The organism is Pallidibacillus pasinlerensis (assembly GCF_009996845.1).
Classification (GTDB): Bacteria; Bacillota; Bacilli; order Bacillales; family Caldibacillaceae; genus Pallidibacillus; species Pallidibacillus pasinlerensis.
The window spans coordinates 1-57,671 of the sequence record NZ_JAACYS010000010.1 but is presented as its reverse complement, the minus strand read 5'-3'; the positions used below and the strand labels follow the sequence as shown (position 1 = coordinate 57,671).

Sequence of the window (57,671 nt, the reverse complement as noted above, 5' to 3'; positions counted from 1 at the left end):
TCATCTCTAGAGTGTGACCACTTTTTTAAAGATATATTTAAAATATATCTTTTAACAAAAAGGTTAGTATATGATAAAAATCTGATCCCATTTGTGAAAAAAACAAAACTTTCTCCAGTACCGCCATATATTTATGATACACCACCAATTGTTATCAAAGATGGAGCTGATACTATTCCTCCTATGATAGGTTAATAAAACTTTTTAAGAGCCAACGTTATTTTGGTCAGTCAGCTTATATAAGTCTGAAAAATGACTTGCTGTCGCTGGTGAATTTCCTATTCCTATGGAACAAACCCTTTATGAAAAATTAGGCGGAGAAGAAGCCATTGCAAAAGTTGTGGATTATTTTTATCATGGACTGGTTCTAAAAGATGAAACGGTTAATCCCTTTTTTGAACATACAGATATGAAAAAACAAATTGGCCATCAAACAAAATTTATCAGCTTTGCGTTAGGTGGTCCCAACCAGTATTCAGGAAAATCTATGGCAAAAGCACATGAAGGAATGAATATACAGCCAGCCCATTTTGATGCTATTGTAAAACATCTTCACGATTCTCTTGCCCATTTTGGAGTAGATGAAGCAGATATAGATACGGCTCTAAGCAAAGTTGCTTCACTAAGAGATGATATAATGTATAAATAGAGGAAAAATACAGAATAGTTTTTGTCATATTAGACCCAAACTGATAATTATTTATAAAAAGTTGTCAAACACAACATAGATAAAAATTTGTGGACGATCAATTGAAAAGGATCTATGTATGAATTTCTGTATGCAGGAATCCCCCATACTCAACGAACATAGTGAGGATGGGGGATTAGTTGAGCTCATTTCAAAATAGGAACGATAATAGGAACGTCCAGATACAGACAAAGATTAACAAGCTTATGCTGTATTTTAAGGTCATTTTTGTTAAAGCGGCTTCGTTTCCCGTCTCTCCCACAGCTGCTGTTGCAATCGCGATAGACTGGGGAGAAATGAGTTTCGCCATGACTCCCCCTGCAGTGTTAGCAGAAACCAATAAAGACGAATTCGTCCCTATGATATTCGCCGCCGTAGCCTGGATGGGAGCAAACAACGTGTTGTTGTTTACGACTGACCCGGTCATAAATACGCCAATCCATCCTAATATTGGTGATAATAGCGGGAAGACATCTCCCGTCGTTGCCACTGCTTCACCCAATGCGTTAGTTAATCCTGCATAGGTCATTAATTTAGCAATTCCGAGAATGGCACATATCATCAAAATAGGGATCCAAAATTCGGAAACCGTTCTTTTAAAGAGCATGAACCCTTTTGAAAAACTTATAGATTTTGTCGTCAGAATGGTTATTAATCCTGCCAATAATATCGCTGTGCCTGTGGCGCTGATTAAATCGATGCTTGAACTCAGCGTGGAGCCGGGTATCCCGAATGTCAATTTAGTGAAATCCAGGGCTCCGCCCTCCATGAATAAACTTTTGAACGCCGGCAGGCTCCAAAGCAGGACGAAAATACTTAATAGGTAAAAAGGGGACCAGGCCTTGATGATCTCTCCAACTGGATGTTTTTTAACCTTAACTTCTTCATTGTTTAATAAGAAGATATGCTTTGGCTTCCATTTCCTTAAGAATAAAGCCAAGACTCCCATAGTCAATAAAGAAGGAATGATATTAGCCAATTCCGGGCCTAAAAATAAGGTAATGAGAGCCTGGGTGGCTGTATATGTACCTGATACGACCAATATGGCTGGCAATATTTCTTTAACCCCTTTAAATCCGTCAACTAACCAGATAAGTAGAAATGGAATGGTAAAATTAATAATAGGTAGGGTAAGAGTTGTCATCATGGACACATCCATGGAAGTCACGTTGCCTTCCAAATTTAACGTTCCTGTAATGGCAACCGGAATTCCAATGGCTCCAAACGCTCCTGAAGCAGCATTTGCAACCAGACAAAGCATGGCTGCTTGCAACGCATTGAACCCCAAAGAGACTAATAGAACGGCACAAATTGCGATAGGGACCCCGAAACCTGCAGCCCCTTCAAGAAATGCATTAAAACAGAAACCAATCAATAAAAGCTGCAGACGCTGGTCCTGTGAAATGCCGGCAATGCTTTCGCGCAATACATCAAATTTTCCTGATTCAACAGCAATTTTATATAGCCAAACCGCCATGACAATAATATACCCGATCGGCCATATTCCTTGAATGACTCCTTGTATGACACCTCCAATGGATTCACCAAAAGGCAAATCAAATATGACCAGTGAAATCAAAAAAGTAACACATAAATTCAATAGGGCGGCATTGATACCTTTCATCTTAAAGATTGTCAAACATAAAAGAAACAGAATGATCGGAATCGCCGCGACCAGAGATGAGATCAGCAGATTATCAAACGGATTGAACGTTTTCACCAACATGGCATATTACTCCTTTATAACCGATTTCCTTCTTTTACATGGAACTATTCCCAAAATGGCGTTTGAATCTCTTTCAATGTCTTGACGGAAAGGGCGAGCTTTTCTTTCTCAATGTCATTTAATGAAAGCTGGACGATGCTTTTTCTGCCTGTGCGGTTGATGATGGTAGGGACCCCGACATACACATTATGATGGCCGTATTCTCCTTCCAACAGGGATCCCACTGGCAATACAACTTCTTCATTTTGGAGGATTGCCTTTGTAATCCTGGCCAGTCCCATAGCGATTCCATAATAGGTAGCCCCTTTTAATTCAATAATTTTATAAGCTGCATCTCGTACCTGCACAAATATCTCTTCTTTTCTATCTTCTGACAAATCGGGTGCGATAGGATTCCCTGAGATATTGGCTGTGCTCCATACCGGGAGTGCGGAATCACCATGTTCTCCGATGATATAAGCATGGACGCTTGTCGGCGCTACACCGAATTCTTGACTCAATAAATAACGGAATCTCGCAGAATCTAAGATTGTGCCTGAACCAATCACCCTTTCCTTAGGTAAACCAGAAAATCTCCAGGTTGCATAAGCCAGGATGTCTACGGGGTTGGTGGCTATCAAGAAAATCCCGTTAAACCCAGCATCCATCACGTTTTTCACAATCGACTCAAATATCTTAAGGTTTTTGCTTACCAGGTCAAGTCGCGTTTCGCCTGGTTTCTGTGCAGCCCCCGCACAAATCACCACAATAGCAGCATCCTTACAATCCTCATAGGTGCCGAATCTGATTTTCATGGTGGAAGGGGCATAAACGATCCCATGGTTCAGGTCCATTACATCGCCTTTCGCTTTGGCTTCATTCATATCTACCATTACTAATTCGTCACATATCCCTTGGTTCATGATCGTATAGGCATAGCTTGATCCCACTGCACCTGTCCCAACTAGGACCACTTTATTTCCCAATGTAATATTCATCGTCATTACCTCCAGTTATCATTATGATTTAATATTCAGCATTTCCTGTTTGGTATTTATTATTTCCATCTTCTTAGCTACTAAACATATCCAGTTCTCAATTTGAATCAGGTGATATCTAAAACAGCATCGTTAGCAGTCTAGCTACCAGCAGCTTATTTGGTTCATTTCCTAGCGATTCATCGTACTTCCTTTCCTTATAAACTCGAAAATCTAAGTAAAATACTAACCAAGCACCCTGTTTGTGAAAAAAATCACAAATAGGGATAAAATAATATAGTGTTAGAGGATTAGCAGAAATTCTTTCTCATAAAAACTTAGTGAAACGTTTCACATAATGTATTTTACTACATTGTATAATATATGCAACAAGAAATTTAAAGATTTTTAGGTAGATTGGATTGGAACAGAAAATGACGTGTCAAGGAGTACCAGGATGGAAAAAAGAGCTATTATGGACGCACACGGTTTTAGTTACTAGTCTTGACAATGGTTTAATAATTCCTGTACCCTGATTAAATGTTCTTCAATGCCAGGGTCTCGAATCTCACAGGAAATGGCAAGAACTTTCAGCAATTCCCTTTGCGTTTCCACTTTTTATCCTCAGAAATGTATATACCTTGTTGTAATTGTTCCAATTCGCGGAAGACCCCAATATAATAGGTGCATCCCTCAATAACCACAGGGGTTATAGTGATGGAGGAATGCCATAATTCTCCCGACTTCTTTCGGTTTATCAACACCCCTGACCACGGCTTGTTTTGTTGCAATTCATACTTTAATGACTTATGTGTAGACTTGGGAGTGAGCTTTGATTTTAGGAAGCCGGCTTTTAATCCCACAATTCTATTTCTCGAATACCCTGTGATATTTTCATATTGTTCGTTAATATCTACAATGATGTGATTCTTGTCAGTAATAACAACAGCATCAGCTAACGCTAAATAGCTTGATAGTTGTATCGGTATTTTCTGCATAAGTTTCATTTATTAGATCGCTCCTATTAATCTAACTGTTGTGTAAGCATGGTTAAACTGTCTGCGGAAAGAGCGACCTCCTCAAAGGCCTTTCCTAATTCATTTATCACATTAGTGAGGGAGAGAAGTTCAGCTGCTATATTATCATTATGAATTTTCGTTTCTCTCATGGTTGAAAGGATCTGTTCAAAATGATCTTCTGTTTCCTTCATATAACTATTGCCGTCTGTTACGGCCTTTCTTATTTTCTCAAGAGAGTCCGTCAATTTTTGCACTTGAGAACTTGTGTCTGAAATCAAAGTGGATACGTTCGTTACGGATTTTTTCGTTTCCTCAGATAATTTCCTCACTTCTCCTGCTACCACCGCAAATCCTTTCCCATATTCACCAGCCCTGGCTGCTTCAATCGCCGCATTTAAGGATAAAAGGTTGGTTTGGTCTGCAATCCCAGTGACAATATTTATGATTTCTTGCATGCGTTTGGATATATCTAATAATACGTTCACATCATTTGAAATATCGTTGATGGCATCATTTATATTAAACATGTTGGAACTCTGTGTAGAAAGTTGTTCTTTTCCTTTATGGGCACATTCTTCTGCCAGAGTTGACAACGCTGTTCCCGAACTCGCGAGTGACATAATCTTATCGGATTGGGCATTCAACTCGTGAAATGAGGCATTCGTTTCTTCGGAAATGGCCGCAAGATTTTGTGAGGCACTTGCGACATTTTCTCTCATTAATAACTTTTGTTCTTCGACTTGCCTTCGTAAGCGATCGGTTTCAGCGTCGTATGCTTCAAGCATACCAGTTTACAAAGCATTAAAAGAGTTGTCTGGCTTTTAAAAAAGGCAAAATTCTTACCAAGAGAGTATCCTAAGAGTTTGAATCCGCTTTCAAATTTAAGGTGTGAAAAAAACTGCCTATAAATACTTGACTCAAACAAGTCAGTCCTTTCACTTCCCTTTTTAGCATATTTTTGGTTTAATTAGAATAAATTGAATCTAAAAGTTCTTTACTAAAAGAATAATATTGGATTAATATAGATTTTTTATAAAGGATGATGATATTGGATAACTTTTTAATGAATAGTTTTCCGGAAAATATAAAAAAGGAAATCGAACAAATTCAAAAGTTAATTTTACCCCTTGCTAAGAAAACCTCGAAATATATGTTCTGGACATTTCCACTCATAGGAATAGCTGTATTAAATTTAATTATGCTGCTATTTTTTACACCTAAAGATACAGATATATATATTATGTTGTTTATTTTTGCGATTGTAGGCGCCTTTGGCTTTGCTTTATTAAAAGAGGCAAAAATTAATCGTAAAGAAATTCAAAATATAGGTCTCCGCTACATTAAAGATAGAATTAATAAAAGTACAATTATGACTGAGGAGCGGAAAAAACATTATCTGCGCATTGTTAGCGACAAACCCGTTGCAGCGATGGAAAATTTTGTAAAGTTTCTACAAGAAGAAGATCGAATTAAACGGATGCGATACTTTAATGATTTTCGTTCAGATTCAGATGAAGAATAAATTTTAGGATGTCTAAAGGTCACTCCACATAATTGTAAAAAAATGTAGATGGAATGGCTTTTTGACATCCTTTCTTGTTACGAGATTTTTTCCCGAATAAGATTTATTAGTTCGTTCGGTTCATTGGCCTGTACATATTTTTTATTTAATATCGCATGGGGCTGACATGTACACTCATCACAGTAATCTAAACAATCCATTTCCTTTGCTTTTATCCCCTTTTCATCGATCAAGTCCTCTAATTTTTCTATCATTTCATCATCAAAAAACAAATCAAGATTATTTGTACAAACTTCCAATCTTGGTGTTTTTTTCCTAAAAGAAAATAATTTCATAGGCAATCACCGACCTTTTTAATGGTAGGGAATCCAATTTCTCGCAACCCTAGAATTAATTATGTTTTATTTTATTATACTATTTTTGTAATAGTTTTTATAATTTTATGTTTCTGGATACAGGTTGCGTATTTTATACTAAGTTTAATACATCGATTACAGGGTATTTACATAATTTGTCGAAATTTATCAATAAAAATGATAGATTAATGATAAAATATAAGTATATTAAACTTTAATTTAAAGTTAAAAAGTTACTACTTTTGTACCGATAAAATAAACAGTTTAATAGATTCTCTTTTAAGTATAGTAGGGTGGAGGAATATAAATATGGAAAATAAGGACGGAATTTTGTTACAAAGTGGGACAAATGAATTAGAGATTATTTTGTTTAAAATAGGCAATCAAAAATATGCCATTAACGTCTTAAAGGTTCGAGAAATTATTATGCCAGCACCGATTACAAAAATTCCAAATTCTCATGAAGCTGTGGAAGGGATTATAAACTTACGCGGAGAGATTATTGCTGTCGTTAATTTAGCGCAAGTTATTAATGCACCGTATGAAATTAGTGAAAGTGACCGCTTTATTGTAGCAGAATTGAACCAAACAAAAATTGCTTTCCGTGTTCATGAAATTGATCGAATAAGCCGTATTACTTGGAAACAAATTGAAAAGCCAAATGAATTAACAATTGGCGACCAACCATATGCAACTGGAATTATTAAACTGGATAATGATGAAATGTCTGTGTTATTGGATATTGAAAAAATAGTTGTTGAAATTAATCCAGAATTAGGTGGCAGTGCTGACAGCATTAAAGTACTTGGTCCTCGTGATCGTTCCTCGAAGAAAATTGTTGTTGCTGAAGATTCCGGTGTTTTACGTGCATTATTGAAGGACACATTATTAGAAGCTGGTTATGAAAATGTAACATTTTTCCAAAATGGGCAAGAAGCATGGGACTACTTAGAAAACTATGCTTCAGATGATACAATTAGTCCGACTGATAAAATTCACTTACTAATAACAGATATTGAAATGCCACAAATGGACGGTCACCATTTAACGTTTCGTGTGAAAAATCATTCAAAACTAAAAGATATTCCTGTTATTATTTTCTCATCTTTAATTACTGAGGATTTATATCATAAAGGTGAAGCCGTAGGAGCTAGTGCGCAAATTAGTAAACCAGATTTAGTGAATTTGGTAAAAGAGATCGATACATTTATTTTATAAAAAGAAATTTAATAAAAAGTTATATAAGTGAAAAAGGGTTGTCATGAGAAAGTAGGACAACCCTTTACTGTTTATCATTTATATTTCTTTCGGTGCTTCTGCTTCTAGTTCTTTTTTGTAATTTCGATGAAGTTTAATTAAACGTACAATATTTAACACAATTGTTTTACATACGGCGTACACCGGTACCCCAAGAATCATACCTAGTACCCCAGCGAGATTTCCAGCAACTAATAAAATAATGATGATTGTCGCTGGATGTGTGTCTAAACGCTTTCCAATAACAAGCGGTGAGATAAGATTACTTTCAATTTGTTGTGCAATCACTGCCACAATAATAACAAGCCCAACCATTAATGGTGATTCGAACATTGCAACAATAACAGCTGGTGCAGCCCCTAAAATTGGTCCGAGATATGGAATAATATTAGTTAAGGCAACCGCAATTGCTAAAATTAAAGCATAATCTAAACCAATGATTAAATAACCAATATACGATAATGTACCAACACATAGAGAAACAATCATTTGCCCTTGAATGTATGCAGCTAATGTGTCGGTTGTATCTTTTAATATTAATAAACCTTCTTTACGATAAGAACTCGGAATGAATCGCATAATCGCATTTGGTAGCTTGTGCCCATCTTTAAGTAAAAAGAATAGGAGAAATGGGACAGTTACGACGACGACTGCCATATTTGTTATAACCCCGAAGAGTCCTGAAATACTACCTGTAATTGTCGACGGAATTGCTGTTAAATAGCTGGATAAAGAATTCATAATTTGGTCGATTTCGACATATTGCTGTGTTTGTACCCAATGAAAAGCTTCCGAATGGATAACTTCTTCAATAAATAGTTGAATTTCGTTAATAAAGAATGGAATATCGTTAATTAATTCTTTAATTTGTCGTGTGATTATTGGAACGACAGTAGCAATTAAAAATACAAGTAACCCAATGAATAAAAGGTAGAGTATGATAATGCCTATTGTTCGTGGAACCTTTAACTTATTATGGACTATAGAAACGAGCGGATTAAATAAAAAGTAAAGGAACCCAGCAATTAATAATGGGAAAAATAGGGTGGACATAAAAACAACTACTGGATCAAATAAAAAGGAAATTTTCGTTAGTATGTAGATTATCGCTACTATTAATAAAATTTCTAAAGTCCAAAATTGCAATTTTGACTTGAACAATGCCGTATACTCCTTCCGATTCAATATACATTAATAATAATGAAAAAAGTGGCAGATATCCAATATTTTCTGATTTATTTTGTAAAGTTTTTATAAAGTATGAAAAGAGCTGAGGTTGTAGAGGGAAATTTATTATATGAAGAAAATCTCTATTTTAAAAATAAAGAAGGAGTTGTCCATAAAGTCACTTTTCCGAACACTTTTGATTTAAGACGTCGTTCAGTTGGCGGACGCTTCTGCGGGCGTGGATTGAGCCTCCTCGCCACGCAAGCTCGCCTGCGGGGCTCAAGACTCACGCTTATCCCGCTAGAGTCGCCGCCAATTTTACTTAAAAATGTTGGTATTTTGACTTATTGGACAACCCCTATGTAATTTACTGCAAATGCTGATTATTGTAAGGAAACTGGTTCGTATAGCCTTGGAATTGCTGGTAGGATTGTTGCAGCTTTTGGGTTTCGGCTGCATCAAAGCCATACCACCCTTTTTTAAACATCAATTCAAATAATTCTCGCTGACTATTTTGCGTTTCCGTGAATATGGAAAGGATATCTTGATATAAAGACTGATGACTTGCCTCATTTAAAGCGGTACTATAAGCATCGGTTAAGTACTTTTCCGTTGCCAACATATCATTAGCAAAATCGCGATCGTTCATTTGTGGCGATTTTTCTATTTGTACTGCAGGATTTTGAATTTTATTTGATTGATTTTGTTGATTCATTTTTAACCTCCTTTTTAGTTAGAGACTTATAGAGATATGGGTTTGAAAATATATTTATTGTTGTTTGCCGACCATTGGTGGTGGTTGATTGCTTTGCTTATTTAAATGTTGCAGTATTTTTTGATAATGTTTTTGATGCATCATTCCTACTTTATCTATAGCAGCTTTAATTTCAGGATCTCGGCAATGTTGAGCATAAAAATGAGCCTTTTTCATCGCTAATAAATTCCAAGAAAGCATGTCTGTTAAATATAAAGAATCTTTTACTGTTACAACTTCCGGGGGAGTCATCATCATTGGTTGCCCGCTTTGCTGCATATGTTGTTGATTCATGTTAAACCTCCTTAAACAAATTTTTATCAAATATAGGTTTCCATCTATATCAAAAACTATGTAAAAATTTAAGAAGGTTTTTAAGTTGGGAAAAAGAAAAAATATATTTTAATTCCGAAAACGTTTCCATATACGTTGTTTTTATTCTGTGATAAAATTATATGAGTATAAACTTTTTTAAAATTCAATAATTTTTGTTTTGCAAGGGGGAGATGCAACGTGGAAAACTTGTTACGTAATTTCTTCTTATTTTTATCAAAAAATAACACATTAACTAGGTTGGCTAAAAAATATGGCCTGCGTCTAGGGGCATCCCGATTTGTAGCTGGTGAAACGGTTGACCAGGCTGTTGAAGTGATAAAAGATTTGAATCAAAAAGGTCTAGTCGTCACAGTTGACTACTTAGGTGAATTTGTGAATAGTGAAGCAGAAGCAAATAATATGACAGATCAAACGATAAAAACAATTGAGGCGATAGGTAAGGAAAAACTAAATGCACAAGTTTCCTTAAAATTAACTTCTTTAGGTTTAGATATATCAGAAGAGTTAGTTATGAGTAATTTTAGGCGCATTATTGATAAAGCGAGAGAACATCAAGTGTTTGTTACAATTGATATGGAAGATTATGAGCGTTGTGAAAAGACGTTGCAAATCTATAAAACTTTTAGAAAGGAATATGAACATTTAGGGACGGTTATCCAAGCTTATTTATACAGGGCTGAAGATGATATAAAAGACTTAGATACATATTCTGCAAGTCTGCGCCTCGTAAAAGGAGCTTATAAAGAATCTTCAGAAGTTGCTTTTCCTGAAAAAAAAGATGTAGACGATAATTTTAAAAAAATCATTCGGATTCATATGGAAAATGGAAATTTTACAGCTGTTGCAACCCATGATGATGCGATCATAGAATATACGAAACAGTTAGTAGAGGAATTAGACATTCCAAAAGAAAAATATGAATTTCAAATGTTATATGGTATTCGGACAGATCGGCAAATGGAGCTTAGCGAACAAGGATATCCATTGCGTGTATATGTACCTTATGGGACAGACTGGTATGGTTATTATATGAGAAGACTTGCCGAACGACCGGCGAATGTATGGTTTTTAATTAAAAATTTATTTAAGCGATAAATTATTGATTGATGTAATAGTGTAATTCTTGATTTAGAATACAATATTATAGCCCCAACCGTTTTAAAAGTAGAAACAGTTGGGGCTTAAGTTAATTATTTATTTTTAACTAGTTCTTTTGTTTTAATATCTGGCGTTCCGTATGTGAAGTAAGTATCTGGTAGTGGTGCACCGTAGAAAATAATCGCTCTTTCTAGTTCATTTTCGGTCCAAGTAATCGGTTCCCACTCAGGGTCAAAGATTAAGTATCCTGAATCACCGAATAATTCAACGCGGTTACCACCAGGCTCAAACACATACATACAAAGGGCTTGGGATACCTGTATTTAACGTTTCTAAAGTAGCTAATTCAGCTTTTCGCTCTAAAATCAAATCGCCCACTTTACGTAAAATTTTTGAACGTTCTTGAGTAGTTAGTTTGCTCCACTCACCTTTAAGTGATTTTCGGACAGTTGAGACAGCTTCATCTTCTTTCGAACCTTTAGCGACATAACCGAGTACTTCTTCCGTTGCCGGGTTAATGTTTTCGAATGTTTCTTCATTTTTAAATGGAATATAATTCCCATTAGAAAAATCGTCTTCGAACAAATCTATCAACTCACTTCAGTAAAAAATGCAATGAAAATTTTCAAATGTTGCTCCTTGGCTGAGACGCAACGAGCAGTGAAGAGATTACAGAAGGAACAAGGTCAGTAGCAGCACCAATTCGCGATTGGAAAGGTAAAGTCGTCTCAGCTCTCACAGTAGTTGGTCCAATTCAGCGTATGCAAGATTATAAAATTCCAACAATTATTAGGGTTGTAAAAGAGGCGGCCAAAGAAGCATCAGAAAGATTAGGATATGATGAAAGATTTATCCGAAAAACTATAAATATATAATAATAAAGGAAATAAAATACGAAATAATAACTGTTTTAGGCAATAATTTAATTGATTTTTCATAAAATAAAATAAATATAAACTTTTATGTTGCAATGTTGAAAAAATTCTTATATATTAAATTATGTAGACGAAGTTCTCTTTTTTTAAAATAATAATGAATGAGTGTTCATTCAAGAAAGCAAAGGGGGAAGAAAGTTGGTACAACAGATTAGAAAAGCAGCTGTAATCGGATCGGGGGTTATGGGGTCTGGTATTGCTGCACATTTAGCAAATATCGGAATACCTACATTATTATATGACATTGTCCCTTCTGAACTTACGAAAGACGAAGAAGAAAAAGGATTAACACTTGATAATCGTCAAGTTCGTAATCGAATTGTTGAAACAAATAAACAAAAACTATTAAAGCAAAAACCTGCTCCATTAACTTCTAAAGATAATATTGCTTTAATAGAGTCGGTAAATTTAGAAGATGATTTAGAAAGATTAAAAGAAGTAGATTGGATTATTGAGGTTGTTACTGAAAGACTTGATATAAAGAAATCCGTCTTCGAAAAAATAGATAAGTATCGTAAACCAGGTAGCATTGTAAGTTCAAATACATCCGGTATTTCTGTAAATGCTATGGCTGAAGGTCGTTCTGAAGATTTTAAAAAGCACTTTTTAGGCACTCACTTTTTTAACCCACCACGTTATTTGAAATTATTGGAAGTAATTCCAACGAAGGATACGGCTCCGGAAGTTGTTACATTCATGCAAAAATTTGGAGAAGATGTACTCGGCAAAGGAGTCGTATTAGCAAAGGATACACCGAACTTTATTGCTAACCGAATCGGGACATATGGTTTGTTAATTACATTACGTGAAGTTTTGCAAAACGGCTACTCCATCGGAGAAGTAGATTCTGTTACAGGACCATTAATTGGTCGTCCAAAAAGTGCCACATTCCGTACTTTAGATGTAGTAGGATTAGATACTTTCGTACATGTGGCAAACAACGTTCGTGAACAAGTAGAAGGAGAAGAAAAAGAAGTATTTACAGTTCCTGAACTGCTAGAAAAAATGCTAGAGAAAGGCTGGCTTGGTTCAAAAACAGGTCAAGGCTTTTACTTGAAAAAAGGTAAGGATATTTTAGAGTTAAACCCTAAAACGTTAGAATACGAACCTCGCAAAAAAATGAAAACGCCATCAATCGAACTAGCGAAGCAACAAAAAGGAACGAGCGCAAAATTAAAAACATTAATTTATACCGATGATCGTGCAGGACAACTATTATGGAATGTTTTTGCACCTACATTAATATATAGTGCAGAACTTCTATATGAAATTGCTGATGACATTGTCTCAATTGATAATGCAATGAAATGGGGATTTGGTTGGGAACAAGGACCATTTGAAGCTTGGGATGCAATTGGAGTAGAAAAATCCATTGATCGGATGGAAAAAGAAGGTTTAGCCGTTCCAGGTTGGGTCAAAGAGATGGTTGGAACAGGCTTTACTTCCTTCTATAAAGAAGAGGAAGGTACTGTATATTATTACGATCATGGTGAATATAAACGAGTTCCGCAAAACGAAAAGGAAATTAACTTACGATTGCTGAAAAAGCAAAATCGAGTCATTCAGAAAAACTCAGGTGCAAGCTTAATCGATATAGGCGATGGCGTAGCTTTATTAGAGTTCCATTCACCTAATAATGCAATTGGTTTAGATATTATTCAAATGATTAATAGAGCAATTGATGAAGTTGAGAAGAACTACAAAGGATTAGTTCTTGCAAATCAAGGTAAAAACTTCTGTGTAGGTGCAAACATTGCGCTAATGCTTATGGAAGCTCAAGATGATAACTTTGATGAACTTGATTTCGTTATTCGCCAGTTCCAACAAGCGATGATGAAAATTAAATATAGCGCAAAACCGGTCGTGGCGGCACCACATCAAATGGCTTTAGGTGGTGGAGCAGAAGTTATTTTACCTGCTGCAAGAATTCAAGCTTCTCCAGAAAGTTATATCGGACTTGTTGAAGTTGGCGTTGGTTTAATACCTGGTGGTGGCGGAACTAAAGAATTATACATTAAACATTTAAATAGCCTTCCAAAGGGTGTCAAAGTCGATTTACAAAATGTAGCTAATAAAGTGTTCGAAACAGTTGCGATGGCTAAAGTTTCAACTTCTGCTGAAGAAGCAAGAGAAAACGGCTTCTTGAACAACTTGGACCGTATTAGTAAAAATCCAGATCATCGTATTTACGATGCTAAACAATGGGTTATTGAACTACATGACAATGGCTATGTACCACCAGTTCGAAAGAAAGTTCCAGTCGTTGGTGAAACTGGATATGCAACATTACTATTAGCTGCTCAAGGAATGCATTTATCTGGTTATATATCTGAATATGACCTTCATATTGCTAAAAAATTAGCATATGTGTTAGCTGGTGGAAACTTACCTTATGGTACAAAAGTCGACGAACAATATTTATTAGATTTAGAAAGAGAAGCGTTTATTAGCTTAATTAGTGAAATAAAAACGCAACAAAGAATGCAATACATGCTTATGAAAGGTAAGCCGTTACGTAATTAATTAGGTAAGCATAATCGAAACACGAAATTAATTGCAATCTAGTAACAAAGGGGGAACTAAAATGAGAGAAGCGGTGATCGTCTCCGGTGCACGTACACCTGTCGGACGGGCAAAAAAGGGGACACTTGCCAACGTCCGTCCGGATGATTTAGGTGCTTTAGTAGTGAAAGAAACGTTAAGGCGAGCAGACAATTATGATGGACCAATTGACGACTTAATAATGGGATGTGCTATGCCTGAAGCAGAACAAGGGTTAAATATAGCTAGAAATATAGGCGCATTAGCTGGGGTACCATATACGACACCTGCAATTACAATAAATAGATTTTGTTCATCAGGATTACAATCAATTGCCTACGGTGCTGAGAAAATCATGCTTGGTGGTGCAGAAGCAGTTCTCGCAGGTGGAGTGGAATCCATGAGTATGGTGCCAATGACAGGAAATGTGATTCGCCCAAATGCGAAACTAGCAGAAACAGCACCGGAATACTATATGAGCATGGGACATACAGCGGAACAAGTTGCAAACAAGTATGGCATTACTCGTGAAGAACAAGATGCGTTTGCTGTTCGTAGTCATCAAAGGGCAGCTGAAGCAATTAAGAATGAAAAATTTAAAGAAGAAATTGTCCCAGTTGATGTGACGATTCGGTCTGTAGATGAAAATAATAAATTGGTAGAAAAACAAGTTGTATTTGATACAGATGAAGGAGTTAGACCAAATACAACGATGGAAGTTTTAGCAAACTTAAGGCCTGCTTTTGCTGCTAAGGGTTCGGTAACGGCTGGGAACTCTTCACAAATGAGTGATGGTGCAGCAAGTGTCCTATTAATGGACCGTGAAAAAGCTGAAGCTGAAGGGTTAAAGCCACTAGCAAAATTCCGTTCCTTTGCTGTTGGTGGCGTACCACCAGAAGTAATGGGAATTGGTCCAATTGTAGCGGTACCAAAAGCATTAAAATTAGCTGGTCTGGAACTGTCAGATATTGGACTATTCGAATTAAATGAAGCTTTTGCTTCCCAGTCCATTCAAGTTATTCGTGAGTTAGGTTTAGATGAAGATATTGTCAATGTGAACGGTGGTGCGATTGCTCTCGGTCACCCACTCGGATGTACAGGTGCAAAATTAACATTATCACTTATTCATGAAATGAGAAGAAGGGACGTCCAGTTTGGTGTTGTGACAATGTGTATCGGTGGTGGAATGGGAGCCGCCGGAGTCTTTGAATTATTATAGGAATTATAGTTTCTAAGATTTAAATAGATTACCTTTATCTTCAATACACTCAAACACTCAATCTGACAAACGCGACCTTAAAAAAGAATAAAAATGTTGGGCTTCTCGTATATAAAATACGTGAAGCCCAACAAAACCAATAGACAATTGATTACGAACAAAGAAATTTTTATAAGGGGGAAGTTTAATATGTCAAAATCTGTAGAACAAGTAGTGAAAGGCGGAAGCTTTCTAATTGATGAAATTCGTCCAGAACAAGTGTATACACCCGAAGATTTCACTGAAGAACATGAAATGATCGCAAAGACAACAGAGGAATACGTTGAAAATGAAGTTTTACCAGTTATTGAAAAGTTGGAAAATCACGAATTTGACCATTCAGTACGATTACTAAAAAAAGCTGGTGAACTCGGATTACTTGGTACAGATGTACCTGAAGAGTATGGTGGGTTTGGACTAGATAAAATAACGTCTGCATTAATTGCAGAAAAAATGGCCCGTGCTGGTGGGTTTTCAATTTCCCATGGTGCCCATGTAGGGATTGGTTCCTTACCGATCGTATTGTTTGGAAATGAAGAACAAAAGAAAAAATATTTACCAAAATTAGCCACAGGTGAATTGTTAGCAGCTTATGCATTAACGGAACCTGGTTCAGGATCTGATGCACTTGGAGCGAAAACAACTGCAAAATTAAATGCAGATGGTACACATTATATTTTAAACGGGGAAAAACAATGGATTACGAACGCTGGTTTTGCTGATGTGTTTGTCGTATATGCGAAAATTGATGGTGAGAAATTCACAGCTTTCATTGTAGAACGTGAATACCCTGGTGTATCAGTCGGTGCAGAAGAAAAGAAAATGGGGATTAAGAGCTCATCAACTCGTACATTAATTTTAGAAGATGCACAAGTACCGGTTGAAAATGTTCTTGGTGAAATTGGTAAAGGTCACAAAATTGCATTTAACATTTTAAATATTGGACGTTATAAACTTGGTGTTGGCGCAGTCGGCGGTGCGAAAAGTGCCTTTGAAATTACCGTTAAATATGCAAATGAACGCAAACAATTTCATACTCCAATTTCTAGCTTCAATTTAACAAAAGAAAAATTAGCAACTTTAGCTTCAGAAATTTATGCTGCAGAAAGTGCTGTATATCGCACAGTAGGTCTTTTTGAAGAAAAAATGAAGCAACTAACGGAAGAAGAACAAAAAGACGGTAAAGAAATTGCTGCAGCAATTGCGGAATATGCAATTGAGTGCTCACTAAACAAGTTCTTTAATACAGAAGTGTTAGATCACGTAGTTGATGAAGGTGTTCAAATACATGGTGGATACGGTTTTATGGAAGAGTATGAAATTGAGCGTGCATATCGTGACTCTCGTATTAACCGTATTTTTGAAGGAACAAACGAGATTAACCGTCTACTAGTACCAGGAACTTTTGTAAGAAAAGCCTTTAAAGGTGAGTTACCATTACTAGAAAAAGCACAAAGCCTTCAAGAAGAAATTATGATGTTAATGCCTGAAGAGCCAGGTGATGAACCATTAGCACAAGAAAAATATTTAGTGCGCAATGCGAAAAAAGTTGCTTTAATGTCAGCTGGACTTGCATTACAAAAATACGGTCAAGAACTTGATAAAGAACAAGAAATTTTAGTGAATTTTGCTGATATTGTTTCGCACATTTATGCAATGGAATCCGTTGTTTTACGTACTGAAAAAGCAATTGAGCGTGACGGATTAGAAAACAGCAAACAAAAACTACTTTATACTGAGATTTTCTGTCAAGAAGCCTTTAACCGAATTGAAAGTGATGCAAAAGAAACAATTGTTGCAGTTGCAGATGGAGATAATTTACGTATGATGTTATCAGCTTTACGTAAATTAACACGCCACAATCCAATTAATGTAATTGCGAAAAAGCGTGAAGCGGCAGCAACGATAATTGAAAAAGAGAAATATGTTGTTTAATGATCTTCAAATTAATAATAAAATATGTTTTAACTTGAAGGGGCTGGCATAAATGTCAGTCCCTTTAATGAGTTTGAATGATTATTAAATAGTCAGGAACTATATAAATTCGTTAATGTACGCATTCGTGATATAATATCAGTATATATTAATAAATAGTATTATTGGTGGTGTTAAAATGGCATTAACTTTTTACTGGTATCCGAAATGTGGTACATGCCGAAAAGCAAAAAATTGGCTCGATGAACATCAAGTTGAATATGAAGCTATACATATTATTGATAATCCGCCTTCAAAAGAACAGTTAGAAGACTTGTACAAAAAAAGCGGATTAGAATTGAAAAAGTTTTTTAATACAAGTGGTAAAAAATACCGTGAACTTGGATTAAAAGACCGTGTTAAAACATCAAGTGAGGAAGAATTACTTGAATTACTTGCATCCGATGGTTATTTAATTAAACGACCAATTGTAACTGACGGAAATAAGGTAACTGTCGGTTTTAAAGAAGAAGAATTTGCAAAAACTTGGAATTAACTACTTAATATATTTCTATTGCAAGACAAAGATTACTTCTTGTATGATGGGATTAACTACATATTTTAATTGGAGGGATAGTCATGGCTTTACCAAAAGAATTACGTTATTCAGAAGAACATGAATGGGTAAAAGTTGAAGGAAATACTGTTCGCGTCGGTATTACTGACTTTGCTCAATCCGAGCTAGGAGATATTGTTTTCGTTGAATTGCCAGAAGTAGGTACGGAATTAAAAGTGAACGAACCATTTGGCAGTGTTGAGTCTGTTAAAACTGTCTCTGAATTATACGCACCAATAAGTGGTAAAGTTGTTGCGGTTAATGAAGAGTTAAACGATAGCCCAGAATTAGTTAATGAATCTCCATATGAACAAGCATGGATGATTGAACTAGAGGCTACTGACTTAAGCGAAGTGGAAAAGCTTTTAACACCGGAAGAGTATGATAAATTAATCAGTGAATAAAGAGTGAGATATTTTTTGGTTTTAAGTCCATATTGAAACGTCTGAATCAATCAGACGTTTTTGTTTTACCCATATTATAGTGTGAAAGTTTTTTTTGGAATTTCGTTCACTTTTTATTTTTTACACATAATTTATGAGTAAACAAGTTTCTGTTTTTAATTAAAAATAAACAGGTGATCAATATGATTCGATTTGTTGAAAAAGTAATAATCGTGGAAGGTAAAACGGATAAACGAAAGGTCGAAAATGTTGTAAATGAACCGGTGGAAATAATTTGTACGAATGGAACGTTAAGTTTAAGTCGATTAGATGAAATTATTGATTGCTTATACGACAAGGAAGTATTTATACTTGTAGATGCGGATAATTCAGGAGAAAAGTTGCGTAAACAATTTAAGCGGGAGTTTCCTGAGGCAAAGCATTTGTATATTGATCGCACGTATCGCGAGGTAGCAACAGCACCAGATAAGCATATTGCATCCGTTTTACTACAGGCGAACATACATGTTCATACAAAATTTTTAGTAAATAATATAAGATGTTAATGGATATAGAGACTTCAATAAAGGATGAACTTACTTGATGGAACAATGGACAAAGGAATTATTTTTTCAGCATTTAAATAGTGGAAAAAAGGGTGCGTTTTATTTATATACACCGATGTGTGGTACGTGCCAATTAGCAGGAAAAATGTTAGAAATTGTAAATAAAACAATGCCGGATTTCCCCTTAGGAAAAGCAGATTTAAATTATTTACCAGATTTAGCAGAAACCTATCATATAGAAAGTGTACCATGCCTTTTAATTTTTCATGAAGGAGAAATTAAAGAAAAAATATACGCCTTCCATTCGGTTACGTATATATACGAAAAATTAAACGCATAAAAATAATCGAATCAATATTTTTAAAAGGATTTCCTGCCTAAACGAAGAAAAAAGATAAGAAATAGGTTAGGAGGAATCCGATGATTGATACCGATCGACTTAAATATACGTTGGTGAACCATAAATTTCGTGCCCTCTTATTTCCAAAAGAAGTAACATATATAAACTTTAAAACAACGAAACAATCATTTACAATTTTACTATCAAAAGAACGGGTTGAGCATATTGAAGATTGGTCAGGAGAACCTCATGTAGTTATTTCAGGTGACACGGTTGTAATCGAAGAAATATTATTAGGTAAAATTAAATTACTTGACGCTAAAAAATTGTGTTCAATTACGATAGAAGGTAGTTACCGTCATCAACTAATGTTGGAAACAATTCTTTGGTTTAATCAGTCTTTTGTGCTAAAAAAATAGGAAATTAATATTATATTGATAGTTTCGAAATTGTCTAACTTAGAAAAAGAGTATAAAAATATATTGACGTATATTAAAATAGGTGCTACAATCTAAAACATAATTAATAACTGAATAGTAAGTCTTGCTCTTATCCAGAGAGGTGGAGGGATGTGCCCGATGAAACCCGGCAACCGTCAATACATTCGTATTGAAATGGTGCCAATTCACACAAAGCTTGATAAGCTTTGAAAGATGAGAGGAAGGACATTCGATATAAATTTCGGTATGCCTTTCTACTTATCTTAGTAGAAAGGTTTTTTGTTTTATATGATTTATTAAGCTATATTAGAAATAATATAATGAATAAAATCACTTTATCGTGCTTTTGTTTTACAGAAGTAAAGACATCATAGAAGAAAGGGGGAGCAACATTGATCTCCTTAAATAATGTAACGAAACAATTTAAAGCAAAATCTGGAACAATCACTGCAGTTGATAATGTCAGTTTAAATATTAAAGAAGGAGAAATTTTCGGGATTATCGGGTACTCTGGTGCAGGTAAAAGTACACTAGTACGTATGCTCAATGGTTTAGAAAAACCATCACAAGGGTCAGTAACCGTTGCAGGCAAGGAAATTTCTAAAATAAAAGGTTCCAATTTACGTAAAGCGAGACAGGAAATAGGTATGATATTCCAACATTTCAATTTATTATGGTCACGAACTGTTCGTGGTAACATTTCTTTTCCATTAGAAATTGCTGGAGTTCCAAAAGCCCAAAGAAAAAAACGTGTTGATGAACTAATCAAATTAGTAGGACTTGAAGGTAGAGAAGATGCCTATCCATCCCAATTAAGTGGTGGTCAAAAACAAAGAGTTGGGATTGCTCGGGCATTAGCCAATAATCCAAAAGTTCTACTTTGTGATGAAGCCACATCAGCCCTTGATCCAGAAACAACGGATTCTATACTTGATTTACTTTTAGATATTAATAAAAAAATGGGTCTAACAATCATTTTGATTACCCATGAAATGCATGTTATTCGGAAAATAGCCCACCGGGTTGCCGTGATGGAAAATGGAAAAGTTGTTGAGATTGCACCTGTTATGGAAATTTTCAAAAACCCAAAGGCTGATATAACAAAACGCTTTATTCAACAAGTTACTGATGAAGAGGATACGATGGATACTGTACAACATCTCCTAGATAAATATTCGACTGGAAAAGTCGTTAAGTTAACCTTTATTGGTGAGACTGCAGAGCAGCCAATTATCTCAGAACTAATTAAGGAACTTCCGATTACTGTTAATATTCTTCAGGGTAAAATTTCCCAAACACAAACGGGGTCCTATGGAACATTGCTAATCCAGTTAGACGGTGATGAAAAACATATTGAGAAGGCAATTGAACAGCTAGAAACACAACAAGTTGGAGTGGAGGTGATTGGCAATGATTGAAACCTTCTTTCCAAATGTTGAAATGAGTAAGTTTTGGGAAAAGACATATGAAACGGTTTATATGACAGGTATCTCATTAGTTTTTATATTCATTTTTGGAATTTTACTGGGGTTACTATTATTTTTAACTTCAAAGGGTAATATATGGCAAAATCGTGTAATTAATTGGATTATTGCCGCTGTAGTTAATATATTCCGTGCAATTCCTTTCGTAATTCTTATTATTTTACTCATACCATTTACAAGAGGGATTATGGGGACAATGATTGGACCGAATGCCGCATTGCCAGCTTTAATTATCGGTTCTGCACCATTCTATGCACGGATGGTTGAAATTGGACTAAGAGAAGTCAATAAAGGTGTTATTGAAGCAGCACAAGCGATGGGGGCAAGAACTAGTACAATTATATTCAAAGTATTGCTTCCTGAATCGATGCCTGCAATTATTTCAGGATTAACAGTAACTGCAATTGCATTAGTAGGTTATACCGCAATTGCGGGTATCATTGGAGCAGGTGGATTAGGGAACTATGCTCACCAATATGGTTTTGTTCGAGGTAATAATGATGTTACCTTGTTTGGGACAATTGCAATATTAATCATTGTGTTCATCATCCAATTTATTGGAGATTTAATAACAAAAAAAATAGATAAAAGATAAGAGGGGGAACTACAAATGAAAAAGCTTTTAACATTATTATTCACAGCTCTAGTAGCGATTACTTTGGCAGCATGTGGTGGCGGAAATGGAGATGGAGATTCTAGTGGATCTGACGATGGAGACACTAAAAAATTAGTAGTTGGAGCAACAGCAGTTCCGCATGCTGAGATTTTAGAACAAGCTGCACCAATTTTGAAAGAAAAAGGTATTGAATTAGAAATTACAGAGTTTTCAGGTTATGAATTAATTAACCAAGCACTTGTTGAAGGAGATTTAGATGCTAACTTCTTCCAACATATTCCATACTTAGAACTTGAAAAAGAAGAAAAAGGTTACGACATTGTTAACGCTGGTGGAATCCACATCGAACCAATCGGTATTTATTCTAAAAAATATGAAAGCTTAGAAGACGTTGAAGATGGTGCAACAGTATTGATTAGTAGTAATAAACCTGACCATGGTCGTATTTTAGCGTTATTCGAGCAAGAAGGATTAATTACATTAGCTGATGGTGTAGAAAAAGGTTCTGCAACATTAGAAGATATTGTTGAAAATCCGAAAAACTTAGAGTTTGATTTTGAATATGCACCAGAAATCCTTCCACAAGTTTATAACCAAGGTGAAGGCGATCTAGTTGTAATTAACTCAAACTATGCATTAGAATTTGACATTAATCCATTAAATGATAGCCTTGCGATTGAAGAGGGAAGCCAAGATAACCCATATGTAAACGTAATTGCGGTTAATGCTGGCGATGAGAATAAAGAAGAAATTAAAACATTAGTAGAAGTCCTTCAATCAAAAGAAATTCAAGACTTTATCATTGAAACATATGCCGGTGCAGTTGTTCCTGCAAGTGAATAATATTTTTGAAAATATAAGACTATTAATTAACTGTAGATATTTGTAATTGAAAAATAATAAGTGTAAAATGGAAGGGACTAGGGACGTATTTACCTAGTCCCTTCTCAATTCGAGTTAAGGGTCACTTCTTACTATATAATAGTGAATTTTTGTTCAAACTGAACAAACATATTTATTTTTTTAGAAAAGAATGTGTTTTTCCAAATTAAATAGGACTTTTATCATTTAGTTTCCAAATTCTCAATACGGTGATTTTTTGTTCAAGCCTGGATTTTTCACATTCCACTTCAGTTGATTATACTTTTTATTTGTTATAAGATAATAATGATATTAATTTGAGAATGAGTTACATTCATATATAGAAAAAATGGAGGTATACAAAATGGCAGGATCAACTTTAGTTTTAAAAGATCTTCATGTTTCCATTGAAGATAAAGAAATCTTAAAAGGTGTAAATTTAGAAATTAAACCTGGTGAATTCCATGCAATTATGGGTCCAAACGGTGCGGGTAAATCTACTTTAGCATCTGCAATTATGGGACACCCAGCATTTGAAGTAACAGAAGGAAGCGTTACATTAGATGGACAAGATGTACTTGAAATGGAAGTGGACGAAAGAGCACAAGCAGGACTATTTTTAGCAATGCAATATCCAAGTGAAATTCCTGGAGTAACGAACGCAGACTTTATTCGTTCTTCCATTAATGCACAACGTGGAGAAGGAAATGAAATTCCTTTAATGCAATACATTAAAAAATTAGACAAAACGATGGAATACCTTGAGATGGATTTAAATATGGCACAACGCTATGTAAACGAAGGATTCTCTGGCGGTGAGAAAAAGCGTAATGAAATTTTACAATTAATGATGCTTGAGCCATCCATCGCAATTTTAGACGAAATTGACTCAGGTCTAGATATTGATGCGTTGAAAGTTGTAGCAAAAGGTATTAACTCTATGCGTAGCGAAAACTTCTCTTGCTTAATGATTACTCACTATCAACGCTTATTAAACTACATTACTCCTGATTACGTACATGTTATGATGAACGGCCGAATCGTTAAATCTGGTGGACCTGAATTAGCAAAACGTCTTGAAGCAGAAGGTTATGAGTGGATTAAAGAAGAACTCGGCATTAAAGATGAAGCAGAATTAAACGCCTAATACGTAATGTAAGGAGGATAATCATGACTACTGATACACAACATTCATTGGATAAAAGCTACATCGAGTCCTACTCGAAGGCAAACAATGAACCTGAATGGTTTACAAGTTTCCGGTTAGCTGCATTAGAAAAAATGGATACATTAGAGATGCCAAAACCGGATAAGACAAAAATTGATAGATGGAATTTTACTAGTTTTAAACAACATACAGTTGAAAACAAAGCGTATGATTCTATAGATGCATTACCTGAAGAAGTTAAGGCACTTTTAGATCTTGAAGGGGAAGTTAAAAACCTTTATGTTCAACTTAACCAAACTCCAGGTTTATTAACTGTTTCCGAAAAATTAAAAGAACAAGGTGTTATTTTTACTGACATTTTTACAGCAGTAAAAGATCACCCTGAATTAGTGCAAAAATATTTCATGACTGAAGCTGTAAAGGTTGATGAGCATAAATTAGCAGCATTCCATGCAGCTCTTGTAAATGGTGGAGCATTCTTATATGTTCCGAAAAACATACAAGTAGAAGAGCCAATTCAAGCCGTTTTTGTTCATGATAATGCTGATGCACCATTAATCAACCACGTATTAATTGTAGCTGATACAAATAGTTCTGTAACATATGTTGAAAACTATTTATCACTAAATGTGGAAGCAGAAGGTGTTGCAAACATTATTGCAGAAGTAATTGCTAATGATGGCGCAAATGTGAAATTTGGTGCAGTAGATACGTTAGCAAGTGGTATTACAACATACGTTAACAGAAGAGGTTATACAGAAAGAGATGCTCGCTTAGAGTGGTCTTTAGGTTTAATGAATGATGGAGATACAATCTCTGAAAATATTACAAACTTATATGGTGACGGATCCATTGGTGATACGAAAACAGTTGTTGCTGGAACAGGTAAACAAACAGAAAACTTTACAACTGCTGTAATTAACCATGGTAAACGTTCCGAAGGCTTTATTTTAAAACATGGTATCGCAAAAGAGAGCTCAACTATTATCTTTAACGGAATCGGTAAAATTGAGCACGGTGCAAGTGGGGCCAACGCCCAACAAGAATCTCGCGCGCTAATGTTAAGTGAAAGAGCTCGTGCCGATGCAAACCCTATTCTTCTAATTGACGAAGATGACGTTCAAGCAGGACATGCGGCATCAGTAGGACGTGTTGATCCAATGCAACTATATTATTTACAATCAAGAGGAATTCCGAAAGATGAAGCTGAGCGCTTAATTATTCACGGTTTTCTTGCACCAGTTGTTACACAATTGCCAATTGAAGGTGTTAAAAAGCAATTAACAGAGGTAATCGAAAGGAAAATCCGCTAATGGATATTAAAGCAATTCGAAGCCAATTTCCAATTTTAGATCAAGAGGTTAACGGCAAACCACTTGTTTATTTGGATAGTGCGGCTACATCTCAAAAACCGTTGTCTGTCATTGAGTCGATTGAAAAATATTATAGAGAATATAATTCAAACGTCCATCGCGGAGTACACACGTTAGGAACGAAAGCAACGGACGGATTTGAGGGAGCTCGCGATAAGGTTCGAAAGTTTATTAATGCGGCTTCTAGGGAAGAGGTCATTTTTACGAGAGGAACGACAACTTCCCTAAATATCGTTGCTTCTAGTTACGGACGTGCAAATTGTAAAGAAGGCGATGAAATTGTCGTCACCTATATGGAACATCATAGTAACTTGATTCCTTGGCAACAAGTTGCAAAAGCGACAGGTGCGACGTTAAAATATATTCCACTTCAAGAAGATGGTACGATTACTCTTGAAGATGTTGAAAATACGATAACAGAACGTACAAAAATCGTTGCCATTACCCATGTCTCAAACGTCCTTGGTACGATAAATCCGATTAAAGAAATAGCAAAAATTGCTCACGCTAACGGTGCAGTTATTGTTGTTGATGGTGCACAAGGAGCACCACACGTTAAGGTAGATGTACAGGATTTGGATGTGGATTTCTACGCCTTGTCAGGTCATAAAATGTGTGGCCCAACAGGAATCGGTGTTTTATACGGTAAAAAAGAGTTACTTGAGAAAATGGAGCCAGTAGAATTTGGTGGCGAAATGATTGATTTTGTGAATCTATATGATTCCACTTGGAAAGAATTACCGTGGAAATTTGAAGCAGGAACACCATCAATCGCACAAGCGATCGGTTTAGGAGCAGCGATAGATTTCCTTGAAGAAATTGGAATGGAAAATATTCACCAGCATGAATATAATCTAGTAGAATACGCTTTGAAAAAATTGTCTGAAATTGAAGGGATCACGATTTTCGGTCCCCTAGACGCTGCTAAAAAAGGTGGCGTTGTCACCTTTAATATTGACGGTGTGCATCCTCATGATGTCTCTACGGCACTTGATATGGAAGGAATTGCCATTCGTGCAGGACATCATTGTGCACAACCATTAATGAAAGTTTTAAATCAGACAGCAACTGCAAGAGCAAGCTTTTATCTTTACAATACGAAAGAAGATATTGACGCTTTAGCAGCTGGACTTGTAAAAGCAAAGGAGTTCTTCAGTAATGTCTTTTAATCAATTAGATTCCTTATACCGACAAGTAATTATGGATCATTACAAAAGACCACGTAATAAAGGTGTTTTAGAAGATAGTAGTTTAATTATCGATATGAATAACCCAACTTGTGGTGATCGTATCCGTCTTACGATGAAAGAAGAAGATGGTGTAATCAAAGACGTTATGTTTGAGGGTGAAGGATGTTCCATTTCCATGTCATCAGCATCAATGATGACTAGTATAGTAAAAGGAAAAGATGTGGAAACAGCTCTTAAACTTGCTCATATATTTTCTGAAATGATACAAGGTAGGGAATATGATGACTCTATTGATTTAGGGGATATTGAGGCTCTTCAAGGAGTATCAAAATTCCCTGCACGTATTAAATGTGCGACTTTAGCTTGGAAAGCCCTTGAAAAAGGCCTCCAACATGAACATGATGAAAAGAAATAAACTTTTGTTTCATAAACCTAATAATTAGAAAGAATGGAGGAAGTATAATGGCTAAGAATGCACCACAAATTGGTGAATACCAATATGGGTTCCGTGAACGAGATGTTTCTGTTTTCAAAACAGAAAGAGGTTTAACGAGAGAAATCGTTGAACAAATCTCTAAAATGAAAAATGAACCCGAATGGATGCTTAAATATCGCTTAAAGGCTTTAGAGCATTTCTATAAACGACCAATGCCTACTTGGGGTGGCGATTTATCCGAACTAAATTTTGATGATCTTACGTATTATGTAAAACCAACTGAACAACAAGGACGTTCTTGGGATGAAGTTCCAGAAGAAATTAAACGTACGTTTGATAAATTAGGTATCCCAGAAGCAGAACAAAAATATTTAGCAGGGGTATCAGCTCAGTATGAATCTGAAGTTGTTTACCACAATATGAAAGAAGAGCTTGAAAAACAAGGCATCATCTTTAAAGATACAGATTCCGCTCTTCAAGAAAATGAAGATATTTTCAAAGAATACTTTGGAAAAGTTGTACCATATAGTGACAACAAGTTTGCTGCTTTAAACTCTGCTGTTTGGTCCGGTGGTTCTTTCATTTATGTTCCAAAAGGCGTAAAAGTAGAAACTCCATTACAAGCATATTTCCGTATTAACTTGGAAAAAATGGGACAATTTGAACGTACGTTAATCGTTGTAGATGAAGGTGCTTCTGTCCATTATGTTGAGGGTTGTACAGCTCCAACATATTCGACAAGTTCACTTCACTCTGCTGTAGTAGAGGTTGTTGTTAAAAAAGACGCTTATTGCCGTTATACAACAATCCAAAACTGGTCAAGCAATGTTTATAATCTTGTAACAAAACGTGCGGTTGTTGAAGAAAACGGAACAATGGAATGGATTGACGGTAACTTAGGATCTGGTGTCACTATGAAATATCCATCTTGTATGTTAATCGGTGAAGGTGCACGTGGATATACGTTATCAATTGCGTTTGCAAGTAAAGGTCAGTTCCAAGACACAGGTACAAAAATGTATCATTTAGCACCTAACACTTCTTCAACAATTATTTCGAAGTCCATTTCACAACATGGCGGAAAAGTATCTTACCGTGGTTTAACTCACTTTGGACGTAAATCCGACGGTTCACGTTCAAAAATTGAGTGTGATACGTTAATTTTAGATAACGAATCATTCTCTGATACGATTCCGTACAATGAAGTATTGAACAATAATATTTCATTGGAACACGAAGCAAAAGTATCGAAAGTTTCTGAAGAACAATTATTCTATCTAATGAGCCGCGGTCTATCAGAAGAAGAAGCTGCAGAAATGATTGTAATGGGCTTTATTGAACCATTTACAAGAGAATTACCAATGGAATATGCGGTTGAAATGAACCGTTTAATCTCCTTCAACATGGAAGGTTCCATCGGTTAATATTTTGTGAAAGTAACAATTTTAAAAAGGTTGTTTGTGTAATGTTTGTTACGCAGACAACCTTTTTTGTGTATTTTGTCTACAACGTTCGTGTTTTGGTGGTTCGTATTTAGTCTTTACAATTTTTTTATAAAAAAATTAGGCGAATCACAAACAATGGGTAGAAAAATAAAAATGATATGGTATACTATATTTTATTAACAGGATAAAGGATAGGAAGAGGCGATTTAATAGTGGATAGAGTATACAATTTTTCAGCTGGCCCTGCACAGCTTCCTTTAGCAGTCTTAGAAAAAGCGCAGAAAGAGTTCCTTTCATATGAGCAATCTGGAATGTCTGTTATGGAAATGAGTCACCGTTCGAAGATATTTGATGCTATTTTACAACAAACAGAACAATTACTTCGTGATTTGATGGAAATTCCAGATCATTATAAAGTGTTATTCATTCAAGGTGGCGCATCGTTGCAATTTTCTATGATTCCACTAAACCTTTTGGCAAATGGTGGTCATGCTTATTATGTAAATACTGGTTCATGGTCGAAAAAGGCGTTAATTGAAGCAGAAAAAGTCGGTGAGTCTCGAGTCCTTGCATCTTCAGAAGATAAAAATTTTACATATATCCCTGAGATTGATTTTAGTGTTTTAGATGATAACACAAAATATGTTCATATTACGACAAATAATACGATTGAAGGTACACGCTTTACACATATTCCGGATACAGGTGATGTTCCTTTAGTTGCGGATATGTCATCGAATATATTATCTGAACAAATTGACGTTTCGAAATTCGGTATCATTTATGCAGGAGCACAAAAAAATCTTGGAATAGCTGGTTTAACAATCGTAATTATTCGTGATGATTTAATTGGCCATGCTCCAAGCAACTTACCAACAATGCTTAAGTATGATACATATGCCAAAAATCGCTCCCTTTACAACACCCCACCTACATTCGCCATTTACATGACGAAATTAGTTCTTGAATGGTTGAAAGAGCAAGGGGGAATTAAACAAATTGAAAAGTTAAATATTGAAAAAGCTAGTTTACTATATAACTATATTGATGAATCAAACATGTTTTTCTCAAATGTTAGAAGTGAAGATCGTTCTCTGATGAACATTCCATTTTTAACAAAATCAGATGAATTAAATGAATTATTTGTTAAAGAAGCACAAAAAGAGGGACTTGTCACATTAAAAGGACATCGTTCCGTAGGTGGCATGCGAGCAAGTATTTATAATTCGATGCCAATTGAAGGTGTGAAAGCTTTAGTTCAATTTATGAAAGAATTTGAAAGCAAAAACGGGTAAGGAGAGAGAAATATTGTATAATATTAAAACTTATAATGCAATTGCTCAAAAAGGGTTAGATGTTTTTAATGATAATTATAAAATAAACGGTAGTGGGGATCCTGATGCGATTCTTTTAAGAAGCTATAATCTACATGAAGAATTCATTCCACCAACAGTAAAAGCAATCGCCCGTGCTGGTGCTGGTGTGAACAATATACCTGTTGAACGGTTAACAGAAGAAGGGGTAGTCGTATTTAATACACCAGGTGCAAATGCTAATGCCGTTAAAGAGTTAGTGATTATGAGTTTAATAGCATCTTCACGTAATTTATTCCAAGCGTTACATTGGGCGAAAAGTCTAGCTGGAAATGGTGAAAAGGTACCGGGTTTAGTAGAGTCTGGTAAAAAACAATTTGTCGGAACGGAAATTGCAGAAAAGAAACTTGGTGTAATCGGAACAGGATCCATTGGTGTATTAGTTGCTAATGATGCTGCAGCCCTTGGTATGGAAGTTATGGCTTATGATCCGTATATTTCCGTAAATGCAGCTTGGCAGTTATCTCGTAGAGTTGAACGTGCAATGACAATGGAAGAGATCTTTAGAGAATGTGATTATATTACAATTCACGTACCTTTAACAGATGAAACAAAAGGCATTTTAAATAAAGATAGTTTTGCTTTAATGAAAGAAAATGTTCATATTCTTAACTTCTCTCGTGGTGAGTTAGTGAATGAAGATGATTTAGAAGTAGCATTAAAAGAGAAAAGAATTAAAACTTATATTACGGATTTCCCTACAGATCGTATTTTACAAATGGAAGGTGCAATTGCATTACCGCATTTAGGTGCGTCAACAGTAGAGGCTGAAGAAAACTGTGCAGTTATGGCAGCTAAAGAAATACGCGAATTTTTAGAAACTGGAAATATTCGCAACTCTGTGAACTTCCCGAATACAATCATGCCTTATATCGGTAAAAAACGGTTAACGGTTATTCATAAAAACATACCAAATATGGTTGGACAAATGACAGGGTTATTAGCAAACCATCAAATTAATATTGCGAATATGACAAACCGTAGTAAAGGTGCTTGGGCTTATACAATGATTGATGTGGATAATGGTATTCCAGAAGATGTTGTACGTACTATTGAAGAAAATATATTAAATATAGCTGGAGTTAAACGCGTTCGGATTATTGATTAATATTATAAAAAACGTCTAAAATCTATTATATAAGTTTTAGACGTTTTTTTATTGTACAGGTGGAAATTTTTATACTTGGCAGTAAGATATAATATGTCTTTCACATGCTAAAATATAGAATAATGATATATAATGATAGATATATTAAATCAAATGATATAGGTGTGTAATTATGATTTATGTTGGTTTGGCAGGATGGGGAGATCATGAGTCTTTGTATCCGACTCCAAATGAGAAAAATAAATTACCTATATATGCCTCCCATTTTCCTGTCGTCGAAGTGGATACTGCTTTTTATGCAATTCAACCAGAAAAAAACAGTGAAAAATGGATTCGTGAAACACCTGATTCCTTTCAGTTTATTGTAAAAGCTTATCAAGGAATGACGGGACATTTACAAAGGAACATTCCTTTTGAATCTTGGGAGTTGATGTTTACGCAATATAAACAATCATTACAACCTTATATTCGTGCAAATAAATTAGCAATGGTGTTATTTCAATTTCCACCATCGTTTACATGTAATCAAAAATCGGTTCGCTATTTACGTTGGTGTAGACAACAAATGGAAAATATTCCTTGTGTATTGGAATTTCGTCATCAATCTTGGTTTGCTCCATCGATTAGGGAAGAGACATTGAAGTTTTTAAGAGAAGAAAATTGGATTCATAGTATTTGTGATGAACCGCAAGCAGGTTCTACCTCGGTTCCCCTAGTTTTACAAGCAACAACGACCGATAAAACATTAATACGTATGCATGGTCGAAATGTACATGGATGGAATAATCATGGACAAGATAATTGGCGCGATGTACGTTATTTGTATCGATATAATGACGAAGAGTTAAGTGAATGGGTTCGCAACTTATCGGAACTGCAAAAGCAATCGAAGGATATTTATATGATTTTTAATAATAATTCAGGTGGCGACGCGGCCGATAATGCAAAGCGAATAATTGAACTTTTAGGTATTGAGTATGAAGATCTTGCACCAAGGCAATTAAATTTGTTTTAAGTTAAAATCTACCTGGTATACTCAGGTGCTTTGATTTGAAATTGAGGGTAGGTATGAATGATAGAAAAAATTACAATTTATCATACGAATGATATTCATAGTCATTTTGAAACTTGGCCAAATATTAAGCACGAAGTAACACGGCAACGACAAATTCACGAAGATAATAATGAAACGATGTTTTTGTTTGATATTGGAGATCATATCGATCGTTTTCACCCTTTTACTGAGGCAAATCTTGGTAAAGGAAATATTCAATTATTAAATGAATGCGAGTTTGATGCGGTTACGATTGGTAACAATGAAGGAATTACTTTAGCTCATGAGGATTTATTAAGCTTATATGACGATGCTAAGTTTGATGTCATTTTAGCAAATTTATTTTTAGAAAATGGAAAAAGACCTAATTGGGCTAAACCTTATCAAATATATGAAACAGCAAGTGGTGTAAAAATTGGCGTTATCGGTATTACCGTGAATTTTACGAGCTTTTATAAACCATTAGGCTGGAATGTGACGGATCCATTTGCTGAGTTAGAACATTTAATCCCTTTAGTACGTAGCCAATGTGACATTTTAATTGTTTTATCCCATCTCGGCTTATCTGAGGATGAGAGAATGGCGCAATATTTTCCACAAGTTGATCTTATTTTAGGTGCCCATACCCATCACGTATTGGAAAATGGCAAGATTATTAATGATGTGTTAATATGCTGCACAGGAAAGTACGGGATGAACCTTGGTAAAGTTGAGTTAGTCTTTGATATAAAACAACGAGAATTAGTGAAAAAGTGTGCAAAATTAATACCTGCAGATGAATTGCCTATAGCGAAAGCAGAAGAAAATTTTGCGGAAAACTTATATGAGGAAGGCAAAAAACAATTATTAAACCCAATCGCCTTTTTACCGGAAAAGTTGGAAATAGATTGGTTTAATGATTCACCTTTGAATGATTTAATAGCAAGTACATTAACGGAATGGTGTGAAGCGGACTGTTCTTTTCTAAACGCTGGTGTTTTGCTAGATGATCTTCAAGCAGGAATTGTAACAGATTATGATATTCATCGTATATGCCCACATCCATTAAATCCATGTACAGTTGAACTTTCGGGTGCAGAATTGAAAGAGTTACTAGTGCAAACTGTTGATGATAAGTATACGACGTTAAAGTTTAAAGGGCTCGGTTTTCGTGGTGAAATTTTTGGAAAAGTGATTTATGACCAGATTGATATTACTGGTGAAGGTTCCAATATTCAAATTGAAATTGGTGGCGAAGCGTTGGAAATGGATCGCATTTATAAAGTAGCAACGATCGATATGTTTACCTTTGGGCGTTTTTATCCAACGTTAAAACGGGCGAAAAAGCAATTCTTTTTACCGGAATTTTTACGGGATTTATTGAAGTATTCGTTAGCAAAACGGTATCCATTGCAGCGGTAATTAGACTTTTGCCATATCACGTATAGCCCCCCTTTTTCATAAAGTATTATAAGAAAGGGGCGGACGATGCATGATTAATATCAAACCTTTAATAATTGCAGATCGTACGTTTATTGCCGTCGATGTTAAATTACCTAAAACAAACTTACTCGCTGTGATGAGTGAGAGAGGATATATAATGTGCGGAGCTTTAGATGTTCAATTATTAAATGATAAATTAAAGGACCGAAAAATTATCGCGGGAAGAGCCGTTGGTGTTCGAACAATCGAAGAACTATTAAATGCGCCACTAGAATCAGTAACGTTTGAAGCTGAAAATTACGGCATTAAAAAAGGTATGATTGGGAAAGATGCGTTATTGTTAATGTAAACATTGTTGTTATAAAATATATAGTTTTAAAATATTAAATCCCTCCAAACAAGCATACATTTAATTTGTAAGGGGGGATTTTTTTATGGTCAAATTTCGACGTTACCCGAGAGGATATTTTTTTAGAAAGATTAATCCATTGTATGGCAAAGTAGGCCGTTCCTATAGACCATCTAAAAAGTATAAGCCACGAAGAGAAGGTAAACCTTTACCTTTTCAATATGTATTATTACTATCATTTGTCTTCTTTCTTATTACTACGTCCGTAGGTTTATGGATTGTGAACAAAGGAATTCGCCCGACTTTAGAAGTTTATGCAAAATCATATTCCATTAATTTAGCAACTTCATTAATGGAAAGAGCTGTTAATGAAGAGTTGGGTGCAGGATTAAGTTTAGATGAGATTATTACGGTCGTCCCAACCGGTGTAGGGAATGGAACACTCACCGCATTTGATACACAAAAAATATTAGAAGTATCGAATAGTATAACGAGAACTATTTTAAATAATATTAATCAAATTGAAGATGGCTATACTTCTACAAGAATCGTTACTGAAAGTGGAGAAGTTGTCGAAGTTAAACCTGCTTCTGATAAAGGGATTCATTTTCGAGTTCCCTTTGGCCGGATTACAGACAACGTGTTACTAGCAAATTTAGGACCGGACATTGCTATTGAATTTCAAGCAATCGGTGATGTAAAAACAGATTATGAAGCGGTTGTGAAAAATAATTCTATTAATAGTTCGTGGTATGAAATATGGTTACATATTGAAGTTGGGGTTCAAATGCTCGTTCCTTTTAATTCTGAAGTTCAGTATATTCCGAAAAGCATTTTACTTGCATCTGGCGAGGTGAAGGGAGAAGTACCGCAGTTTTATAGTAATGGTCAGCTTTATCCGTCGATTGTCTTACCACAGGATCAGAAAGGAAATAGTGGGGGTGGGGAGTAGAAATAATGGAAATGTTATTAAGAGCATTGTAAATTTAGAAATTTTAGTTTGTATTTGTTTAAAGTGTTGATAGGTGGATTTTATATACAGAAATTGATGAGCAGTTTTGAAAAAAGTGTTAATAGGAATGATCTATGAACAGAAATTGGTTTGCTATTGTGAAAGAAGTGTTCGTAGGCGGGTTCTATAAGCAGAAATTGGGCTGTGGTTGTGCAAGAAGTGTTGATAGACTGGTTCTATAAGCAGAAATTGTATGCTGGCTTTGTGAAAAGTGTTAATAGACTGGTTCTATGAACAGAAATTGAAGTGAGATTGCGTAAGATGTGTTCTTAGGTAGGTTCTATAAACAGAAATTGGTTTGCTATTGTGAAAGAAGTGTTCGTAGGCAGGTTCTATGAGCAGAAAATGATGTGTGATTGTGTAAATAGTGTTGATAGACAGGTTCTATAAACAGAAATTGGTTTGCTATTGTGAAAGAAGTGTTCGTAGGCAGGTTCTATGAGCAGAAAATGATGTGTGATTGTGTAAATAGTGTTGATAGACAGGTTCTATAAACAGAAATAGATGTGCTATTGTGAAAGAAGTGTTCATAGCAAGGTTCTATAAACAGAAATAGATGTGCATTTGTATAAAAAGTGTTCATAGACAGATTCTATAAGCAGAATTTGATCTGTAATTGTTAAAAAAGTGTTGATAAGCCGCCTCTATAAACAGAATTACAACTGTAATCGTACAAATATTGTTTATAAACAGCTTTCACTCATGTAGAAAATGGTGCGAGAGCGTCTAAAAAGGGAGCCGACACATCTGGCTCCCTTTACCATTCTCCAAACTAAGCCCCACCCAAATACGCTTCTCGCACTAATTCACTTGTTTGTAATTCCTTGGCGTCTCCGGATAAAACAACTTTCCCCGTTTCTATAACATAGGCGCGATTAGCTATAGATAAGGCCATGTTTGCATTTTGTTCAACTAAAAGAATTGTTGTTCCTTCTTGATTTATCATTTCAATAATATTAAAAATTTGCTTAACTAGTAAAGGGGCTAATCCCATTGAAGGCTCATCCAACAACAACAATTTCGGCTTTGCCATAAGCCCACGACCGATAGCGAGCATCTGTTGTTCTCCACCAGACAACGTACCAGCTAATTGTTTCCGTCTTTCATAAAGTCGTGGAAATAATTCGAAGACGTGTTCCATATCTTTTTGGATTCCTTTTTTATCTTTTCGTAAAAAAGCACCAAGTTCTAAGTTCTCCGTAACTGACATCGTTGGAAATACACGACGACCTTCAGGAACATGGGAAATGCCGTCCTTTACGATTGCTTGGACTCTTTTTTTAACGATTGAATTTCCTTCATATTCGATATTTCCTGACTTTGGACGTGTCAGTCCAGATAATGTTTTTAGAAGGGTACTCTTTCCAGCCCCATTAGCCCCAATTAGCGTAACAATTTCACCGGCATTTACTTCTAATGAAACACCTTTTAAAGCGTGAATAGCGCCATAATAAACATTAATATTATCTACTTTAAGCATGATTTTCACCTACCTCTTCCCCTAAGTACGCTTCAATTACTTTTGGATGATTGCGAATTTCTTCAGGGGAACCTTCTGCAATGAGCAAACCATGATCCAATACGGAAATCCGTTCACAAATTCCCATTACTAATTTCATATCATGTTCAATTAATAAAATTGTTAAATCAAACTCTTCTCTAATAAAGGCGATTAAATCCATCAATTCTGCTGTTTCCTTAGGGTTCATGCCGGCTGCAGGCTCATCTAATAGTAAAAGCTTTGGACCAGCAGCTAATGCCCGGGCAATTTCCAAACGACGTTGCATTCCATAGGGCAAGTTTTTTGCTGTTTCATCTTTTAAATGCTCTAAGTTAAATATTTTTAAAAACTCAATCGCCTTGTCTCTCATTTCTTTTTCATTTGAAAAATGGGCAGGCAATCTAAAAATTGAGCTTAATAAGGAATTTTTTGCTATCGTATGATAACCAATTCGTACATTATCTAAAACGGACAGCTCTGCGAATAAACGAATATTTTGGAAGGTTCGACTAATCCCTCTTCTCGTAATTTTATAAGGGGGTAGACCATGTATTTTTTTACCTTCAAATAAAATATCTCCTTCAGTCGGTTCATAAACACCGGTAAGCATATTGAAAACGGTTGTTTTTCCAGCACCGTTCGGTCCAATTAGTCCAATTAATTCGCCTTTATTAATTTGTAAATTGAACTCAGAAACTGCCTTTAATCCTCCAAATTGGATTCCGAGTTGATTGACTTGGAGCAATGGTTTAAGTCCCGATGTTTTCATAATGTGGTCCCCCTTTCACCGACTTTTTTCTTCGGAAAAGGTCAGTAATTTCTTTTGACCCCATTAGTCCTTGTGGTCTGTACAACATAATGATAATTAATACTAAACTATATAAAACCATACGGATTTCAGGGAAGTTTTGAAAATAGGTAGATACAAGTGTTAGTAATGTCGCAGAAATGATGGCACCGGACATACTACCAAGTCCACCTAATACGACATAAATCAAAATATCAAAGGATTTAAGCACGCCAAAATTGACCGGTTGTAAAAAGTAAAAGTTGTGAGAATATAAGCCACCGGCGATTCCAGCAAAAAGTGATCCAATTACAAAGGCTAATACTTTATAATATGTTGTATTTATCCCCATTGAATCAGCTGCAATTTCATCTTCACGAATAGAAATACAGGCTCGACCATGTCTGGAGTTAGTGAAATTAGCAATTACGATAATCGTTATTAATAGGAAAATGAACGAGTATTGCCAAGTAGTCATTTTTGTAACGGTCATCCCACTGGCGCCACCGACGTATTCCCAGTTTAAAAAGATTATACGAATAATTTCTGCAAACCCAAGGGTTGCAATTGCTAAATAGTCACCGCGTAACCTTAAAGAAGGCATACCGACAATGAAACCAGCAATAGCAGAAACAATACCAGCTAAAATTAATGCTACAGGAAATGGAAGACCCATATTCATTGTAAAAATTGCAGCGAAATAAGCACCGATTGCAAAAAAGCCAGCATGACCGATTGAAAGTTGTCCTGTAATCCCGATTACTAGATGAAGACTGACTGCTAAAATAATATTAATTGCAATCGTAATCATTAGGTTCTCATAGAAGGAATCAATTCTTCCAGTTGCAATTAAAAATTCCCCGATACCATATACTATTAGTACGGTTATAAAAAATATCCAAAAGCGGCTTATTTTCATCGTCTTCACCTACACTTTCTCCCGTGTATTTTTGCCAAAGATGCCTGATGGTCTAAAGATTAGAATAAGAATGAGAATAATAAATGCTGCGGCGTCTCGCCAGTTCGAATAGCCTAATGCACTAACGCCAGTTTCAACGATTCCAAGAATAAATCCACCAACCATCGCACCAGGGATAATTCCGATTCCTCCTAAAACAGCAGCGACAAAGGCTTTTATCCCAGGTAATAGTCCCATAAGAGGATCGATACTTGTATAATACATTCCGAAAATTACCCCAGCTGCCCCCGCTAAGGCTGACCCTATTGCAAAGGTAGCTGAAATCGTATTGTCTACATTAATTCCCATAAGTCTAGCAGCATCCATATCTAAGGACACGGCTCTCATCGCTTTGCCCATTTTTGTTCGATGGACGATATATTGTAAAAGAATCATAAGGATAATCGTAATAAGTAAAATAAAGAGTGCTTGTGAATTAAACTTAATCCCTAAAAACTCAATATTTTGCCTTGGTACGATATCAGGATAGGCTTCAGGTGTAGCTCCTCGAAAATAAATCATTACATATTGAATGAATAGCGATACCCCAATTGCAGTAATTAATGCTGCAATACGTGTTGAGCGGCGTAAACGTCTATATGCAACCCGTTCAATAAGCATACCGAGAATTGAACAAACAACCATTGCTAATATAAGTGCAGGGATAAAACTTAAATTTAAAAAAGTGATGCCGTAAAAACCTGTAAAAGCACCAATCATAAAGACTTCACCGTGGGCAAAGTTAAGCAATTTTATAATTCCGTAAACCATTGTGTATCCGAGTGCAATTAGTGCATAAATACTACCTAAAGAAATTCCGTTAACTAATTGCTGGATCCATTCCAAAATTCTCACTCCTTTTCTTGATGGATTCCTTCGAGAAAACTTTATAAATGAAGCTACAGCTTTACATAGCCTTTAAATACTCTTTTATTGAGATGAAAAAGGGAGGAAAGCACCTCCCAGGTTTTAAATATTTTTTATGGCTCAACTTTTGTACGGAAAGTTTGTTCTCCGTCAACATATTCTAAAATTGTAGCTGATTTGATCGGATTATGTTTTTCATCAACGGTGATTGTTCCTGTTACCAGTTCTAGATTTTCAGTTTCTTTTAGTGCGTTTTTAACTGCTTCAGGGTCAGTACTTCCTGCACGTTCAATTGCATCTGCTAAGAAGTAGACTGTATCATAACCTAGAGCATTAAAGGAGTCAGGTTTTTTACCGAATTTCTCCTCAAAGCGCTTTACGAAATCTTGAATTCTTTCATCAGGGTCTTGAGATGAATAGTGGTTTGTAATAAATGTATTATTTAAGTTTACAGCGCCGGCTAGTTCAACAAGTTTTGGTGAATCCCAACCGTCAGCACCCATAAGTGGAACAGTAATTTCTAATTCACGGGCTTGTTTAACAATTAATCCAACTTCCTCATAGTATCCAGGAATAAAGATAAACTCAGGATCAGCAGATTTAATATTAGTTAAAGTAGAACGGAAATCAGTATCACCAGCAACATAAGATTCTTCTGCTACAATTGTTCCTCCGCCAGCTTCAAAAGTTTCTTTAAAGGCATCTGCAAGTCCTTTCGCATAGTCACTTGCATTGTCATTGTAAATTGCAGCTGTTTTAACTCCTAATTCATCAAGAGCAAAGTTTGCTGCTACTGTACCTTGAAATGGATCAATGTAAGATGTACGGAAGACATATTCATTGATTGAACCATCCTCATTTTCCGTAACGTTAGGTGCTGTTCCTGAAGGTGTAAGTAAAAGTGTTTTCGTATCGTTAGCAATTTGTACTTGGGCAATTGTATTACCACTTGTAGCTGAACCAATTATTGCAAGTACTTTATCTTGGCTTGTAAGTCTAGTGGCAATGGCAACTGCTTCTTGAGTTTCAGATTTGTTATCTTGTTTAATTACTTCAATTTGTTTACCTAAAATTCCACCATTAGCATTAATTTCTTCAATGGCAAGTTCAGCACCTTCAGCATCAGAAGAACCATAAGACGCAACTGGACCAGACAATTCGAAGTTCAAACCAATTTTGATTGTATCGCCATCATCGCCACCTGAACCTGAATCAGAACCTGATTCACCTCCAGATGAACTTCCTCCTCCGCTAGTAGTGCTACCTCCACACGCTGCTAACATTCCAACTAGGAAGATAGACATAAGAAGTAGCATAAACTTTTTCTTCATAAAAATCCCCCTTTATTATTTTTTGAACCTTCTGACTTTTTATCTTATATCAATAAATTATCAGAAAGTAGTTAAAATAGTGAAATAATAGAATTTAAAGATATTTTAAAACAAAAAGATAATTTAGTCTATATGTTTTTAAAAATTATAAAAATTTTCAAAAATTGAATATAAGGTTCACAAATTTAACGTAAAAAAATCTACAGTATTGTCAAAAACTGTAGATTTTTTTAAGTCTGGAAAGTTTCACATATTTATTTTTTGTTTCTTGTTTCTCTTTCCCATTTTTTTAGATGGGGGAATGGGTCAAAAGACCATTCAGTTCGTCCGTTATATTTATACATTCCATAATGTAAATGAGGAGGAAACTTCCCTGATGTACCCGGTGGACCATATCCAGAAGCACCAACACTACCTATTAGTTGTCCTGGTTTGACAATATCACCTAAATTTAAATCATTGGCAAAGCCGTTTAAATGGGCGAAATAATGATATGTGTTATTCACATCACGGATACCAATTCGCCAACCTCCATATTTATTCCAGCCTTTCATCTCTACAATACCGTAGCAAGTCGAATATACATTTACACCATAACCGGCAAAAATGTCAGTTCCTTCATGAATTCTCCTTCCGCCCCAGCCTCTAGCATCTCCCCACGTATTTCGGTAACTATAATTTGCACGGAGTGGCAATGGAAAATGTCGTTCATCTAAGTTTACCGTTTGAAAATGACCATATAATTTGGCATAACTTGTTATTAGTAAAATTGCCTTATCTTTTTTGTAATAATCCCATAAACCTATTTTTAGACTGTCATGATCAGTTCCATAATCTAATAAATAAGTTGCAAAAGAATAAAGGACATCTACATCATTAGTTGGTTCAGCTTTACCATCGCCGTCCCCATCACGTCCCATTCCACCAAAAAATTGAATGCTCATTGGATTTGTGTCTTCTTGATTCGGGTTCAAAGCTCCACTCCATTTCTCAGGAGGAAAGTAAATACCGGTTAAGCCAGTTGGTTTCGGTAAGTCATTACGAACATAACGGATATTTCTTTCGTATTGGTCGACTGCAGCAATATAATTCCAAGGTATATGCGTCACTTTTTCAATGAACTGATAAAGCTCCATCCGTTTTTGATAAAGTTCTTCTTGTGTCATTTCAGCAGAAGGCTGTAAAGGAAAAAGTGTAAATATAACTAAAAAAGCAGAAAAAATATGTATTAAGCGTCGCAATGAGTAAGAACCTCCTTTTAAAAAAGAAAACAAAAACAGCTATTTTAATAAATTAACGTTTTTAGCGTTATCTTTAGTCTGTGATGTAAAGTAAAAAACATAATTATTATATTTTGGAAAAATGCTCAAGTAATTCAACTTACATATTGATGCTGGAATGTGTAAAATAAGATATAATCTCATTAAAAATAATTTTATTAGTTTGGAAAAATAGAAAAGGTGATACAAATGGTTTGTATTCAAAACAATTGTTATGAATTAATTGAGGAAAATAAAAATGGGTTCAATGAACAGGCTTTTCGGGAGCGGTTTAGCGATATATTAGCTCGCTACGATTATATTGTTGGTGATTGGGGTTATGGCCAATTAAGGTTAAAAGGATTTTTTGATGATCAAAACCAAAAGGCGACATACGATACAAAAATTAGCACATTATCCGAATACTTATACGAATATTGTAATTTTGGTTGCTCTTACTTTGTTTTGAAAAAGGTTAATAAATAACCAAACTCTGGAAAGTTTACAATGGGTGGGCCAAATTCTCACCCTACTATTTATTTCTTTAAGAAATAAAGCGGTTACAAAAAAGGCGATACTCTATTGCGATTATGGTATGATTATATTGAAATAGTTAAATTCTAACAGCATTGAGAGGAGAGAACTTTCATGTATTTTGTGGATCGGGAACAAATTGAAAAGACATTAGTATTTTTAGAAAAGGAAATTGAAATCTTTCAGCAAATAAATGATTTAGATGATACTTTTCAAAAAGCTACACTAGAACGTGTCGCACATATGATGTTAGATTCTGTATTAGACGTAGGAAATATGATGATTGATGGATTTATTATGCGAGATCCAGGTAGTTTTGATGATATAGTTGATATTTTATTAGATGAAAAAGTAATTACCGATAAAATGGCAGAAAGTTATAAGAAATTAATTCCATACCGCAAACAACTTGTTCAATATTATACAAACATTGAACATCGAAATGTTTATGTTACATTAAAAGAAAATCTAACTGCCTTTGAACAATATCCAAATCGCGTACGAACATATTTAGAAAATGAACTAGGTCCAGTATCTGCATTTAAAGCTTAGTTTTACACTAGAAAGAGATGAGATATAATGAGAAAATATAACGGCTATTTAATTGATCTCGATGGTACAATGTATCGTGGATCGGAAAAAATTGAGGAAGCAGGCAATTTTATACGTGAATTAAATCGACTTGATATTCCCTTTTTATTTGTAACGAATAATTCGACCCGTACACCAGAACAAGTCGCAGATAAATTACAAAGTTTTGACATTCCGGCACAACCTGAGCATGTTTTTACATCAAGTTTGGCAACAGCCAATTACATATATGAAAAAAATAATGATGCACGGATCTTTTATATTGGTGAGGAAGGGTTGCAAGTTGCCCTTGATGAAAAAGGGTTTCAATTTGCAAAAGAAGATGCAGATATCGTTGTTGTCGGACTTGATTCGGATGTGAATTACGAAAAATTAGCGACAGCATGTATCGCAATTCGTAATGGTGCTGAATTCCTTTCAACGAATGGTGACCTTGCTATTCCAACGGAGCGTGGCTTAGTACCAGGAAATGGTGCGTTTACCCAATTGATTCAATTTTCAACAAGGGTTAAGCCAACAATTATTGGAAAACCGGAAACGATCATTATGGACCAAGCATTAAAAGTATTAGGTACGAAAAGGGAAGAAACAATCATGGTTGGCGATAATTATGAAACGGATATTTTAGCAGGTATGAACGCAGGATTAGATACGTTATTGGTTCATACAGGGGTCACAACGAAAGAAATGTTAGAAGATTATAAAAATCAACCTACATATACAGTCAATACGCTAGCAGAATGGCGATTTAAATAAAAAATGGGGCTAAAAATTAGCCCCATTTTTTATTCTGTATTTGCTAGTCGATGTGCAAGCCGACTTGCTGCAGCGGCAGCAATGGCTCCGACGATATCGTCTAAAAATGTATTTACTTGTCCACTTGATTTATCGTTTAAATATTTCAATATCCCAGGTTTGATTTTATCAATATAACCATAATTCGTAAATCCGATTGAGCCATATACGTTAACGATAGAAAATGCTAAAATTTCATCGACTCCATATAATCCTTCATCCGTTTTAATAATGGATTGGAGGGGTTCTTCCAATTGTTCTTTTTCGGCTAACATATCGATTTGAATTCCAGTTATTACAGCGTTTTGCACTTCACGTTTTGCTAATACCCCTTTTACATGTTCAATGCAATCCTCAATTTTTAACTCTGGATGATAATCTTTTTGTAGAAAATACACAAGTTTGGCGATATCCATTATTTTGACGCCACGTTCTTCTAATAATTTTACTGATAACTCTTCGATGTCTGGAAATAAAATTTTGTTTTCTTCTGTCATTTTGTTCACCTTTTCCTTTAATTCTTAAGTTGATGTGATAACAATTTTTTGCAAACGATTATGTTTGTGTGCTTCTTTTACTAAGTTTTCCTTTCAAACTCTTTTTAACTTTTTATTTTCATAAAATTTAATAAGAGCAGTTCAATATGATAAAAAGCATTTTACAATCATATTATTAATTATAACTTATATGACTGTATTTTCTAAAACTTTTTAGGGAGAGAAAAAGATGCTTGAGACAATTAAAGAATTGTATAATATATATCCACAACAAATATTTCGAATTGATAATTATGATGCATTTTATGATGGTTATTACTTGTATGTGATTGTGCCAGTAGTTGAACATGAGAAAGACGAGTTACCTGAACGGCATGAAATGTCAAAATTTTTACGACTATCCGGCGCCCGGTTTGTACCCGCATTTTTTCCAGCGAAAGATGACAGTTTTGTACAACAATGGGAGAAGGGGCATTTCCTATTATTGTTCCTCGATCAGTGGAAAAATACGCCGTTAAAGTCAATTCCAAAATCGTTAGCAAATTTTCATAAAAGAGGGATGTCATTACAAAGTGAAATAAAAAAGTTAAGACGATTAGGTGAATGGCATGAATTGTGGGAAAGAAGAATAACACAGTTGAAAAAGTTTTGGGAACAGGTTGTTACGAACAGGCCTGTCAATGAATTTGAAAGATTATTTATCGAAGCTTTTCCGTACTATGCTGGATTAACTGAAAATGCTATACAATATTTTGTCGACACAAGAATGGACGTACAGCCTGGAATAAATGATGTTGGAACAATTACTCATGAAAAGTTTACCAATGAGACGTGGAGCGGTGAAATAATCTGGAGAAACCCGTTTGATTGGGTTATTGATCATATTAGTCGAGACTTAGCGGAGTGGACCCGTGCGTTTTATTTGGAAAACAATCGGTTTAATTATGTTCCACAAATTCAAGCGTTTTTTCAACAATATGAGGAGAAAATACCCCTTTCATCTTTTTCTTGGCGTTTAATTTACTCACGCCTTATTTTACCAACCCACTTTTTTACGGCTGCCGAATCATACTTTTATAGTCCGAAAAGATTACCTAATAAAAATATGATTCAATATTTACGAAAAGAAATGGATACAGCAGATGATTATGAGTGGTTTTTAAAAAATTTCTTTGAAATTGCTGGTGTCCCGACTCGTACGGGACGAATACCACAACTTGATTGGTTATCGACGAATCAATAATCCTTCGATTATATATTTAAAGAATAATTTGCTAAAATAAAAATTGAACGAACAATATGCGAATAGGGAGAGAATAGTCTTGGCAGCCAAACCTTATATTTACATTACGAGAAAATTACCAGAATCAGTAATCGATACTCTAAAAAGTTTTGCTGATGTAGAAATGTGGGATAGCGAAGAAAATCCAGTTCCTCGAGATATTTTATTAAACGAAGCAAAGAAAGCGGATGCATTGTTAACGATGTTATCCGATAAAATTGATAAAGAATTGTTTGATATTGCTACTAACTTGAAAGTAGTCGCAAACTTAGCAGTAGGGTTTGACAATATAGATGTAGAAGAGGCTACTAAAAGACGTATTGTCGTATGTAACACACCAGATATATTAACGGATACAACAGCAGATCTTGCTTTTTCATTATTATTAATGACTGGACGCCGGTTAGTGGAAGCAGTCGATGTTGTGAGAGAAGGAAAATGGAAAAGTTGGAGTTCATACTTTTTAGCAGGAACGGACGTACATCACAAAACATTAGGAATTGTCGGTATGGGAAATATCGGTGAAGCGGTCGCAAAACGGGCATTAGGTTTTGATATGCGTGTTTTATATCATAATCGTTCTCGAAAATTGGAAACAGAAGAAAAGTTAGGGGTAAAATATGCGACCTTCGATGAACTTGTGAAACAATCAGACTACGTTTTAGTTTTAACACCTTTAACACCTGAAACTAAAGGTATGTTTACGAAAGAAGTATTCAAGAGAATGAAAAAATCTGCTTTCTTTATTAATGTGGCAAGAGGTCCTGTTGCAGTGGAAGCGGATTTAATTGAAGCGTTGAAAGAAGGGGAAATTGCAGGGGCTGGCTTGGATGTATTTGATAAAGAACCTATTAGCCCTGATCACCCGTTATTACAATTAAATAATGTCGTAGCTTTACCACATATTGGCAGTGCCAGTGTGGAAACAAGAACAGCGATGATGGAATTATGTTGTGATAACATAGAAGCGGTGTTAAAAAATGAAGTACCAAAAACACCGGTGAATAGAGAACTCTTTCAATTAGTTTAAGTAAGGGAAAATAAATAGGTCTAACTTCAAACATTACAAGGAAGGAATGTTGACGTTAGACCTTTCTTATATCACAAATTGATTAAAATACTTGTTCAACTTCAACGACGCCTGGAACCTCTTCAAACAATGCCCGTTCAATACCAGCTTTTAATGTGATTGTTGAACTTGGGCAAGTTTGACATGCGCCTAGTAAACGAAGTTTTACAACACCGTCTTCTACATCAATAAGTTCACAGTCACCACCGTCACGTAAAAGGAACGGGCGTAATTTATCTAATACTTCTTGAACTTGTTCTTTAATATCTGCCATCAAGAGCACCCCTTTCATACTTTCATTATAATAAGGATAAGATAAAAAATCCATTAGATGAACCAACATAATATTATTGCTAATATCATTTTATATTTTCCATGTTTTTTTGTAAAATAAATATAATGAGAAGAATAGGAGGAATGGTAAGTGGCTATTCAAGAACCTGCCGTAATAACCATTTACGGAGCAGAGCAAATATGTGCGAGTTGTGTCAATTTACCATCATCCAAGGATACGTACGAATGGTTAGAAGCAGCCGTTAAGCGTAAATTTCCTGAACAACCGGTGATTTTAGATTATGTCGATATAATGAATCCACCGGAAGATGAGAAAAAAAAGAAGTTTGCTAAAAGGGTTATAGAAGAAGATTTATTTTATCCGGTCGTTTTAATTGGTGATAAAATTGTTGCAGAAGGAAACCCGCGCTTAAAAACGATTTTTTCAGAGTTGGAAAAATACGGCTATCAAAGTGGGGATAATATAAAGAATTAAAATATTTAATGGGAACAATAAATATAACTATGAAAAAAGATTGGCTGTCAAAGAAGTAGTAAATTGGTCAAATAATAATTTAATGGAGGTGGCGGCGACTCTAGCGGGAAAAGCGTGAGTCTTGAGACCCCGCAGGCGAGCTTGCGAGTCCGAGGAGGCTCAAGCCACGCCCGCAGAAAGCGTCCGCCACCGTAATGAAAAAATTAGAGGCTGCGTTTGACAGCCTCTTTTTAACTTAACTATTTTGAACTTTATACATCCATAACACGCCTGATTTTAATAAGCGTGGTACTTTTCCAGTTAAGGAGCGATCTGCGACAAGTCCAAAGCCATGTTTTTTCCCTAATGAACCGAGCGTACCTTTTAATTTAATTGTTGGCAGTTCTTCTGGTAACGGTTCATTATTCCAACGCTTTTGTAATACACTAGCGATTTGGTCACCTTGTGCTTCAGCAAGTTGTGCAGTTGGTGCATATGGTAGATGTGCACAATCACCAACGACATAAACATTTTCATAGCCTGGAATATTGTGATGTGGTGTTAAATAAACACAGCCCTTTTTATCCTTCTTCACTGGTAAATCACGAACAACTTTATTTGCTCGAATTCCAGCAGTCCAAACAATCGCATCAAATTCAATTGGCTCGTCATGATTGTACAAAATTCCTTCTTCAACTCTAGTAATATTTGAATTATTTACTACCGCAATACCGCGTTCTTTAAACCAATTTTGAACATATTTACCTATTTTTACAGATAATGAAGATAAAACCATATCTCCACGATCAAATAGCGCAATGTTTAAATCAGGTCTTGATTCGTACAGTTCACTTGCTATTTCAACACCACTTAACCCTCCGCCGATTATAGCAACCTTTGAATCTATCGGTAAATTGTTTAAAGCTTTGTATGTTTTTCTTGTAGTTTCGATGGACTGAATACCATATGTATATTTATCAGCACCCGGTACATTGTGGTAATTGTTTTCACAGCCAAGTCCGATAATTAAATGATCATATGAAAAATCTCCATTGTTTTTAAGCTGAACTGTTTGTTTTTCCAAATCAATACCTTCAACCCAATCGTTAATAAATTCTAACGGTGAATGATTTGGAAAGGTCATACGAATATCCACATCTGGAACCGTTCCAGCGGCTAGAGCATAAAACTCTGTTTTAAAAAAATGATACGGAACCTTATCAATTAAGTAAACTTTTACATCTTTCGGCACGTTATTTGGTAACAGACGTTGTAAAATCCGCATACCCCCGTAGCCGCCCCCTAGAATGACAAGTTTTCTCATTTGTAAATCTTCCCCTTTTGTTTAGTGTGTAACATATGAAGTTTTATTAGTATTGTTTTTTTGTAATGAAAACCTTACCAATTCCTTACATATCATTATATTTGAAACATGAAAAAATAACAATATACAGTTGCCAATGTATTAATGGTGCAAACTATTTATGCGGTTCGATTGAATCTGAATTTTTTTCAGTTTATACTAAAGATATATTTGAAGTGATGTTTTTGAAAAGGAGGTATTACAATGGAAGAATTACTACATTTAACAGAAGCAGCTGCTTACCAAGTAAAAGACATGATGAAAGAAGCAGAAGAGACAGATAGCTATTTACGTGTTGCTGTTAATGGCGGAGGTTGCAGCGGCTTATCTTACAGTATGACTTTAGAGCAGGATGTAAAAGAAGATGATGTTGTATTTGAACAACATGGTATAAAAGTTGTTGTAGATAAAATTAGCGCTGGAATATTAAAAGGTACTAAAATTGACTATAAACAATCTTTACTTGGCGGAGGATTTACGATCGACAACCCGAATGCGATTGCAACATGTGGTTGTGGCTCATCTTTCCGTACGGCACAAGTTGCAGGCACACCAGGAGATTGCTAAAAGTTTAGAAAAAAACCCAAGAATGTAGAAAAGGCATTCTTGGGTTTTTTTGTAAATTCATTTTATTGATCAAACATTGAAGTACTATGCTTTGGTTGTAATCGAGCTGTTGGGTCGATATATGCCTTCGCATTACTTACTGCTGTTGGTGCTTCACCGAAACCTGTTGCGATTAATTTTACTTTACCTTCATATGTCGTAATATCACCAGCGGCGTAAACCCCAGGAATATTTGTTTCCATTTTTGAGTTTACGACGATGGAATTACGCTCAATTTCTAAGCCCCATTCTTTAATTGGTCCTAATGAAGAAATGAAACCGTAGTTTACAACTACTTCATCGACATCAATTGTTTCCGTTTCTTCACCTTTGGCAGCTTGTAACACTACTTGGTTAATTTTTTCTCCGTCACCGATTAATTTAACAGGAACGTAAGGTGTTTTAATTTCAACAGAAGATTGTTTCAATTGTTCAACACTATGTTCATGGGCGCGGAATTTATCACGCCGGTGAACGATTGTTACCTTTTTCGCAATCGGTTCCAGCATTAAAGCCCAGTCAACTGCTGAGTCTCCTCCACCAAAAATAACCACGTTTTTACCTTCGAAATATTTCATATCGTCAATAAAATAGTGAAGGTTTTTACCTTCATAATCGGGGGCATTTTCTAAATCTAAACGACGAGGTTGGAATGCACCTACACCTGCAGTAATAATGACTGCTTTGGAATAATGAATCTCTTTATCGGTTGTTAGTTTTATCGTACCATCTTCTAATCTTTCTAATTTTTGTACAGCTTGATTTAGACAGATAGTTTGTTCAAATAATTTAATTTGTTCTTTTAGATTATCAACGAGTTCGCGGGCACGAATTTTTGGAAACCCTGCGACATCATATATATATTTTTCCGGATAAAGAGTGGCTAATTGACCACCTAATTGAGGAAGGCTTTCAATAATTTTTACTGAAGCATTCCGCATACCACCGTAAAAAGCAGTAAATAATCCAGCGGGACCACCGCCGATTACTGTTATATCATAAATTTGTGTATCTTCTTTCAAAGCGATCCCTCCATTGATTTCATCACTTTATTTTACCACAAAACATTTTATTCGAAAAAGATTATAGTCACTAGCTTCGATTAATAAAAGGGAAAATTACGAATTATTGAAAGGAAATCTAATAGAAACAGCAGATTAAAAAATTGACCTATTATTCCAAATTTTAGTAAAATAATTACAAAGTATGGGAGAGGATGACAAAGGGATGCAATTTACGATCGTTCATTTAATGATTTCGATTGTGTTATTTTTTGTTCTATTTTTCGGTATTGCCTTTATTTTAAATATGTTGTTAAGAATGACTTGGTTTATGGCTTTTATTTATCCAATTGTTGTTATTTTTATTGTGAATAAAGTTAAATTAATAGATTATTTTCGTGAACCAGCAAAATCTTTCCAAACCTTATTGTCCGACCTGACTACACTCGCCGCTGCTGATATTGTCATTTTACTAAGTGGATTATTAGGTACAATTGTTGCTGGTTTTACAATGAAGGTTTTACGAAAAAGAGGGTATCGTATGTTTTAATTATGGCTTAATCAATAAAAAGCGTAAAATCTGATAATTAGATTTCAATAAAATTTAACAGGTTTTTGGACGTTTTATAAACACGAATTTTCCTTATTTTCAAAAATCAACTCCTTCCGATGAATAATTTTTTCCTAATTGGGAAAGTAATAGAATCGGGAGGAGTGAAATTATGGCAACAATTAATAAATGGATTAAACGGATTGTCATGATTATATTATTTACATTAGCATTTTTAACAACTTATCAAGCGATTACAGGTGTTAAAGCACAAGTGAATATAGGAGAAAAGCCTACATTAGAGAATATCTCCAGTGATTCAGGAAAAATTGCCGATTCATTGCACTCGTATAAATCATTGGAATTAGGATTTAAATCTTTAAAAATAGAAGAAAAAGAATCAACAAAAATTTCATCTAGTGAAGAGGTTCACGCTAGACTTCCAAAACTAGAAGAAGCTTTTAATTGGGATGATGAATATCCACGTAAAACGGTTGTTGCAACCGGATATACGGCTGGTTTTGAATCAACTGGTAAAAATCCTGGAGACCCTTCATATGGCATTACATATTCAGGAGTAAAAGTGAAACGTGATTTATTTTCAACGATTGCAGCAGATGTTAATGTTTTCCCAATCGGTACAATTTTATTTATACCAGACTATGGTTTCGGTGTTGTAGCAGATACAGGTTCAGCTATTAAAGGAAATAAAATTGATCTGTATTATGAAACTGTAGAGGATGTTTATAATGAGTGGGGAAAACGTACTGTTGACGTTTACGTAATTAAAATGGGTGACGGAAAAATTACGAGTGAGGAATTGGAAAATCTTAATGAAATGGAATCAATGCAAGTGTTTAGAAGTCAATATATGTCCAAAGTTAAAAATTAGTGTAATGTCCTTGAAAATAATTCAAGGACATTTTTTTGCTTAAAACAAGATTATGGGTTATTTAATAGGCTTCCGTTATAATGAAAATGGAGGTGTTTAAATGTTTTCAATAACAAACGAACTAAATTTTAGTAATAAGGACAATTTCTTGTCCTCAGCGTATTTGATCAAGAGGGAAAGTTCGGCCCATGGTTTCAACAATTGGATAAAAGTATGTAAGAGCAAATATTACAATTAGTAGAATCAGGTGACATATCCGCAAAGAAAAAGGGAATAGCGGTGATACATACACTTGGACTTATAGGATCTAAGCGATTATTATTTGTCGGTTTAGGAAAAAAAGAGCAACTTACCCATGACGTATTGAGGGAAGCTTTTGGAAAGGCATTTCAAAAAATGCAAAGCTATCATGTGCCGTCTGCCACTGTGTACGTTGACTCATTTTTATTTGATGATGTACAACGTGATGAGATTGCAGAACTGCTTGGTGAAGCATTTGCCTTATCTTTATACTCTTTTGATGGTTATAAACAAAAGGGGGAGAAGGAGAAAACGCTTTTAGAAAATCTAACAGTTGTTGCAGAGAAAAATAGTGTCGCTGTGGAAGAAGGATTGAATATTGGTTACATTTATGGCCGCGCGACAAACTCAGCAAGAACACTAGTAAATACCCCAAGCAATAAATTAACGGCTACTGACCTTGCAAATTATGCTAAAGATTTAGCTGATAAATATGGCTTTGAAATCGAGATTTTAGAAAAAGAAGATATGCTCGAACTTGGTATGGGGGCTATTTTAGCCGTAAACCAAGGTTCGGAAAATCCACCGAAGCTCATTGTATTGAAGTACAAAGGTAAATCGGAATGGAAAGATATTATTGGTTTAGTTGGTAAAGGAATTACATACGATACAGGTGGTTATTCACTAAAATCGAAAACAGGTATGGTTGGGATGAGCTCAGATATGGGTGGAGCGGCTGCTGTTTTAGGTGCAATGGAAATTATCGGCGAGTTAAAACCTGAACAAAATGTGATAGCTGTCATTCCATCAACTGATAATATGATCGGAAATAAAGCCTTTAAACCAGATGATGTTATTACATCATTAAGCGGGAAAACGATTGAAGTGACAAATACAGATGCAGAAGGTCGACTTGTTTTAGCTGATGCCGTTACTTATGCTAAACAAAAAGGAGCAGACTATTTAATTGATGTAGCCACATTAACGGGCGGAGTCATTGTTGCACTTGGTTCTGATAAAACAGGTGCGATGACGAATGATGAGGAACTAATGGAAAAAGTATTGGAAGCATCAATTGAAACTGGTGAAATGATTTGGCGTTTACCAATTACGGAAAAAGATAAAGAAAAAGTTCGCAGTAGTAAAGTTGCCGATTTAGATAATTCACCATCCCGAGAAGGTCACGCAATTATGGGAGGAGCATTCATCGGTGAATTTGCTGAGGATACACCGTGGGTACATTTAGATATTGCTGGTACTTCTACGAATAAATCAAAACATGAACTAGGTTCATCAGGAGCAACGGGTGTAATGACTCGTACGCTAGCTTTAGTAGTGGAACGATTTTAGGGAATAAAAGAGAGGCTAATCTTATGGTTTAGATTAGCCTCATTTAAATTAAAAGAAAAATCCATCCAAAATTTGACCGATCATATTTTGTAAAATAGTATTGAAACCGATAATTTGAATGAGCGCAGAAACTGCTAATGCAATTAATATGCTATAAAACATATCAAGTTTACCATTCGTTCTGAAACTGGCAATTGTAAAAGAAACCGCCAGAATAAAGGCACCATTAATCAGTGTAGAAACAAAGAAAATAACGTTGTATGCGTTAATAAATGTAACTAATAAAAACAATAAGAATATGAAAGTCGGAACTGTTGCAAAAGATCCTGAACGTGCTAGGACATCTTTGAAACTTACATTAACGTTATTTATTAATTTAACTACCCCAAAAACAATTAGGAGGGTAATAGCAGCGAAAATACTTAAAAATAATATACCTGAGAAAAAAGTACCCCAAAAGGAAACACCAAATAAATCACCAGCATCAAAAAATCCAAATCCTGAAAAACTAAATATACTTTTAACGTAGTTCGCAAAACTTAGAGAAAGAATAATAACAGAAAGAATAATTGTAATAAGACCATTTAACCAGTTATCACCATTAACCATATTTCCAAATGTAACTGGGGATTTAAAGGAATCAAAAAAGAAGCTAAAGTATTGTTTAGAAACTACTTTTCCTTTTTCCATATATACATTTTGTTGTTGAGGATTCGGATATGGTTGATGATATTCTCCACCGTATTGCTGTTGATTAGGGTTTCCGAAGTTTTGTTGTTGATTTTGGTTTACGTAATAAGGCTGTTGAGAATTGTAGTTTTGAAAGGGTTGTTGACCTGAGCTACTTTGGTTTTGTTGATTCGGATTTGGGTTAACAGGTTGTGTTGATGCAGTTTTGGGATTTTGTAGTGGACTTCCGCATTTTGAACAAAACTTACCTGTTTCGTTTTCGCTTCCACTTCCACATACTTGACATATCATATTCCTATCAACTCTCCTTAAACACATATTTTACGCAAGCATCAAGCTGCTTAATTATATGTATTAAGAAGCGAGGAAATATATACGTGTGAGAATTAAATAAAGAAGATTATATTAAGTACTGCTACACACTTTTTTGTATTTTGTATCCCACTAAAACATTATCATGATTCTGATTATTTTTATATAAGCCTACTTACTACATTTCCTGAGGAAATATTTTATAAAATTTTCTGTAGACAACAATTTAAGATTGTGATATATTTAACTCTGTTAAAAATAAGCGAGTTTCAAGCAAGACTACCATCATCTGTGAATAAGCAAGCAGAGGAAGAGGTATGTAAGGCTGCATGGTATTAAATTTAAACATAAAAATATGTGAATAACTAATTACGCGGGTGTAGTTTAGTGGTAAAACTACAGCCACGAGCAAAACATCGCTGACTAAGCTACGAGTTGCCTCGACGCATCCATCATCTTCGAAAAATCTAGCAGAGGAAGAGGCATGTAAGGCTGCATGGTATTAAATTTAAACATAAAAATATGTGAATAACTAAATACGCGGGTGTAGTTTAGTGGTAAAACTACAGCCACGAGCTAAACATCGCTGACTAAGCTACGAGTTGCCTCGACGCATCCATCATCTTCGAAAAATCTAGCAGAGGAAGAGGCATGTAAGGCTGCATGGTGTTAAATTTAAACATAAAAATATGTGAATAACTAAATACGCGGGTGTAGTTTAGTGGTAAAACTACAGCCTTCCAAGCTGTTGTCGTGAGTTCGATTCTCATCACCCGCTCCATACATACTTAATCAACGCAGTATTTCGTTACACGGAGAACGAAGTATTGCGTTTTTCTATGTATGTAGTAAAAATGAATTAGTAATATGTTTGATATAATTGAATTTTGAAATGTAAATAATTCCAATTAATGAAAGAGATGTGTTCGCATCTTTTCTAATGATATAAAAAATTAGTTATCAAAATAGAAAGTTCTCATCTATAAGTATTATTTACTTTGATTTTAGGTATATCTTTTACTAAAGAAAATGAGGAGGGCAGCAATATGAATGTTGAACAATTGAAGCAAGATATAATTGAATATGCTAAAGAAATCGGTATTGATAAAATCGGTTTTACGACCGCTGATCCGTTTACGACATTAAAAGAACGTCTTATTAAACAGCAACAATTAAATTATCAATCTGGTTTCGAAGAGCCTGATATTGACAAAAGAACTAATCCTGCTCTCCTACTCGAAGGTGCAGCATCAATTATTTCTATCGCTGTTGCCTATCCGACAAGAATGAAAGAAAATCCGAAAGGAAAAAAAGGAGCTCGTCGTGGTTTATTTGCAAGAGCCTCTTGGGGTGAAGATTACCATACAGTATTGAGGAATCGATTGCAAAAGCTTGAAGAATTTATTAAATCGAAAATTCCTGAAGCACGAACAAAATCGATGGTAGATACTGGTGAACTATCTGATCGGGCTGTTGCTGAACGTGCAGGTATAGGTTGGAGCGGAAAAAACTGTGCAATCATCACTCCGGAATACGGATCCTTTGTGTATCTTGGAGAAATGATTACAAATATACCATTTGAGCCAGATCAACCAATTGAAGATTTATGTGGGGATTGTAATAAATGTTTAGAAGCCTGTCCAACCGGTGCTTTAGTACAAGGTGGACAAATTAATGCGAAAATCTGTATCTCTTATTTAACACAAACAAAAGATTTTTTACCGGAACAATATCGTTCAGTTATTGGAAATCGACTTTATGGATGTGACACTTGCCAGATTGTATGTCCTTATAATAGAGGTGTTGACTTCCATCTTCATGAAGAGTTGGAACCAGAACCGGAGATTGCAAAACCGTTATTAACACCACTTCTTTCCATTAGCAATCGTGAGTTTAAAGAAAAGTTTGGCAGAACTTCCGGTGCTTGGCGTGGTAAAAAACCAATACAGCGCAATGCCATAATTGCACTTGGTCATTTTAAAGAAGAGTCAGCCATTGATGATTTACAAAAAGTACTAAAGGATGACCCACGTCCAGTAATTCGAGGAACAGCGGCTTGGGCGCTAGGAAGAATTGGCACTGAAAAGGCAAAAGAAGTATTACTTAATGCCCTTGAGAAGGAAAAAGATGAAGAAGTATTGAATGAAATTGAACTAGCCTTAGCAAAATAATTTCTTATACTAGTCCGAAAACTAAACATTTTAACTCATGTCACACCCCTTTACCCAAAACATACAATTATAAAAAAGGGGTGTTGTGCTTCATGAATCAACAAATCAAATCCCTGCTAGAACGAAGGGTTCAACAATGTGTAAGTGACACAACAGATACATGTGAAAAAATTGAGCGAAAAAAGAAAAGTTTAATGGAACGGAATGGTGAAATTATTAAAGCACGTGCAACAGGAAAAGTCATTGATCAAATTGAGAACGAAGATTATTCTAATATATATTACCTTGCCCATTTTCAATATTTAATTAAGCAACATAAACGGTATTATATAGAAGAAGAAGTTGAAAAAAGAAAAGCATCTTTTTATAAAAGTTCTCTTATGGCCGACGATGAAGTTATTGAGAAAGTTGACTTACAAGTACCTGAGTTAGAATTATTAACAGATGACTTCCGTGATGCGGAAACAAGGGCACCTTATCGTTATGATCGAAGGAAGGCTGTACAATATGCAGAACGTTGGTGGAATGATTATAACCCTGCCTATATGAAGTTTACCGATGATTGTACGAATTATATTTCCCAATGTCTCCGTGCTGGAGGTGCACCGATGAGAGGTTTCCCAAACCGTTCAAGTGGATGGTGGTATAATAATAACAACTGGAGTTACAGTTGGTCTGTCGCCCATGCACTAAACTTGTACTTAGCAACTTCAAAAACGGGATTAAGAGCAGTTGAAGTACAGGATCCAAGAGAGTTACAATTAGGTGATGTTATTTGTTATGACTTTGAAGGTGATGGCAGGTTTAATCATAATACAATTGTTACCGGCAAAGATGCGTATGGGTATCCATTAGTTAACGCACATACGTATAATAGTCGGATGCGTTACTGGGCTTACGAAGACTCTTCTGCCTATACACCAAATATTAAATATAAATTTTATACGATAATAGATGATGATTAATATACAGAGGTGAATATGTTATGGCAATTCATGTAGTTTTATATCAACCAGAAATCCCAGCTAATACAGGTAATATAGCGAGAACATGTGCTGCAACTGATGCGCATTTACATTTAATCCGCCCATTAGGTTTTTCAACGGATGATAAATATTTAAAACGTGCAGGACTTGATTATTGGCCTTTTGTAAAAATTACTTATTATGACTCAGTTGAAGAGTTTTTTGAGAAAAATCAAGGCGAAATGTATTATATTGAAACATATGGTGAAAAAGCCTACTCTGATTTTGATTACAGTGACGTTAATAAAGATTATTACTTTTGGTTTGGTCGTGAATCATCGGGTCTACCGCAAGACTTGTTAGAAGCGAATAAAGATCGTTGCCTGCGCATTCCGATGACAACGAATGTTCGTTCTTTAAATCTTTCCAATACTGCTGCGATTTTGATATATGAAGCAATGCGCCAACAAAACTTTGCGAATTTAAAAGTAAGTTACTCAGGTGAATAATTTTGTCATAGAAGGACTGCGAGTTAATGGCGGTTCTTTT

General features: G+C 35.3%; 60 protein-coding genes, 1 tRNA gene, 2 pseudogenes and 1 riboswitch. Of the genes and pseudogenes, 42 read left to right on the top strand and 21 right to left on the bottom strand.

What is annotated here, in order from left to right:
* Positions 1–286: 286 nt before the first annotated feature.
* Positions 287–649, top strand: a complete 363-nt coding sequence (locus GW534_RS03945; protein WP_161919750.1) for a group I truncated hemoglobin — start codon at positions 287–289, stop codon at positions 647–649.
* A gap of 190 nt (positions 650–839) precedes the next feature.
* Here the strand turns inward: GW534_RS03945 and GW534_RS03940 are convergent, their stop codons facing one another.
* From GW534_RS03940 to GW534_RS03925, 4 genes are all read right to left on the bottom strand, one after another.
* A complete protein-coding gene (locus GW534_RS03940; RefSeq protein ID WP_161919749.1) occupies positions 840–2,414 on the bottom strand; it encodes an L-lactate permease in 1,575 nt (524 codons plus the stop codon).
* A 44-nt stretch (positions 2,415–2,458) separates the two neighbouring features.
* Positions 2,459–3,391, bottom strand: coding sequence for an L-lactate dehydrogenase (locus tag GW534_RS03935; protein ID WP_161919748.1), 933 nt, complete (start codon positions 3,389–3,391; stop codon positions 2,459–2,461).
* A 569-nt stretch (positions 3,392–3,960) separates the two neighbouring features.
* On the bottom strand, positions 3,961–4,377 hold the full coding sequence (locus GW534_RS03930; RefSeq protein ID WP_202630817.1) for a PAS domain-containing protein: 417 nt from the start codon (positions 4,375–4,377) through the stop codon (positions 3,961–3,963).
* Between the two features lie 17 nt (positions 4,378–4,394).
* Positions 4,395–5,108: a methyl-accepting chemotaxis protein gene (locus tag GW534_RS03925; RefSeq protein WP_246203909.1), complete on the bottom strand. Its 714-nt coding sequence runs from the start codon at positions 5,106–5,108 to the stop codon at positions 4,395–4,397.
* A gap of 329 nt (positions 5,109–5,437) precedes the next feature.
* Here GW534_RS03925 and GW534_RS03920 point away from each other — a divergent pair, with 329 nt between their 5' ends.
* Complete coding sequence (locus GW534_RS03920; RefSeq protein ID WP_161919746.1) at positions 5,438–5,911, top strand: YwnF family protein; 474 nt, start codon at positions 5,438–5,440, stop codon at positions 5,909–5,911.
* A gap of 77 nt (positions 5,912–5,988) precedes the next feature.
* Here the strand turns inward: GW534_RS03920 and GW534_RS03915 are convergent, their stop codons facing one another.
* Positions 5,989–6,246, bottom strand: a complete 258-nt coding sequence (locus GW534_RS03915; protein WP_161919745.1) for a DUF1450 domain-containing protein — start codon at positions 6,244–6,246, stop codon at positions 5,989–5,991.
* 330 nt (positions 6,247–6,576) lie between these two features.
* Here GW534_RS03915 and GW534_RS03910 point away from each other — a divergent pair, with 330 nt between their 5' ends.
* Positions 6,577–7,485, top strand: coding sequence for a chemotaxis protein (locus GW534_RS03910; RefSeq protein WP_161919744.1), 909 nt, complete (start codon positions 6,577–6,579; stop codon positions 7,483–7,485).
* A gap of 78 nt (positions 7,486–7,563) precedes the next feature.
* Here GW534_RS03910 and GW534_RS03905 read toward each other — a convergent pair whose 3' ends face one another.
* Positions 7,564–8,685: an AI-2E family transporter gene (locus GW534_RS03905; protein ID WP_161919743.1), complete on the bottom strand. Its 1,122-nt coding sequence runs from the start codon at positions 8,683–8,685 to the stop codon at positions 7,564–7,566.
* Positions 8,686–8,784: 99 nt separating this feature from the next.
* Between GW534_RS03905 and GW534_RS03900 the strand changes: the two genes are divergently transcribed.
* On the top strand, positions 8,785–9,057 hold the full coding sequence (locus GW534_RS03900) for a hypothetical protein (RefSeq protein ID WP_161919742.1): 273 nt from the start codon (positions 8,785–8,787) through the stop codon (positions 9,055–9,057).
* Between the two features lies 1 nt (position 9,058).
* On the opposite strand, the gene GW534_RS03895 is transcribed toward GW534_RS03900, so the two are convergent.
* Positions 9,059–9,406 (bottom strand): spore coat protein, encoded by a 348-nt coding sequence (locus tag GW534_RS03895; protein ID WP_161919741.1) that lies wholly within the window; start codon positions 9,404–9,406, stop codon positions 9,059–9,061.
* 54 nt (positions 9,407–9,460) lie between these two features.
* A complete protein-coding gene (locus GW534_RS03890; RefSeq protein WP_161919740.1) occupies positions 9,461–9,739 on the bottom strand; it encodes a hypothetical protein in 279 nt (92 codons plus the stop codon).
* A gap of 219 nt (positions 9,740–9,958) precedes the next feature.
* Between GW534_RS03890 and GW534_RS03885 the strand changes: the two genes are divergently transcribed.
* Positions 9,959–10,876: a proline dehydrogenase family protein gene (locus GW534_RS03885; RefSeq protein ID WP_161919739.1), complete on the top strand. Its 918-nt coding sequence runs from the start codon at positions 9,959–9,961 to the stop codon at positions 10,874–10,876.
* 95 nt (positions 10,877–10,971) lie between these two features.
* Here GW534_RS03885 and GW534_RS03880 read toward each other — a convergent pair whose 3' ends face one another.
* Positions 10,972–11,178, bottom strand: a complete 207-nt coding sequence (locus tag GW534_RS03880) for a VOC family protein (RefSeq protein ID WP_202630816.1) — start codon at positions 11,176–11,178, stop codon at positions 10,972–10,974.
* On the bottom strand, positions 11,165–11,473 hold the full coding sequence (locus GW534_RS03875) for an aldehyde dehydrogenase family protein (protein WP_161919738.1): 309 nt from the start codon (positions 11,471–11,473) through the stop codon (positions 11,165–11,167). The genes GW534_RS03880 and GW534_RS03875 overlap by 14 nt, the downstream gene beginning before the upstream one ends.
* A 68-nt stretch (positions 11,474–11,541) precedes the next feature.
* On the opposite strand from GW534_RS03875, the pseudogene GW534_RS03870 reads away from it, so the two are divergent.
* The 23 genes and pseudogenes from GW534_RS03870 to yunB form a co-directional block, all read left to right on the top strand.
* Positions 11,542–11,754, top strand: a pseudogene (locus tag GW534_RS03870) (IclR family transcriptional regulator domain-containing protein); the annotation flags it as partial.
* A gap of 198 nt (positions 11,755–11,952) precedes the next feature.
* Positions 11,953–14,337, top strand: coding sequence for a 3-hydroxyacyl-CoA dehydrogenase/enoyl-CoA hydratase family protein (locus GW534_RS03865; RefSeq protein WP_161919737.1), 2,385 nt, complete (start codon positions 11,953–11,955; stop codon positions 14,335–14,337).
* Between the two features lie 61 nt (positions 14,338–14,398).
* Entirely contained in the window at positions 14,399–15,574 is a 1,176-nt protein-coding gene (locus GW534_RS03860) for an acetyl-CoA C-acetyltransferase (RefSeq protein ID WP_161919736.1), read from the top strand.
* A gap of 189 nt (positions 15,575–15,763) precedes the next feature.
* The gene (locus GW534_RS03855) at positions 15,764–17,548 is read left to right on the top strand and encodes an acyl-CoA dehydrogenase family protein (RefSeq protein ID WP_161919735.1); all 1,785 of its coding nucleotides are present in this window, start codon (positions 15,764–15,766) and stop codon (positions 17,546–17,548) included.
* A 178-nt stretch (positions 17,549–17,726) separates the two neighbouring features.
* Positions 17,727–18,083 (top strand): arsenate reductase family protein, encoded by a 357-nt coding sequence (locus GW534_RS03850; protein WP_161919734.1) that lies wholly within the window; start codon positions 17,727–17,729, stop codon positions 18,081–18,083.
* An 83-nt stretch (positions 18,084–18,166) separates the two neighbouring features.
* Positions 18,167–18,547 (top strand): glycine cleavage system protein GcvH, encoded by a 381-nt coding sequence (gene gcvH, locus GW534_RS03845; protein WP_161919733.1) that lies wholly within the window; start codon positions 18,167–18,169, stop codon positions 18,545–18,547.
* Between the two features lie 182 nt (positions 18,548–18,729).
* Positions 18,730–19,092: a toprim domain-containing protein gene (locus tag GW534_RS03840; protein ID WP_202630815.1), complete on the top strand. Its 363-nt coding sequence runs from the start codon at positions 18,730–18,732 to the stop codon at positions 19,090–19,092.
* A 37-nt stretch (positions 19,093–19,129) separates the two neighbouring features.
* Positions 19,130–19,432, top strand: coding sequence for a thioredoxin family protein (locus GW534_RS03835; protein ID WP_161919758.1), 303 nt, complete (start codon positions 19,130–19,132; stop codon positions 19,430–19,432).
* Between the two features lie 80 nt (positions 19,433–19,512).
* A complete protein-coding gene (locus GW534_RS03830) occupies positions 19,513–19,851 on the top strand; it encodes a hypothetical protein (RefSeq protein WP_161919732.1) in 339 nt (112 codons plus the stop codon).
* A 127-nt stretch (positions 19,852–19,978) separates the two neighbouring features.
* A riboswitch (SAM riboswitch) is annotated at positions 19,979–20,092 on the top strand.
* A gap of 172 nt (positions 20,093–20,264) precedes the next feature.
* Positions 20,265–21,290 (top strand): methionine ABC transporter ATP-binding protein, encoded by a 1,026-nt coding sequence (locus GW534_RS03825; protein WP_161919731.1) that lies wholly within the window; start codon positions 20,265–20,267, stop codon positions 21,288–21,290.
* A complete protein-coding gene (locus tag GW534_RS03820; RefSeq protein WP_161919730.1) occupies positions 21,283–21,951 on the top strand; it encodes a methionine ABC transporter permease in 669 nt (222 codons plus the stop codon). The genes GW534_RS03825 and GW534_RS03820 overlap by 8 nt, the downstream gene beginning before the upstream one ends.
* A 15-nt stretch (positions 21,952–21,966) precedes the next feature.
* On the top strand, positions 21,967–22,815 hold the full coding sequence (locus tag GW534_RS03815) for a MetQ/NlpA family ABC transporter substrate-binding protein (RefSeq protein WP_161919729.1): 849 nt from the start codon (positions 21,967–21,969) through the stop codon (positions 22,813–22,815).
* Positions 22,816–23,197: 382 nt separating this feature from the next.
* Positions 23,198–23,980 (top strand): Fe-S cluster assembly ATPase SufC, encoded by a 783-nt coding sequence (gene sufC, locus GW534_RS03810; RefSeq protein ID WP_161919728.1) that lies wholly within the window; start codon positions 23,198–23,200, stop codon positions 23,978–23,980.
* 23 nt (positions 23,981–24,003) lie between these two features.
* Positions 24,004–25,314: a Fe-S cluster assembly protein SufD gene (gene sufD, locus GW534_RS03805; protein ID WP_161919727.1), complete on the top strand. Its 1,311-nt coding sequence runs from the start codon at positions 24,004–24,006 to the stop codon at positions 25,312–25,314.
* A complete protein-coding gene (locus GW534_RS03800) occupies positions 25,314–26,543 on the top strand; it encodes a cysteine desulfurase (RefSeq protein ID WP_161919726.1) in 1,230 nt (409 codons plus the stop codon). The genes sufD and GW534_RS03800 overlap by 1 nt, the downstream gene beginning before the upstream one ends.
* Positions 26,533–26,979 (top strand): Fe-S cluster assembly sulfur transfer protein SufU, encoded by a 447-nt coding sequence (gene sufU, locus GW534_RS03795; RefSeq protein ID WP_161919725.1) that lies wholly within the window; start codon positions 26,533–26,535, stop codon positions 26,977–26,979. Before GW534_RS03800 ends, sufU begins: the two co-directional genes overlap by 11 nt.
* Before the next feature lie 47 nt (positions 26,980–27,026).
* The gene (sufB, locus tag GW534_RS03790) at positions 27,027–28,424 is read left to right on the top strand and encodes a Fe-S cluster assembly protein SufB (protein ID WP_161919724.1); all 1,398 of its coding nucleotides are present in this window, start codon (positions 27,027–27,029) and stop codon (positions 28,422–28,424) included.
* Between the two features lie 233 nt (positions 28,425–28,657).
* Positions 28,658–29,740, top strand: coding sequence for a 3-phosphoserine/phosphohydroxythreonine transaminase (gene serC / locus GW534_RS03785; RefSeq protein WP_161919723.1), 1,083 nt, complete (start codon positions 28,658–28,660; stop codon positions 29,738–29,740).
* 13 nt (positions 29,741–29,753) lie between these two features.
* Positions 29,754–30,926 (top strand): phosphoglycerate dehydrogenase, encoded by a 1,173-nt coding sequence (locus GW534_RS03780; RefSeq protein ID WP_161919722.1) that lies wholly within the window; start codon positions 29,754–29,756, stop codon positions 30,924–30,926.
* A 172-nt stretch (positions 30,927–31,098) separates the two neighbouring features.
* Positions 31,099–31,941, top strand: coding sequence for a DUF72 domain-containing protein (locus GW534_RS03775; RefSeq protein WP_161919721.1), 843 nt, complete (start codon positions 31,099–31,101; stop codon positions 31,939–31,941).
* 57 nt (positions 31,942–31,998) lie between these two features.
* The gene (locus GW534_RS03770) at positions 31,999–33,381 is read left to right on the top strand and encodes a bifunctional metallophosphatase/5'-nucleotidase (RefSeq protein WP_161919720.1); all 1,383 of its coding nucleotides are present in this window, start codon (positions 31,999–32,001) and stop codon (positions 33,379–33,381) included.
* 70 nt (positions 33,382–33,451) lie between these two features.
* Positions 33,452–33,751, top strand: coding sequence for a YunC family protein (locus GW534_RS03765; protein WP_161919719.1), 300 nt, complete (start codon positions 33,452–33,454; stop codon positions 33,749–33,751).
* Positions 33,752–33,836: 85 nt separating this feature from the next.
* Positions 33,837–34,703 carry a sporulation protein YunB gene (gene yunB / locus GW534_RS03760; RefSeq protein WP_161919718.1) on the top strand — a complete coding sequence of 289 codons (867 nt, stop codon included), beginning with the start codon at positions 33,837–33,839 and terminating at the stop codon, positions 34,701–34,703.
* 832 nt (positions 34,704–35,535) lie between these two features.
* Here yunB and GW534_RS03755 read toward each other — a convergent pair.
* The 6 genes from GW534_RS03755 to GW534_RS03730 form a co-directional block, all read right to left on the bottom strand.
* Positions 35,536–36,243 carry an ABC transporter ATP-binding protein gene (locus GW534_RS03755; RefSeq protein ID WP_161919756.1) on the bottom strand — a complete coding sequence of 236 codons (708 nt, stop codon included), beginning with the start codon at positions 36,241–36,243 and terminating at the stop codon, positions 35,536–35,538.
* Entirely contained in the window at positions 36,236–37,033 is a 798-nt protein-coding gene (locus GW534_RS03750; RefSeq protein WP_161919717.1) for an ABC transporter ATP-binding protein, read from the bottom strand. Before GW534_RS03750 ends, GW534_RS03755 begins: the two co-directional genes overlap by 8 nt.
* Positions 37,014–37,970 carry a branched-chain amino acid ABC transporter permease gene (locus GW534_RS03745; RefSeq protein WP_161919757.1) on the bottom strand — a complete coding sequence of 319 codons (957 nt, stop codon included), beginning with the start codon at positions 37,968–37,970 and terminating at the stop codon, positions 37,014–37,016. The genes GW534_RS03750 and GW534_RS03745 overlap by 20 nt, the downstream gene beginning before the upstream one ends.
* Before the next feature lie 9 nt (positions 37,971–37,979).
* The gene (locus GW534_RS03740; RefSeq protein ID WP_161919716.1) at positions 37,980–38,855 is read right to left on the bottom strand and encodes a branched-chain amino acid ABC transporter permease; all 876 of its coding nucleotides are present in this window, start codon (positions 38,853–38,855) and stop codon (positions 37,980–37,982) included.
* A gap of 134 nt (positions 38,856–38,989) precedes the next feature.
* Positions 38,990–40,207, bottom strand: coding sequence for an ABC transporter substrate-binding protein (locus tag GW534_RS03735; protein WP_161919715.1), 1,218 nt, complete (start codon positions 40,205–40,207; stop codon positions 38,990–38,992).
* 254 nt (positions 40,208–40,461) lie between these two features.
* Positions 40,462–41,373, bottom strand: a complete 912-nt coding sequence (locus tag GW534_RS03730) for a M23 family metallopeptidase (RefSeq protein ID WP_161919755.1) — start codon at positions 41,371–41,373, stop codon at positions 40,462–40,464.
* 303 nt (positions 41,374–41,676) lie between these two features.
* Between GW534_RS03730 and GW534_RS03725 the strand changes: the two genes are divergently transcribed.
* The 3 genes from GW534_RS03725 to GW534_RS03715 all read left to right on the top strand — a co-directional run bounded on the left by GW534_RS03725 (position 41,677) and on the right by GW534_RS03715 (position 43,347).
* Positions 41,677–41,952: a YutD family protein gene (locus tag GW534_RS03725; RefSeq protein ID WP_161919714.1), complete on the top strand. Its 276-nt coding sequence runs from the start codon at positions 41,677–41,679 to the stop codon at positions 41,950–41,952.
* Positions 41,953–42,114: 162 nt separating this feature from the next.
* Positions 42,115–42,552 carry a DUF86 domain-containing protein gene (locus tag GW534_RS03720; protein WP_161919713.1) on the top strand — a complete coding sequence of 146 codons (438 nt, stop codon included), beginning with the start codon at positions 42,115–42,117 and terminating at the stop codon, positions 42,550–42,552.
* A 27-nt stretch (positions 42,553–42,579) separates the two neighbouring features.
* Positions 42,580–43,347, top strand: a complete 768-nt coding sequence (locus GW534_RS03715) for a TIGR01457 family HAD-type hydrolase (protein ID WP_161919712.1) — start codon at positions 42,580–42,582, stop codon at positions 43,345–43,347.
* Positions 43,348–43,376: 29 nt separating this feature from the next.
* On the opposite strand, the gene GW534_RS03710 is transcribed toward GW534_RS03715, so the two are convergent.
* Entirely contained in the window at positions 43,377–43,883 is a 507-nt protein-coding gene (locus GW534_RS03710; protein WP_161919711.1) for a phosphatidylglycerophosphatase A family protein, read from the bottom strand.
* Between the two features lie 229 nt (positions 43,884–44,112).
* Here GW534_RS03710 and yutH point away from each other — a divergent pair, with 229 nt between their 5' ends.
* Together yutH and GW534_RS03700 are read left to right on the top strand one after the other, a co-directional pair.
* Positions 44,113–45,126 carry a spore coat putative kinase YutH gene (gene yutH / locus GW534_RS03705; protein WP_161919710.1) on the top strand — a complete coding sequence of 338 codons (1,014 nt, stop codon included), beginning with the start codon at positions 44,113–44,115 and terminating at the stop codon, positions 45,124–45,126.
* 79 nt (positions 45,127–45,205) lie between these two features.
* Positions 45,206–46,195, top strand: a complete 990-nt coding sequence (locus GW534_RS03700) for a 2-hydroxyacid dehydrogenase (protein ID WP_161919709.1) — start codon at positions 45,206–45,208, stop codon at positions 46,193–46,195.
* 82 nt (positions 46,196–46,277) lie between these two features.
* Here the strand turns inward: GW534_RS03700 and GW534_RS03695 are convergent, their stop codons facing one another.
* A complete protein-coding gene (locus GW534_RS03695; protein WP_407670439.1) occupies positions 46,278–46,577 on the bottom strand; it encodes a NifU family protein in 300 nt (99 codons plus the stop codon).
* Positions 46,578–46,664: 87 nt separating this feature from the next.
* On the opposite strand from GW534_RS03695, the gene GW534_RS03690 reads away from it, so the two are divergent.
* Positions 46,665–47,003, top strand: coding sequence for a YuzD family protein (locus tag GW534_RS03690; RefSeq protein WP_161919753.1), 339 nt, complete (start codon positions 46,665–46,667; stop codon positions 47,001–47,003).
* Between the two features lie 235 nt (positions 47,004–47,238).
* Here GW534_RS03690 and GW534_RS03685 read toward each other — a convergent pair whose 3' ends face one another.
* Complete coding sequence (locus tag GW534_RS03685; protein ID WP_161919708.1) at positions 47,239–48,306, bottom strand: NAD(P)/FAD-dependent oxidoreductase; 1,068 nt, start codon at positions 48,304–48,306, stop codon at positions 47,239–47,241.
* 243 nt (positions 48,307–48,549) lie between these two features.
* Between GW534_RS03685 and erpA the strand changes: the two genes are divergently transcribed.
* Positions 48,550–48,912 (top strand): iron-sulfur cluster insertion protein ErpA, encoded by a 363-nt coding sequence (gene erpA / locus GW534_RS03680; protein WP_161919707.1) that lies wholly within the window; start codon positions 48,550–48,552, stop codon positions 48,910–48,912.
* Positions 48,913–48,974: 62 nt separating this feature from the next.
* On the opposite strand, the gene GW534_RS03675 is transcribed toward erpA, so the two are convergent.
* Complete coding sequence (locus GW534_RS03675) at positions 48,975–49,973, bottom strand: NAD(P)/FAD-dependent oxidoreductase (RefSeq protein ID WP_161919706.1); 999 nt, start codon at positions 49,971–49,973, stop codon at positions 48,975–48,977.
* A 205-nt stretch (positions 49,974–50,178) separates the two neighbouring features.
* Between GW534_RS03675 and GW534_RS03670 the strand changes: the two genes are divergently transcribed.
* From GW534_RS03670 to GW534_RS03660, 3 genes and pseudogenes are all read left to right on the top strand, one after another.
* Entirely contained in the window at positions 50,179–50,502 is a 324-nt protein-coding gene (locus GW534_RS03670; protein WP_161919705.1) for a YuiB family protein, read from the top strand.
* A 172-nt stretch (positions 50,503–50,674) separates the two neighbouring features.
* A complete protein-coding gene (locus GW534_RS03665) occupies positions 50,675–51,394 on the top strand; it encodes a 3D domain-containing protein (protein ID WP_161919704.1) in 720 nt (239 codons plus the stop codon).
* A gap of 240 nt (positions 51,395–51,634) precedes the next feature.
* Positions 51,635–52,984, top strand: a pseudogene (locus GW534_RS03660) (leucyl aminopeptidase); the annotation flags it as partial.
* Between the two features lie 48 nt (positions 52,985–53,032).
* On the opposite strand, the gene GW534_RS03655 reads toward GW534_RS03660, so the two are convergent.
* A complete protein-coding gene (locus GW534_RS03655) occupies positions 53,033–53,965 on the bottom strand; it encodes a zinc ribbon domain-containing protein (protein WP_161919703.1) in 933 nt (310 codons plus the stop codon).
* A gap of 728 nt (positions 53,966–54,693) precedes the next feature.
* On the opposite strand from GW534_RS03655, the gene GW534_RS03650 reads away from it, so the two are divergent.
* The 4 genes from GW534_RS03650 (at position 54,694) to trmL (ending at position 57,631) form a co-directional block, all read left to right on the top strand.
* Positions 54,694–54,767 (top strand) — tRNA-Gly (locus GW534_RS03650).
* Between the two features lie 265 nt (positions 54,768–55,032).
* A complete protein-coding gene (queG, locus tag GW534_RS03645) occupies positions 55,033–56,157 on the top strand; it encodes a tRNA epoxyqueuosine(34) reductase QueG (RefSeq protein WP_161919702.1) in 1,125 nt (374 codons plus the stop codon).
* A gap of 92 nt (positions 56,158–56,249) precedes the next feature.
* The gene (locus GW534_RS03640; RefSeq protein WP_161919701.1) at positions 56,250–57,122 is read left to right on the top strand and encodes an amidase domain-containing protein; all 873 of its coding nucleotides are present in this window, start codon (positions 56,250–56,252) and stop codon (positions 57,120–57,122) included.
* Positions 57,123–57,142: 20 nt separating this feature from the next.
* Positions 57,143–57,631, top strand: a complete 489-nt coding sequence (gene trmL / locus GW534_RS03635; protein ID WP_161919700.1) for a tRNA (uridine(34)/cytosine(34)/5-carboxymethylaminomethyluridine(34)-2'-O)-methyltransferase TrmL — start codon at positions 57,143–57,145, stop codon at positions 57,629–57,631.
* Positions 57,632–57,671 lie beyond the last annotated feature (40 nt).

What these genes read in the sequence shown, in the direction of transcription:
- GW534_RS03855 (WP_161919735.1), top strand. Translation starts at nt 15,764, where the DNA reads ATGTCAAAATCTGTAGAACAAGTAGTGAAAGGCGGAAGCTTTCTAATT.
- GW534_RS03860 (WP_161919736.1), top strand. Translation starts at nt 14,399, where the DNA reads ATGAGAGAAGCGGTGATCGTCTCCGGTGCACGTACACCTGTCGGACGG.
- GW534_RS03890 (WP_161919740.1), bottom strand. Translation starts at nt 9,739, where the DNA reads ATGAATCAACAACATATGCAGCAAAGCGGGCAACCAATGATGATGACT.
- GW534_RS03770 (WP_161919720.1), top strand. Translation starts at nt 31,999, where the DNA reads ATGATAGAAAAAATTACAATTTATCATACGAATGATATTCATAGTCAT.
- GW534_RS03765 (WP_161919719.1), top strand. Translation starts at nt 33,452, where the DNA reads ATGATTAATATCAAACCTTTAATAATTGCAGATCGTACGTTTATTGCC.
- GW534_RS03685 (WP_161919708.1), bottom strand. Translation starts at nt 48,306, where the DNA reads ATGAGAAAACTTGTCATTCTAGGGGGCGGCTACGGGGGTATGCGGATT.
- GW534_RS03925 (WP_246203909.1), bottom strand. Translation starts at nt 5,108, where the DNA reads ATGAGAGAAAATGTCGCAAGTGCCTCACAAAATCTTGCGGCCATTTCC.
- GW534_RS03655 (WP_161919703.1), bottom strand. Translation starts at nt 53,965, where the DNA reads ATGATATGTCAAGTATGTGGAAGTGGAAGCGAAAACGAAACAGGTAAG.
- GW534_RS03640 (WP_161919701.1), top strand. Translation starts at nt 56,250, where the DNA reads ATGAATCAACAAATCAAATCCCTGCTAGAACGAAGGGTTCAACAATGT.
- erpA (WP_161919707.1), top strand. Translation starts at nt 48,550, where the DNA reads ATGGAAGAATTACTACATTTAACAGAAGCAGCTGCTTACCAAGTAAAA.
- GW534_RS03895 (WP_161919741.1), bottom strand. Translation starts at nt 9,406, where the DNA reads ATGAATCAACAAAATCAATCAAATAAAATTCAAAATCCTGCAGTACAA.
- GW534_RS03930 (WP_202630817.1), bottom strand. Translation starts at nt 4,377, where the DNA reads ATGAAACTTATGCAGAAAATACCGATACAACTATCAAGCTATTTAGCG.
- GW534_RS03815 (WP_161919729.1), top strand. Translation starts at nt 21,967, where the DNA reads ATGAAAAAGCTTTTAACATTATTATTCACAGCTCTAGTAGCGATTACT.
- sufU (WP_161919725.1), top strand. Translation starts at nt 26,533, where the DNA reads ATGTCTTTTAATCAATTAGATTCCTTATACCGACAAGTAATTATGGAT.
- GW534_RS03695 (WP_407670439.1), bottom strand. Translation starts at nt 46,577, where the DNA reads ATGTTGGTTCATCTAATGGATTTTTTATCTTATCCTTATTATAATGAA.
- sufC (WP_161919728.1), top strand. Translation starts at nt 23,198, where the DNA reads ATGGCAGGATCAACTTTAGTTTTAAAAGATCTTCATGTTTCCATTGAA.
- GW534_RS03755 (WP_161919756.1), bottom strand. Translation starts at nt 36,243, where the DNA reads ATGCTTAAAGTAGATAATATTAATGTTTATTATGGCGCTATTCACGCT.
- GW534_RS03745 (WP_161919757.1), bottom strand. Translation starts at nt 37,970, where the DNA reads ATGAAAATAAGCCGCTTTTGGATATTTTTTATAACCGTACTAATAGTA.
- GW534_RS03800 (WP_161919726.1), top strand. Translation starts at nt 25,314, where the DNA reads ATGGATATTAAAGCAATTCGAAGCCAATTTCCAATTTTAGATCAAGAG.
- GW534_RS03840 (WP_202630815.1), top strand. Translation starts at nt 18,730, where the DNA reads ATGATTCGATTTGTTGAAAAAGTAATAATCGTGGAAGGTAAAACGGAT.
- GW534_RS03710 (WP_161919711.1), bottom strand. Translation starts at nt 43,883, where the DNA reads ATGACAGAAGAAAACAAAATTTTATTTCCAGACATCGAAGAGTTATCA.
- GW534_RS03725 (WP_161919714.1), top strand. Translation starts at nt 41,677, where the DNA reads ATGGTTTGTATTCAAAACAATTGTTATGAATTAATTGAGGAAAATAAA.
- yunB (WP_161919718.1), top strand. Translation starts at nt 33,837, where the DNA reads ATGGTCAAATTTCGACGTTACCCGAGAGGATATTTTTTTAGAAAGATT.
- GW534_RS03940 (WP_161919749.1), bottom strand. Translation starts at nt 2,414, where the DNA reads ATGTTGGTGAAAACGTTCAATCCGTTTGATAATCTGCTGATCTCATCT.
- GW534_RS03820 (WP_161919730.1), top strand. Translation starts at nt 21,283, where the DNA reads ATGATTGAAACCTTCTTTCCAAATGTTGAAATGAGTAAGTTTTGGGAA.
- trmL (WP_161919700.1), top strand. Translation starts at nt 57,143, where the DNA reads ATGGCAATTCATGTAGTTTTATATCAACCAGAAATCCCAGCTAATACA.
- yutH (WP_161919710.1), top strand. Translation starts at nt 44,113, where the DNA reads ATGCTTGAGACAATTAAAGAATTGTATAATATATATCCACAACAAATA.
- GW534_RS03735 (WP_161919715.1), bottom strand. Translation starts at nt 40,207, where the DNA reads ATGAAGAAAAAGTTTATGCTACTTCTTATGTCTATCTTCCTAGTTGGA.
- sufB (WP_161919724.1), top strand. Translation starts at nt 27,027, where the DNA reads ATGGCTAAGAATGCACCACAAATTGGTGAATACCAATATGGGTTCCGT.
- gcvH (WP_161919733.1), top strand. Translation starts at nt 18,167, where the DNA reads ATGGCTTTACCAAAAGAATTACGTTATTCAGAAGAACATGAATGGGTA.
- GW534_RS03915 (WP_161919745.1), bottom strand. Translation starts at nt 6,246, where the DNA reads ATGAAATTATTTTCTTTTAGGAAAAAAACACCAAGATTGGAAGTTTGT.
- GW534_RS03665 (WP_161919704.1), top strand. Translation starts at nt 50,675, where the DNA reads ATGGCAACAATTAATAAATGGATTAAACGGATTGTCATGATTATATTA.
- sufD (WP_161919727.1), top strand. Translation starts at nt 24,004, where the DNA reads ATGACTACTGATACACAACATTCATTGGATAAAAGCTACATCGAGTCC.
- GW534_RS03945 (WP_161919750.1), top strand. Translation starts at nt 287, where the DNA reads ATGGAACAAACCCTTTATGAAAAATTAGGCGGAGAAGAAGCCATTGCA.
- GW534_RS03670 (WP_161919705.1), top strand. Translation starts at nt 50,179, where the DNA reads ATGCAATTTACGATCGTTCATTTAATGATTTCGATTGTGTTATTTTTT.
- GW534_RS03830 (WP_161919732.1), top strand. Translation starts at nt 19,513, where the DNA reads ATGATTGATACCGATCGACTTAAATATACGTTGGTGAACCATAAATTT.
- GW534_RS03900 (WP_161919742.1), top strand. Translation starts at nt 8,785, where the DNA reads ATGAAAAGAGCTGAGGTTGTAGAGGGAAATTTATTATATGAAGAAAAT.
- GW534_RS03750 (WP_161919717.1), bottom strand. Translation starts at nt 37,033, where the DNA reads ATGAAAACATCGGGACTTAAACCATTGCTCCAAGTCAATCAACTCGGA.
- GW534_RS03850 (WP_161919734.1), top strand. Translation starts at nt 17,727, where the DNA reads ATGGCATTAACTTTTTACTGGTATCCGAAATGTGGTACATGCCGAAAA.
- GW534_RS03880 (WP_202630816.1), bottom strand. Translation starts at nt 11,178, where the DNA reads ATGTATGTGTTTGAGCCTGGTGGTAACCGCGTTGAATTATTCGGTGAT.
- GW534_RS03835 (WP_161919758.1), top strand. Translation starts at nt 19,130, where the DNA reads ATGGAACAATGGACAAAGGAATTATTTTTTCAGCATTTAAATAGTGGA.
- queG (WP_161919702.1), top strand. Translation starts at nt 55,033, where the DNA reads ATGAATGTTGAACAATTGAAGCAAGATATAATTGAATATGCTAAAGAA.
- GW534_RS03935 (WP_161919748.1), bottom strand. Translation starts at nt 3,391, where the DNA reads ATGAATATTACATTGGGAAATAAAGTGGTCCTAGTTGGGACAGGTGCA.
- GW534_RS03715 (WP_161919712.1), top strand. Translation starts at nt 42,580, where the DNA reads ATGAGAAAATATAACGGCTATTTAATTGATCTCGATGGTACAATGTAT.
- GW534_RS03910 (WP_161919744.1), top strand. Translation starts at nt 6,577, where the DNA reads ATGGAAAATAAGGACGGAATTTTGTTACAAAGTGGGACAAATGAATTA.
- GW534_RS03775 (WP_161919721.1), top strand. Translation starts at nt 31,099, where the DNA reads ATGATTTATGTTGGTTTGGCAGGATGGGGAGATCATGAGTCTTTGTAT.
- GW534_RS03730 (WP_161919755.1), bottom strand. Translation starts at nt 41,373, where the DNA reads ATGACACAAGAAGAACTTTATCAAAAACGGATGGAGCTTTATCAGTTC.
- GW534_RS03720 (WP_161919713.1), top strand. Translation starts at nt 42,115, where the DNA reads ATGTATTTTGTGGATCGGGAACAAATTGAAAAGACATTAGTATTTTTA.